General features: G+C 69.8%; 39 protein-coding genes and 5 pseudogenes (2 of these 44 cut by a window edge). 20 read left to right on the top strand and 24 right to left on the bottom strand.

Annotation, left to right across the window (positions count from 1 at the left end; genetic code table 11):
- Positions 1 to 13638, bottom strand: partial view of a type I polyketide synthase gene (locus tag DER29_RS35710; protein ID WP_233600248.1) — the beginning only. It extends 19143 nt beyond the left edge of the window; only the first 13638 of its 32781 coding nucleotides appear in the window; it begins with the start codon at positions 13636 to 13638; its stop codon lies beyond the left edge, outside the window.
- Positions 13639 to 14118: 480 nt separating this feature from the next.
- Here DER29_RS35710 and DER29_RS29825 point away from each other — a divergent pair, with 480 nt between their 5' ends.
- The 3 genes from DER29_RS29825 (at position 14119) to DER29_RS29815 (ending at position 16863) form a co-directional block, all read left to right on the top strand.
- Positions 14119 to 14961: an IS5 family transposase gene (locus tag DER29_RS29825; RefSeq protein ID WP_121401010.1), complete on the top strand. Its 843-nt coding sequence runs from the start codon at positions 14119 to 14121 to the stop codon at positions 14959 to 14961.
- Positions 14958 to 15377, top strand: coding sequence for a hypothetical protein (locus tag DER29_RS29820; RefSeq protein WP_121401009.1), 420 nt, complete (start codon positions 14958 to 14960; stop codon positions 15375 to 15377). The genes DER29_RS29825 and DER29_RS29820 overlap by 4 nt, the downstream gene beginning before the upstream one ends.
- A gap of 715 nt (positions 15378 to 16092) precedes the next feature.
- Positions 16093 to 16863 (top strand): transposase, encoded by a 771-nt coding sequence (locus DER29_RS29815; protein WP_233600247.1) that lies wholly within the window; start codon positions 16093 to 16095, stop codon positions 16861 to 16863.
- A gap of 85 nt (positions 16864 to 16948) precedes the next feature.
- Here the strand turns inward: DER29_RS29815 and DER29_RS29810 are convergent, their stop codons facing one another.
- Both DER29_RS29810 and DER29_RS29805 read right to left on the bottom strand, forming a co-directional pair.
- A complete protein-coding gene (locus DER29_RS29810; protein WP_121401008.1) occupies positions 16949 to 17221 on the bottom strand; it encodes a hypothetical protein in 273 nt (90 codons plus the stop codon).
- A 549-nt stretch (positions 17222 to 17770) separates the two neighbouring features.
- Complete coding sequence (locus DER29_RS29805) at positions 17771 to 18487, bottom strand: hypothetical protein (protein WP_121401007.1); 717 nt, start codon at positions 18485 to 18487, stop codon at positions 17771 to 17773.
- Positions 18488 to 18557: 70 nt separating this feature from the next.
- Here DER29_RS29805 and DER29_RS35705 point away from each other — a divergent pair.
- Together DER29_RS35705 and DER29_RS29795 are read left to right on the top strand one after the other, a co-directional pair.
- Positions 18558 to 18659, top strand: a pseudogene (locus DER29_RS35705) (TIGR03085 family protein); the annotation flags it as partial.
- Between the two features lie 196 nt (positions 18660 to 18855).
- The gene (locus tag DER29_RS29795; RefSeq protein ID WP_233600246.1) at positions 18856 to 19725 is read left to right on the top strand and encodes a terpene synthase; all 870 of its coding nucleotides are present in this window, start codon (positions 18856 to 18858) and stop codon (positions 19723 to 19725) included.
- Positions 19726 to 20184: 459 nt separating this feature from the next.
- Here DER29_RS29795 and DER29_RS29790 read toward each other — a convergent pair whose 3' ends face one another.
- The 3 genes and pseudogenes from DER29_RS29790 to DER29_RS36005 form a co-directional block, all read right to left on the bottom strand.
- Complete coding sequence (locus DER29_RS29790) at positions 20185 to 20682, bottom strand: hypothetical protein (RefSeq protein ID WP_121401006.1); 498 nt, start codon at positions 20680 to 20682, stop codon at positions 20185 to 20187.
- 195 nt (positions 20683 to 20877) lie between these two features.
- Positions 20878 to 21516, bottom strand: a complete 639-nt coding sequence (locus DER29_RS36010; RefSeq protein ID WP_255421090.1) for an ISAs1 family transposase — start codon at positions 21514 to 21516, stop codon at positions 20878 to 20880.
- Between the two features lie 37 nt (positions 21517 to 21553).
- A pseudogene (locus DER29_RS36005) lies at positions 21554 to 22048 on the bottom strand (transposase family protein); the annotation flags it as partial.
- Between the two features lie 73 nt (positions 22049 to 22121).
- Between DER29_RS36005 and DER29_RS29780 the strand changes: the two are divergent.
- From DER29_RS29780 to DER29_RS29770, 3 genes are all read left to right on the top strand, one after another.
- The gene (locus DER29_RS29780; protein ID WP_121401005.1) at positions 22122 to 22649 is read left to right on the top strand and encodes a hypothetical protein; all 528 of its coding nucleotides are present in this window, start codon (positions 22122 to 22124) and stop codon (positions 22647 to 22649) included.
- 340 nt (positions 22650 to 22989) lie between these two features.
- Entirely contained in the window at positions 22990 to 23445 is a 456-nt protein-coding gene (locus tag DER29_RS29775; protein ID WP_121401004.1) for a hypothetical protein, read from the top strand.
- 133 nt (positions 23446 to 23578) lie between these two features.
- The gene (locus DER29_RS29770; RefSeq protein ID WP_121401441.1) at positions 23579 to 24673 is read left to right on the top strand and encodes a DUF4394 domain-containing protein; all 1095 of its coding nucleotides are present in this window, start codon (positions 23579 to 23581) and stop codon (positions 24671 to 24673) included.
- Between the two features lie 90 nt (positions 24674 to 24763).
- Here the strand turns inward: DER29_RS29770 and DER29_RS36400 are convergent, their stop codons facing one another.
- On the bottom strand, positions 24764 to 25234 hold the full coding sequence (locus DER29_RS36400) for a hypothetical protein (RefSeq protein WP_148710133.1): 471 nt from the start codon (positions 25232 to 25234) through the stop codon (positions 24764 to 24766).
- A gap of 197 nt (positions 25235 to 25431) precedes the next feature.
- Here DER29_RS36400 and DER29_RS29765 point away from each other — a divergent pair, with 197 nt between their 5' ends.
- The gene (locus DER29_RS29765; RefSeq protein ID WP_199729606.1) at positions 25432 to 26934 is read left to right on the top strand and encodes an ISL3 family transposase; all 1503 of its coding nucleotides are present in this window, start codon (positions 25432 to 25434) and stop codon (positions 26932 to 26934) included.
- A 144-nt stretch (positions 26935 to 27078) separates the two neighbouring features.
- Here DER29_RS29765 and DER29_RS29760 read toward each other — a convergent pair whose 3' ends face one another.
- A complete protein-coding gene (locus DER29_RS29760) occupies positions 27079 to 28050 on the bottom strand; it encodes an aldo/keto reductase (RefSeq protein WP_121401002.1) in 972 nt (323 codons plus the stop codon).
- 147 nt (positions 28051 to 28197) lie between these two features.
- Here DER29_RS29760 and DER29_RS29755 point away from each other — a divergent pair, with 147 nt between their 5' ends.
- The 3 genes from DER29_RS29755 to DER29_RS29745 all read left to right on the top strand — a co-directional run bounded on the left by DER29_RS29755 (position 28198) and on the right by DER29_RS29745 (position 30345).
- Positions 28198 to 28803, top strand: coding sequence for a TetR/AcrR family transcriptional regulator (locus DER29_RS29755; protein ID WP_121401001.1), 606 nt, complete (start codon positions 28198 to 28200; stop codon positions 28801 to 28803).
- Between the two features lie 107 nt (positions 28804 to 28910).
- Entirely contained in the window at positions 28911 to 29306 is a 396-nt protein-coding gene (locus tag DER29_RS29750; protein ID WP_121401000.1) for an ester cyclase, read from the top strand.
- On the top strand, positions 29299 to 30345 hold the full coding sequence (locus DER29_RS29745; protein WP_199729605.1) for a Gfo/Idh/MocA family protein: 1047 nt from the start codon (positions 29299 to 29301) through the stop codon (positions 30343 to 30345). Before DER29_RS29750 ends, DER29_RS29745 begins: the two co-directional genes overlap by 8 nt.
- Before the next feature lie 317 nt (positions 30346 to 30662).
- Here the strand turns inward: DER29_RS29745 and DER29_RS34335 are convergent, their stop codons facing one another.
- Positions 30663 to 30836 carry a hypothetical protein gene (locus tag DER29_RS34335; RefSeq protein ID WP_158619103.1) on the bottom strand — a complete coding sequence of 58 codons (174 nt, stop codon included), beginning with the start codon at positions 30834 to 30836 and terminating at the stop codon, positions 30663 to 30665.
- Positions 30837 to 31082: 246 nt separating this feature from the next.
- Between DER29_RS34335 and DER29_RS29740 the strand changes: the two are divergent.
- Positions 31083 to 31937, top strand: a pseudogene (locus DER29_RS29740) (transposase family protein); the annotation flags it as partial.
- On the opposite strand, the pseudogene DER29_RS29735 reads toward DER29_RS29740, so the two are convergent.
- Positions 31928 to 33394 (bottom strand): annotated as a pseudogene (locus DER29_RS29735) (NF041680 family putative transposase). The pseudogenes DER29_RS29740 and DER29_RS29735 sit on opposite strands and share 10 nt — an antisense overlap.
- Before the next feature lie 840 nt (positions 33395 to 34234).
- The gene (locus DER29_RS29730; RefSeq protein ID WP_148710132.1) at positions 34235 to 35179 is read right to left on the bottom strand and encodes a hypothetical protein; all 945 of its coding nucleotides are present in this window, start codon (positions 35177 to 35179) and stop codon (positions 34235 to 34237) included.
- A gap of 235 nt (positions 35180 to 35414) precedes the next feature.
- On the opposite strand from DER29_RS29730, the gene DER29_RS29725 reads away from it, so the two are divergent.
- Together DER29_RS29725 and DER29_RS29720 are read left to right on the top strand one after the other, a co-directional pair.
- Positions 35415 to 35933, top strand: a complete 519-nt coding sequence (locus tag DER29_RS29725; protein WP_121400998.1) for an ATP-binding protein — start codon at positions 35415 to 35417, stop codon at positions 35931 to 35933.
- On the top strand, positions 35930 to 36256 hold the full coding sequence (locus DER29_RS29720) for an STAS domain-containing protein (protein WP_158619102.1): 327 nt from the start codon (positions 35930 to 35932) through the stop codon (positions 36254 to 36256). Before DER29_RS29725 ends, DER29_RS29720 begins: the two co-directional genes overlap by 4 nt.
- A 100-nt stretch (positions 36257 to 36356) precedes the next feature.
- Here the strand turns inward: DER29_RS29720 and DER29_RS29715 are convergent, their stop codons facing one another.
- The 3 genes from DER29_RS29715 to DER29_RS35695 are packed head-to-tail and all read right to left on the bottom strand — an operon-like array spanning position 36357 to position 38293.
- Entirely contained in the window at positions 36357 to 36962 is a 606-nt protein-coding gene (locus DER29_RS29715) for a transposase (RefSeq protein WP_233600243.1), read from the bottom strand.
- Complete coding sequence (locus tag DER29_RS29710; RefSeq protein WP_199729604.1) at positions 36941 to 37432, bottom strand: winged helix-turn-helix domain-containing protein; 492 nt, start codon at positions 37430 to 37432, stop codon at positions 36941 to 36943. The genes DER29_RS29715 and DER29_RS29710 overlap by 22 nt, the downstream gene beginning before the upstream one ends.
- Positions 37433 to 37492: 60 nt before the next feature.
- Positions 37493 to 38293 carry a hypothetical protein gene (locus DER29_RS35695; protein ID WP_233600241.1) on the bottom strand — a complete coding sequence of 267 codons (801 nt, stop codon included), beginning with the start codon at positions 38291 to 38293 and terminating at the stop codon, positions 37493 to 37495.
- 366 nt (positions 38294 to 38659) lie between these two features.
- On the opposite strand from DER29_RS35695, the gene DER29_RS29700 reads away from it, so the two are divergent.
- Positions 38660 to 39823 carry an IS110 family transposase gene (locus DER29_RS29700; RefSeq protein ID WP_121396795.1) on the top strand — a complete coding sequence of 388 codons (1164 nt, stop codon included), beginning with the start codon at positions 38660 to 38662 and terminating at the stop codon, positions 39821 to 39823.
- A 49-nt stretch (positions 39824 to 39872) separates the two neighbouring features.
- Here DER29_RS29700 and DER29_RS29695 read toward each other — a convergent pair whose 3' ends face one another.
- Both DER29_RS29695 and DER29_RS34330 read right to left on the bottom strand, forming a co-directional pair.
- Complete coding sequence (locus tag DER29_RS29695) at positions 39873 to 40838, bottom strand: hypothetical protein (RefSeq protein ID WP_121400996.1); 966 nt, start codon at positions 40836 to 40838, stop codon at positions 39873 to 39875.
- Between the two features lie 244 nt (positions 40839 to 41082).
- A pseudogene (locus tag DER29_RS34330) lies at positions 41083 to 41499 on the bottom strand (IS5 family transposase); the annotation flags it as partial.
- A 10-nt stretch (positions 41500 to 41509) separates the two neighbouring features.
- Here DER29_RS34330 and DER29_RS29685 point away from each other — a divergent pair.
- Genes DER29_RS29685 through drmB form a run of 3 tightly spaced genes read left to right on the top strand, consistent with a single transcriptional unit; the run spans position 41510 to position 48590 of the window.
- Positions 41510 to 42892 carry a type IIL restriction-modification enzyme MmeI gene (locus DER29_RS29685; RefSeq protein WP_158619100.1) on the top strand — a complete coding sequence of 461 codons (1383 nt, stop codon included), beginning with the start codon at positions 41510 to 41512 and terminating at the stop codon, positions 42890 to 42892.
- Positions 42889 to 46590: a DISARM system helicase DrmA gene (drmA, locus tag DER29_RS29680; RefSeq protein WP_121400993.1), complete on the top strand. Its 3702-nt coding sequence runs from the start codon at positions 42889 to 42891 to the stop codon at positions 46588 to 46590. The genes DER29_RS29685 and drmA overlap by 4 nt, the downstream gene beginning before the upstream one ends.
- Positions 46587 to 48590: a DUF1998 domain-containing protein gene (gene drmB, locus DER29_RS29675; protein ID WP_233600240.1), complete on the top strand. Its 2004-nt coding sequence runs from the start codon at positions 46587 to 46589 to the stop codon at positions 48588 to 48590. The genes drmA and drmB overlap by 4 nt, the downstream gene beginning before the upstream one ends.
- Before the next feature lie 32 nt (positions 48591 to 48622).
- On the opposite strand, the gene istB is transcribed toward drmB, so the two are convergent.
- Positions 48623 to 49414 (bottom strand): IS21-like element helper ATPase IstB, encoded by a 792-nt coding sequence (istB, locus tag DER29_RS29670; protein ID WP_121400992.1) that lies wholly within the window; start codon positions 49412 to 49414, stop codon positions 48623 to 48625.
- Positions 49414 to 50643 (bottom strand): IS21 family transposase, encoded by a 1230-nt coding sequence (gene istA / locus DER29_RS29665; protein WP_121400991.1) that lies wholly within the window; start codon positions 50641 to 50643, stop codon positions 49414 to 49416. The genes istB and istA overlap by 1 nt, the downstream gene beginning before the upstream one ends.
- Positions 50644 to 50808: 165 nt before the next feature.
- Between istA and drmC the strand changes: the two genes are divergently transcribed.
- Complete coding sequence (gene drmC / locus DER29_RS29660; RefSeq protein ID WP_121400990.1) at positions 50809 to 51519, top strand: DISARM system phospholipase D-like protein DrmC; 711 nt, start codon at positions 50809 to 50811, stop codon at positions 51517 to 51519.
- A 107-nt stretch (positions 51520 to 51626) separates the two neighbouring features.
- Here the strand turns inward: drmC and DER29_RS35690 are convergent, their stop codons facing one another.
- From DER29_RS35690 to DER29_RS29630, 6 genes are all read right to left on the bottom strand, one after another.
- Positions 51627 to 52397 (bottom strand): site-specific integrase, encoded by a 771-nt coding sequence (locus DER29_RS35690; RefSeq protein WP_255421097.1) that lies wholly within the window; start codon positions 52395 to 52397, stop codon positions 51627 to 51629.
- A gap of 848 nt (positions 52398 to 53245) precedes the next feature.
- Positions 53246 to 54352, bottom strand: a complete 1107-nt coding sequence (locus DER29_RS29650) for an oxidoreductase (RefSeq protein WP_158619099.1) — start codon at positions 54350 to 54352, stop codon at positions 53246 to 53248.
- Between the two features lie 122 nt (positions 54353 to 54474).
- Positions 54475 to 54966: a hypothetical protein gene (locus DER29_RS29645; protein ID WP_233600239.1), complete on the bottom strand. Its 492-nt coding sequence runs from the start codon at positions 54964 to 54966 to the stop codon at positions 54475 to 54477.
- Positions 54967 to 55136: 170 nt separating this feature from the next.
- A complete protein-coding gene (locus tag DER29_RS29640; RefSeq protein WP_121400988.1) occupies positions 55137 to 56372 on the bottom strand; it encodes a tryptophan 2,3-dioxygenase family protein in 1236 nt (411 codons plus the stop codon).
- Positions 56369 to 57538: an aminotransferase class V-fold PLP-dependent enzyme gene (locus tag DER29_RS29635; RefSeq protein ID WP_199729603.1), complete on the bottom strand. Its 1170-nt coding sequence runs from the start codon at positions 57536 to 57538 to the stop codon at positions 56369 to 56371. The genes DER29_RS29640 and DER29_RS29635 overlap by 4 nt, the downstream gene beginning before the upstream one ends.
- Positions 57535 to 57671, bottom strand: partial view of a tryptophan 2,3-dioxygenase family protein gene (locus DER29_RS29630; protein ID WP_255421096.1) — the 3' portion only. Its footprint extends 562 nt past the window's final position; the window shows 137 of its 699 coding nt (coding positions 563–699); its start codon lies beyond the right edge, outside the window — the gene reads right to left on this strand; its stop codon occupies positions 57535 to 57537. The genes DER29_RS29635 and DER29_RS29630 overlap by 4 nt, the downstream gene beginning before the upstream one ends.

The following is a 57671-nucleotide window of genomic DNA, read 5'->3' as shown; positions in this document are numbered from 1 at the left end:
GGGCTCGCCGTCGGCCAGCGCGGCCAGGCCACGGGTCAGCTCCGCGAGGTCCGCGCCGAGCACCACCGCGCGGTGGGTCAGCGCCGTCCGCCCGCGGACCAGGGCCGCCGCGATCGTCGCAGGCGTCGCGTCGGCCGCCGCCGCGTACGTCGACAGCCGCCGGGCCTGCTCGGCCAGCGCGTCGGCGTCGCGGGCGGAGAGCACCCACGGCAGCGGGGTGGGCCCGGTCACCCCGCTGCCGGTCGGGAGGTCCGGCGTCGCCTCGATGATGGCGTGGGCGTTGGTACCGCTCACCCCGAAAGCGGAGACCCCGGCCCGGCGGGGCCGATCGGCCTGCGGCCACGGCACGGGCTCGGTGAGCAGTTCGACCGCGCCGGCCGACCAGTCCACATGCGGGCTGGGCGCGTCCACGTGCAACGTGCGCGGCAGCACGCCGTGCCGCATCGCCATCACCATCTTGATCACGCCGGCCACCCCGGCCGCCGCCTGGGTGTGCCCGATGTTCGACTTCACCGAGCCGAGCAGCAGCGGCACGCCGTCGCCCCGGCCCTGCCCGTACGTCGCCAGCAACGCCTGCGCCTCGATCGGGTCGCCCAGCGTGGTGCCCGTGCCGTGCGCCTCCACCGCGTCCACCTCGGCGGCGGTCAGCCGCGCGTTGGCCAGGGCCTGCCGGATCACCCGCTGCTGCGACGGCCCGTTCGGGGCGGTCAACCCGTTCGACGCACCGTCCTGGTTCACCGCACTGCCCCGCACCACCGCGAGGACCTGGTGCCCGTTGCGGCGGGCGTCGGACAGCTTCTCCAGCAGCAGCAGGCCAACGCCCTCGCCCCAGCCCGTCCCGTCGGCCGCCGCCGCGAACGGCTTGCACCGCCCGTCGGCGGCCAACCCGCGCTGCCGGCTGAACTCCACGAACGCGCCCGGGGTGGCCATCACGGTGACGCCGCCGGCCAGCGCCAGGTCGCACTCCCCCGACCGCAGCGACTGCGCCGCCAGGTGCAGCGCCACCAGCGACGACGAACACGCCGTGTCCACCGTCACCGCCGGCCCCTCGAAGCCGAACGTGTAGGCGATCCGGCCGGAGACGACGGCGGTGGAGCTGCCGGCGAGCAGGTGCCCCTCGACGGCGGCGGTCGCGTCCTGCAACCGGCCGCCGTAGCCCTGTCCGGTCGCCCCGACGAACACGCCGGTCCGCCGGGCGGTCGGCCCGCCCGGCGCGATCCCGGCCCGCTCGAACGCTTCCCACGCGGTCTCCAGCAGCAGCCGCTGCTGCGGGTCCATGGCGAGGGCCTCGCGGGGCGAGATGCCGAAGAGGTCGGCGTCGAAGTCGCCGGCGGCGTCGAGGAACGCGCCATCGCGGGTGTAGCTGTGGCCGGACCGGTCCGGGTCCGGGTCGTACAGCGCGTCGACGTCCCATCCCCGGTCGGTGGGGAACGGGCCCACCGCGTCCGCGCCGTCGCGCACCACCCCCCAGAGGTCCTCCGGGCTCGCCACGCCGCCGGGATAGCGGCAGGCCATGGCCACGATGGCGATCGGCTCGTCGGACGGGCCGCCCGCCGCCGGGGTCGCCGCCGCCGGGGCGGCGTCCGCGCCGAGGAGCAGGGCCAGCAGGTGGTCCGCGAGCGCGGCGGGCGTCGGGTGGTCGAAGACGAGCGTCGCGGGCAGCACCAGTGCGGTGGCGTCGGCGAGCCGGTTGCGCAGCTCCACCGCGCTTAACGAGTCGAAGCCCAGCTCGCGGAAGGCCCGGTCCGGGCGTACCGGAGCGGGGTCGCGGTGGCCGAGCACGGCGGCGGCCCGGGTGCGCACCAGGTCGAGCAGCGTGTGGTGCCGTTCCCCCGGAGGCAGCGCGGCGAGCCGCTGCCGCATCGGCGAGTCCTCCGGTCCGGGCCCGGGGGCCGTCGCCGGCCGGCCCGCCTCGGGCAGGTCCGCAAGCAGCGGCCGGGGCCGGGCCAGGGTGTACGCCGGCAGGAACCGTTCCCAGTCGAGGTCGGCGACGGTGAACGTCGGCTCGTCGATGGCCAGCGCGGTGACCGCCACCGCGGGGTCCATGGCGCGAACACCGAGCCTGGCCAGCCAGTCGCCGGCCCGCTCATCGGAGACCATCCCACCGCCCGCCCAGGCGCCCCAGGCGATCGAGGTCGCGGGCCGGCCCTGGGCGCGGCGGCGCTCGGCCAGCGCGTCGAGGAACGCGTTCGCCGCCGCGTACCCGGCCTGGCCGGCGCTGCCCCAGACGGCTGCGCCGGAGGAGAACAGCACGAACGCGTCCAGGTCGGCCCCGGCGAGCAGCTCGTCGAGGGCCGCCGCGCCGGACGCCTTGGCGCGCAGGACCCCGGCGAGGTCGGCCGGGGTCAGGTCGGCGACGTCGGCGAAGGAGACCACGCCCGCCGCGTGCACGACGGCGCGCAGGGTGACGCCGTCCCGCGCGAGGTCGTCGAGGAGCGCGCCGAGCGCGTCCCGGTCCGCCACGTCGCATGAGGCGACGGTGACCCGCACGCCCGCGCCGGCGAGGTCGGCGACGAGGTCGTCGGCACCCGTCGTGCGGCGGCCGACCAGCACCAGGTGCTCGGCGCCGTGCGCGGCCAACCAGCGCGCCACGTGGCCGCCCAGCGCGCCGAGGCCACCGGTGACGAGGACCGCGCCCCGGGGCCGCCAGCCCGCGCCGGCCGGCGCGGGGGCGTGCGCGAGCCGGCGGGCGAACACCCCGCTCGCCCGGACCGCCACCTCCTCCTCGGCGCGGCCGGCGAGTACCCCGGCTAGCCGGGCGGCGCACCGGTCGTCGACGTGCTCCGGCAGGTCGACGAGGCCGCCCCAGCCGGCGGGGCGTTCCAGCCCGACGACGCGGCCGAGTCCCCAGACGGTGGCCTGGGCAGGCCGCAGGACCGGGTCGGCCCGGCCGGTGGAGACCGCGCCCCGGGTGAGGCACCACAGCGGCGCGGCGACGCCGGCCGCGTCGAGGGCCCGGACCAGCGCGACGGTGGCGGCGAGGCCGCCGGGCACGTCCGGGTCGGCGGGGTGCGGGTCGTCGCGGAGGCCCACGAGGGAGAGCACGCCCACGGCGTCGGGGTGCTCCCGCAGCCGGTCGGTCAGGTCCGGGCCGTCGGCGAGGACCTGCACCCGCGCGCCGTACGCGGCGAGCGCGGCACCGATCCGCCCGGCCAGCGGCTCGTCGGCGGCGGCGACCAGCAGCCAGTCGCCGGACAGGGCGGGCGGTCGGTCGGCGTCGACGGGCCGCCAGCGGACCGTGTAGCGCCACGAGTCCAGCGCCGACCGCGCCCGCCTGCGCCCGTGCCAGGCGGCGAGCACCGGCAGCGCGGGGGCCAGCGCACTGCGGTCCTCGTCGCCGTCGGCGAGCGCCGGCAGGTCGCCCCGCTCGACGGCGGACCAGAACTCAGCGTCGTCGTGGCCGGTGGGGACGAGCTCCGGCTCGGGCCAGAACCGCTGGTGCTGGAACGGGTACGTGGGCAGGTCCACCCGGCCGGCGTGGTCGGGGAAAAGGCGGGCGAAGCTGACGTCCTGGCCGGCGGCGTACACCTCGGCCAGGGCTGCGAGGAACCGGCGCGGGCCGCCGTCGTGTCGGCGCAGCGTGCCGACCACGGCCGCGTCCGCGACGGTGTCGGCGATGCCGGGAATGAGCACGGGATGCGGGCTGACCTCGATGAACAGCCCGTGGCCCTGCTCGGCCAGGGCCCGGATGGCCGGCTCGAACTCGACGGTGTGCCGCAGGTTGCGGTACCAGTAGTCGGCGTCCAGCGTCGTGGGGCCGGTCACCGTGGAGCGGATCGGCACCTCGGCGGGCAGCGGCGCGACGCCGGACAGGTCCCGCAGCAGCCGGTCGGCGATGACGGCCACCTGCGCCGAGTGGGACGCGTAGTCCACGTCGACGCGCCGGGCCCGCACCCCGTCGCGGCCGCAGGCGGCGAGCAGTTCGTCCAGCGCGGCGGGCGCACCGGACACGACCACGGCGCGCGGCCCGTTCACCGCCGCCACCGAGAGCTGGTCGCCCCAGCCGGCGAGCAGGTTCCGCACGTCGGCCACCGGCAGCGCCACCGAAGCCATCCCACCGGCGCCGGAGAGCGCGGTCAGCGCCCGGCTGCGCAGCGCGACGACCTTCGCCCCGTCCGCCAGGGACAGTGCCCCCGCCACAGTGGCGGCGGCGATCTCGCCTTGCGAGTGGCCGACGACCGCGGCGGGTTCGACGCCGTGCGCGCGCCAGAGGGCGGCCAGCGACACCATGACCGCCCACAGCGCGGGCTGCACCACATCGACCCTGGCCAGGGCGTAGGGATCGGCCAGGACGTCGCGCAGCGTCCAGTCCACGTGCGGGCGCAGGGCCGCCGCGCACTCGGCCATCCGCTCGGCGAACACCGGGTGGTCCAGCAGCTCCGTGGCCATGCCGGCCCACTGCGCCCCCTGGCCGGGAAAGACGAACACGACGCCGCGGCGGGTCGCCGGGGCGGCGGTCACCACCCCGGGGGCCTCCTCGCCCGCCGCCAGGGCCCGCAGCCCGCCGGCCAGCTCCGCCCGCCCGGCGCCGAGCACGACCGCCCGGTACGCGAACGACGACCGGGTGGTCGCCAGCGACCAGCCCACGTCGACCGGCCGGGCGGCGTCAACGACGGCCGACAGCCGGGCGGCCTGCTCCCGCAGCGCGGTCGCGGACTTCGCGGAGAGCACCCACGGCACCAGCCCGTCCGCGTCCGGTTCGGCGGGCGGCTGCTCGACCGGGTCGCCCTCGGTCAGCACCACGTGCGCGTTCGTGCCGCTGACGCCGAAGGCGGAGACGCCGGCGCGGCGCGGCCGGCGGCCCCTCGGCCACCGCACGGGGTCGGTCAGCAGCGACACCGTGCCCGCCGTCCAGTCCACGTGCGTCGACGGCTCGTCCACGTGTAGGGTCGCCGGCAGCAGCTCGTGCCGCATCGCCATGACCATCTTGATCACACCGGCGACGCCCGCCGCCGCCTGGGTGTGCCCGAGGTTCGACTTCACCGAGCCCAGCCACAGCGGCCGGTCCCGGTCCTGCCCGTACGTCGCCAGCAACGCCTGGGCCTCGATTGGGTCGCCCAGGGTGGTGCCGGTGCCGTGCGCCTCGACGGCGTCGACGTCAATGGTGGCGAGGCCGGCCTGCGCCAGCGCCTGCCGGATCACCCGACGCTGGGCCGGTCCGCTCGGCGCGGTCAGGCCGTTGGAGGCGCCGTCGGAGTTTACCGCGCTGCCGGAGACCACCGCGAGCACCGGGTGTCCGTTGCGTCGCGCGTCGGAGAGCCGCTCCAGCACCAGCATGCCGACACCCTCGGCGAACGCGGTGCCGTCCGCGGCGTCCGCGAACGGCTTGCACCGGCCGTCGGCGGCCAGCCCCCGCTGCCGGCTGAACTCGACGAACAGCCCGGGGGTGGCCATCACGGTGACGCCGCCGGCCAACGCCAGCTCGCACTCGCCGGCCCGCAGGGCCTGCGCCGCCAGGTGCAGCGCCACCAGCGACGACGAGCAGGCGGTGTCCACGGTGACCGCCGGGCCCTCCAGGCCCAGCGCGTACGCGATCCGGCCGGACGCCACGCTCGGCGTGCTGCCGGTGAGCAGGTGCCCCTCCAGCTCGCCCAGCCCGCCGCGCAGTTGCGGGCCGTAGTCCTGGTAGGACTTGCCCAGGAAGACGCCGTGCCGGCCGCCCCGCAGCGAGCCGGGATCGATGCCCGCCCGCTCGACCGCCTCCCAGGCCGCCTCCAGGGCGAACCGCTGCTGCGGGTCCATCGCCAGCGCCTCGCGCGGGGCGATGCCGAAGAACTCGGCGTCGAATCCCGCCACGTCGTCGAGGAAGCCGCCGTCGCGGACGTAGCAGGTGCCCAGCCGGTCCGGGTCCGGGTCGTAGAGGGCGGCCAGGTGCCAGCCCCGGTCACCGGGGAACGGCGAGATCGCGTCGCGCCCCTCGGCGACCAGTTCCCAGAGCCGCTCCGGGTCGGTCACCCCACCGGGGTAACGGCAGCTCATCCCGACGATGACGACGGGGTCGTCGGCGGCGGTCGCGGCGAACCCGTCGGTGACCGTCTCGGCGGCTGCGCCGGTCAGCTCCGCGTCCAGCAGCCGAGCGAGGTCGGCGACGGTCGGATGGTCGAAGATCACGGTGGACGCTAGGCGGAGCCCGGTCGCCACGCCGAGCCGGTTGCGCAGCTCCACCCCGGACACCGAGTCGAAGCCGAGTTCGCGCAGGGCCCGGTGCTCGTCGACCGCGTCCGCCGACGAGTAGCCCAGGACGACGGCGACCTGCGTGCGGACGAGGTCGGACAGGAGACGGTTCCGCTCGGCGGCGGGCCGGCCGGCCAGCCGGGCGGCGATCGGCGCGCCGGCCGCGGCGGACGGGTCCGCCGAGGAGCGAGCGGCGGCCAGCCGGTCGACCTCCGGCACGCCGCGCAGCAGCGCGCTGGGCCGGGCGGCGGTGAAGGCGAGGTAGAACCGTTCCCACCGGATGTCGGCCACGGTCAGCGCCGTCTCGTCGGCGTCGAGGGCCCGCTTGAGCGCGGTCAGCGCTAGCGCCGGGTCCATCTCGGGGACGCCGTGCCGGTCGAGCAGGTCGCTGACGGCGCCCTCGGCCATGCCGCCACCCGCCCAGGCGCCCCAGTCGACCGCGGTGGCCGGCAGCCCGTCAACGCGCCGCCGCCGGGCGAGCGCCTCCAGGTAGGCGTTGCCGGGCGCGTAGTTGCCCTGGCCCGGGATGCCGAAAGTGGACGACAGCGAGGAGAAGAGCACGAACGCGGACAGGTCGAGGTGGCGGGTCAGGTCGTCGAGGTGCCGGGCCGAGTCGGCCTTGGCGCGCAGCGCCTGGCCGGCCTGGGCGCAGGTGAGCGACTCGACGATGCCGTCGTCGAGCACGGCGGCGGTGTGGAACACCGCGGTCAGCGGGTGCTCGGCGGGCAGCTCGGCCAGCAGGCGGGTGAGCGCGGCGCGGTCGGAGACGTCGCACGCGGCGACCGTGACCCGGGTGCCCAGCGCCTCCAGCTCGGCCCGCAGGTCCGCCGCGCCGGGCGCGGCCGAGCCGCGCCGGCTGGCCAGCACCACGTGCTCGGCGCCGCAGCGGGCGAGCCACCGGCCGACCTGGCCGCCCAGGGCCCCGGTGCCGCCGGTGACCAGGACGCTGCCCCGGGGCTTCCAGTCCCGCACGGCCCGGGCGGGCGGGGCGTGGCGCAACCGCCGGGCGTGGACGCCGCCGGGGCGCACCGCCACCTGGTCCTCGCCGTCGAGCCCGTTGAGCACCGCGACCAGCCGGGTCACCGTACGCCGGTCGACGGTGGCCGGCAGGTCGACCAGCCCGCCCCAGCGCTCGGGGTGTTCCAGCGCGACAACCCGGCCCAGCCCCCAGGTCAACGCCTGGCCGGGCGCGGTGAGCGGCTCGCGGTCGTCGACCTGGACCGCGCCCCGGGTGAGGCACCACAGCGGCGCGTCGATCCCCGCCCGGCCGAGCGCCTGCACCGCCGCCAGGGTCGCGGCGTGGCCGGCCGGCACGGACGGGTGGTCGGGGTGGGGTCGCTCGTCGAGGGAGAGCAGCGACAGCACGCCCGCGACGCTCCGGCCCGCGACGACGGTCGCGAGGCGCCCGGGGTCCGCCGGATCGAGGTCCACGGGCAGCAGTTCGCCGCCGTGCCCGGCCAGCGACCGGACCAGCTCCGCGTCGGCGTCGGCGCCGAGCACCAGCCAGGTGCCGGTCAGGGTGGCCACTGACGGCGCGGGGACCGGCTGCCACTCGATCGCGTACCGCCACGCGTCGGCGTCGTCCCGGTGCGCTGGCGGCTCCGGCGCGGCCCGCCGCTCCACGTTGGTGAGCCAGTACGGCTCACGCTGGAACGGGTAGGTCGGCAGGTCGACCGACCGGCCGTGGGGCAGCACGGCGGCCCAGTCGACGGGCAGCCCGTGCGCGTACGCCTGGCACAGCGCGGTGCGGAACGCCGCCGGGCCGTCCTCGTCGCGGCGCAGGGTGCCGACGACCACGGCCTCGACGGCCCGGTCCTGGATGCCGGCGGTCAGCACCGGATGCGGGCTGACCTCGACGAAGAACCGGTGTCCCCGGTCGGCGAGCAGGCCGACGGCACGGTCGAACTCCACGACCTGGCGCAGGTTGCGATACCAGTAGTCTCCGTCGAGGGTGGCGGAACCCACCAGCTCACCGGTCACCGTCGACACCATCGGCACCCGCGGCGGGCGCGGCGACAGGTCGGCCAGGGCGGCGGCGAGGTCGGCCCGGACCTGCTCGACGTGCGGGCTGTGCGAGGCGTAGTCGACCGGGACCCGCCGGACCCGGTCGCCGGCGGCCTCGCGGGCTGCCAGCCACCCGTCGAGGGCAGCGAGGTCACCGGACACCACCACCGAGGCCGGGCCGTTGACCGCTGCGACGACGAGGCCGGGCCAGTCGCGCAGGCCCCGCCGGACCTGCTCCACCGGCTGGGCGACGGAGGCCATGCCGCCGTGGCCGGAAAGCGCGACGAGCGCCCGGCTGCGCAGCGCCACCACCCGGGCCGCGTCGGCGAGCGGCAGTGCGCCGGCCACGCAGGCCGCGGCGATCTCGCCCTGGCTGTGCCCGACCACGGCGGCGGGGCGTACGCCGGCGGACTCCCACACCGAGGCCAGCGACACCATCACCGCGAACAGGGCGGGCTGCACGACGTCGACCCGCTCCAGGCCGGGCGCGTCGCCCCGGATCACGTCCCACAGCGACCAGTCGACGTGCGGGGCGAGCGCGTCGGCGCACTCGGCCATCCGGCGGGCGAAGACCGCCGACCGTTCGGCGAGGTCGGCCGCCATGCCGAGCCACTGCGAGCCCTGCCCGGGGAAGACGAACACGGCCTCGCCCTCGGCGGCGACGCCCCGCAGCAGCCCGGCCGCGTCCTCGCCGGCGGCCAGCGCCGCCAGGGCGCGCGCGGAGTCCGCCGGGTCGGCGGCGAGCACGACCGCGCGGCGGTCGAAGGCCTTCCGGCCGGTGGCGAGCGTATACGCCACGTCCGCGGGGACCAGGTCCGGGCGGGCGGCGAGGTGGGCGCGCAGCCGGCCGGCCTGCTCGCGCAGGGCGGCGTCGGTGTGCGCGGAGAGCACCCACGGCACCGGGGTCGCGCCGGGCTCGCCGGCCGGTTCCGGTTCCGGGTCGCCCTGCTCCAGGATCAGGTGGGCGTTGGTGCCGCTGATGCCGAAGGACGACACGGCCGCCCGGCGGGGCCCGTCCGCCGGCCAGCCGCGCTCCTCGGTCAGCAGCGACACCGCGCCCGCCGCCCAGTCGACGTGCGGCGACGGCCGGTCCGCGTGCAGGGTGCGCGGCAGCCGCCCGGCGCGCATCGCCAGCACCATCTTGATGACGCCGGCCACGCCGGCGGCGGCCTGGGTGTGGCCGATGTTGGACTTCACCGAGCCGAGCCACAGCGGCCGGGCCCGGTCGCGCCCGTACGTGGCGATCAGGGCCTGCGCCTCGATCGGGTCGCCCAGCACGGTGCCGGTGCCGTGCGCCTCGACCGCGTCGACGTCGGCCGGCGCGAGACCGGCGGTGGCGAGGGCCTGGCGGATCACCCGCTGCTGGGCGGGGCCGTTCGGCGCGGTCAGCCCGTTCGACGCGCCGTCGGAGTTGACCGCGCTGCCCCGTACCACGGCCAGCACCCGATGACCGTTGCGACGGGCGTCAGAGAGCCGTTCCAGCAGCAGCAGGCCGGCGCCCTCGCCGAGGCTGAACCCGTCGGCCTCGGCGGAGAACGGCTTGCAGCGCCCGTCGGCGGCGAGCGCACGCTTCTGGCTGAACTCGACGAAGATGCCGGGGCTGGCCATCACGGTCACCCCTCCCGCGAGGGCGAGCTGACACTCGCCGGAGCGCAGCGCGCGTACCGCGAGGTGCAGGGCGACCAGCGACGACGAGCACGCGGTGTCGACGGTGATCGCCGGCCCCTCCAGGCCCAGCGTGTACGCCACCCGGCCGGAGGCGACGCTGCCGGTGGTGCCGGTCAGCAGGTAGCCCCCGACCTCCTCCGGCGCCTCGTCCAGGCGGGGTCCGTAGTCCTGGGTCAGCATGCCGACGTAGACGCCGGTGCGGCTGCCGCGCAGGGCCGCGGGCGAAATGCCGGCCCGTTCCAGGGTCTCCCAGGACAGCTCCAGCAAGAGCCGCTGCTGCGGGTCCATCGCCAGCGCCTCCCGGGGGGCGATGCCGAAGAAGCCCGGGTCGAATCGGCCCGCGTCGTGCAGGAAGCCCCCGGCGCGCTGGTAGAAACGGCCGGGCGTGCCCGGTTGCGGGTGGTACCGGCCGGCTACGTCCCAGCCGCGGTCGGTCGGGAACGCGGAGACCGCCTCGCCGCCGGCGGCGACCAGATCCCACAGCTCCTCCGGGGTCTGCACCCCGCCGGGGAACCGGCAGGCCATGGCGACGATGGCGATCGGGTCCCCCGCGTCCGCGGGGTTCTCCCCGTCGGCGGCGGCCCGGCCGGCCGTGCCGTCGAGTTCGGCCGCCAGCAGCGCGGCCACTGCGGCCGGGTTCGGGTGGTCGAAGGCGACGGTCGTCGGCAGCGACACCGCGGTCTCGACGACCAGGCGGTTGCGCAGCTCCACCGCCATCTGCGAGTCGATGCCCAGTTCCAGGAAGGTCGCGTCGGCGGGCGTCCGGTCGAGGTCGGCGCGCCCGAGCACGCCGGCCGTGACGTCCCGGACCAGGCGGAGCAGCCGCCGGTCGCGGTCGACGGGCGGCAGCTGCGCGAGCAGCCGCGCCACGACCGGTTGCCCGGCCTGCGGCGGCCGGGCGCGGACCAGGTCGAACCGGCCCGGGTCGAGCCCACGGACCGACGCGCGTTCCCCGGCGTCCAGCGCCTGTTCGAGCGCGGCGACCCGGGAATCGGGCGCGACGGAGACGACCGTGACGCGCCGGCCGTGGGCGGGGGCGACCGCGTCGAGGTACGCGTACAGCACAGCCGCCACCGCCTGGGTGGGCCCGCCCGCCGCGCCCGGCGGGGCCACGATGATCAGCTCGGCGGCGTCGGGCCCGTCGAGGAGGTCCCGCGCGGCCCGGAGCGGCCCGGCGAGGTCGGGGCGCTCGGGCGACAGCAGGTCCAACTCCGGCGCGGTCACGACGGCCAGCACGGCGTCGGCCGGTTCCCCGGCCGCCTCCGGGGTGAGCAGCCGGGCGGCGCCCCGCGAGCGCAGCCACCCGGCGATCACGGCATCGGGCTCGCCGACGCACCGGACCGTGGCGGGCGCCCGCCACCCGTCGGCCGGCGGGGACGGCACGGGCGCCCAGTCGGCGACGGACACGCCCGCCGCGCGGACAGCGAACTCGCCGCCGTCCGGTCGCGGCCCGGCGAGGACGGCGGTCAGCCGGGTCACCGTCTCCTCGTCCAGCGGGTCGGGCAGGTCGATCACGCCGCCCCAGTGGGCGGCGGCGTCGAAGGCGGCGGCGCGACCCAGCCCGACGAGCGTCGCCCCCGCCGGGTCGGCGGCCACCCGGGTCAGGCACCACAGCGGCGCCGGGAGGGCGGCGACGGCCATCGCGCGCAGCAGGTCCACGGTGGCGTCCAGGCCGCCGTCGCCGGCCTCGGCCAGCCCGAACAGGCCGAGCACGCCCCGCACGGGCGCGAAGTCGATGTCGGGCAGCCCGTCGACCGCGTGCACCACCCGCGCGCCGTGCGCCGCGAGGCCACGGCCGAGCGCCCCGGCCAGGTCCGCGTCGAGACCGGCGGGACGTACGACGAGCCAGGTACCCAGCGGCTCGCGCGGCGCGGTGACGGGCCAGTCGCGCCAGTCCCGGCGGTACCCGCCATCGTCGGTCGCCGCCGCCGACACCGGCCGTGGCCGGCGCTGGAACGGGTAGGGCGGCAGGTCCACCGGGTGGGCGGCCGGGAAGTGGGCCGCCCAGTCCACTTCGACCCCGTGCACAGCGGCCTCCGCGACGGCGGTAAGAAACTGGCGCAGGCCGCCCTGGCCCCGGCGCAGCGTGCCCACCGTAACCGCCGTGTCGTCCACCGTCTCCTGGATCGGGGCGGTCAGCACCGGATGCGGGCCGACCTCGACGAAGAACCGCGTTCCCGCCTGGGCGAGCGCCCGCACCACGGGTTCGAGGTGCACCGGCTGACGCAGGTTGCGGCACCAGTACGTGGCGTCCATCGGGACGGTCAGCTCTGCGGCGGTGACGGTGGAGTAGATGGGGACCGCCGGGGTCCGGGAGGTGACACACGCGAGCGCCTCGGCGAGCCGGCCGACCAGGGTGTCAGTATGCGGAGAGTGCGCGGCGAGGCCCACCGGCAGCAGCCGCGCCCGGACGTCGCGGGCGGCGAGTTCGGCCAGCAGTTCGGCCACCGCGTCGGCGTCACCGGACACCACGGTCTGCCGGGGGCCGTTGACGGCCGCCACCCAGATCCGGCCCGACCAGCGGGTCAGCAGCCCGGTCACCTCGTCCAGCGGCAGCAGGACCGAGGCCATGTCGCCGAGCCCGGTCAGTTCGAGCTGAAGCTTGCTCCAGGTCGCCACCACGCGTGCGCCGTCGGCAAGCGAGAGCACGCCCGCCACGCACGCGGCGGCCACCTCACCAAGACTGTGCCCGACGACCGCGGCGGGGCGGACGCCGTACGCGCGCCAGAGCGCGGCGAGCGAGACCATCACCGCCCACAGCACCGGCTGTACCACGTCGACCCGGTCCAGGCTCGGCGCGCCCGGCAGGTTGCGCAGGACGTCAGTCAGCGACCAGTCCACGAACGGCGCGAGGGCCTCGGCGCACTCGGCGATCCGGGCGGCGTACACCGGCGACGAGTCGAGCAGCTCGCTGGTCATCCCGGCCCACTGCGGGCCCTGTCCAGGGAAGACGAGGACGACATCCCCGGCCGGGGCGGCGGTGCCCCGCACGACCTCCGGCGCGACGCCACCGGCGGCCAGCAGCTCCAGCGGGCCCACGGCGTCGGCGTCGTCGATGAGCAGCACCGCCCGGTGCGGGAGCGCGCTGCGCACGGTCGCCAGGGACCGACCGAGGTCGGCGACGGCGACGCTGTCGGCGAGCCGGGCGCGGATCTGGCGGGCCTGTTCCCGCACCGCATCCTCGTCCGCGCCCGCAACGGGCAGGAGCACCAGCCGCGCGCCGGCGACCGGTCCCGCGTCGTTGGGCGAACCGGGGCCGGGGATGCCGGCGGCGGGCCCGGAACCGCCCGCCGGAGTCTCGGCGGTTACCGCGGCGCCGTTGAGCACCTGGTGCACCCGGTCGCCTGCGGCGAGCGCGGCGGGCAGCGGCTTCACCACCAGGAACCCGGCGTCCGCGCCGTCGGCCCAGCCGACTAGGGCGAGACCGCCGGCGTCGGCAGCCGGCCCGTGCGGCCACGCCTGCGCCATGGCCGCCATCGACGCGGCCGGGGCGATCCGGACCCGGGCCGGGGCAACCCGTGAGCCGGTGGCGTTGGCCAGGGCGGTACGGAACAGCAGCCGGCCCGGCCCGTCCCAGGTGGCGCCGACGTGCACGCTCACGGCGCCGAGTTGGTCCGGTCCCAGGCGCGCGTCCTCCAGCGCCGTCCAGGCGAGTTCGAGCATCAGCCGCTGCTCGGCCAGCAGGCGGGCGGCCTGGGGCGCGGACAGTCCGAAGAACCCGTCGTCGAAGGACCGCCCCAGCGCGGCGTACCGGTCGGCGAGCGCCGCCGGGTCCACCGTCCGGTGGGGCATCCCGGGCAGTCCCCGGCCGGCCTGGCCGACAACGGCAATGAATTCGCCAGGAACAAATACGCGTGCGAACAATGCCCCTCCCCCGTTCGACACCTGCGGCAAGACAATTGTGTCAATGCGTGCCGCCGAACAGGAAAGAGAGCTGAAAGGCGGACTTATACAGTTATCGGCAGCGTGGAGAGTTACCGTTGATCAAGTTTGGTGAACGATAGCCATGGACCACCCCTAACAACAACCCCTAGCCTCGCGCCTTCACGAGGGCTAGCTGGGGTGGCGGGGCGTTACGCGAAATAGAGGCTCTCCCCGCAACGCCCTGGGTACGGAGCGTGCCGTCCGGAATGGGTGGACACGGGTAGGAACGCCTGCCCAGGTGAGGCTGAGAGGGTGGTTCGGTAGCCTTTGCCCATTGTGGGCTTGGCTCAGTGTGTGAATGCGAGCGATGGTCGTAACCGGTGAGGCCTCCATCGCGTTGGGTCGATCATGGGCGAGCGAGCGGCGTACCCGAGTGACCTGACCGACGAGCAGTGGTTGGTGGTCGGACCGTTCCTGCAAGCGTGGAAGGACCGGCACCCGTCGGTGTCGGGGCATCAGGGCCGCTACGCGCTGCGGGAGATCGTGAACGCGATCTTCTACCAGAACCGGACCGGTTGTCAGTGGGCGTACCTGCCGCATGACCTGCCACCGAAGTCGGCCACCTACTACTACTTCGCCCTGTGGCGTGATGACGGCACCGACCAGGTGATTCATGATCTGTTGCGCTGCCAGGCGAGGGAGCGAGCCGGCCGGCGGGAGGACCCGACCGCGGTGGTGCTGGACACCCAGTCGATCCGGGCGGCCAACCACGTCCCGGCCGCGACGACCGGCAAGGACGCCGCGAAAAAGGTCCCGGGCCGTAAGCGGGGCCTGGCGGTGGACGCCCTGGGGTTGATCATCGCCGTGGTGGTCACCGCCGCGTCGGTCACGGACAACGCGATCGGCGTGCGACTGCTGGACAACGTCGTGGCCCACACCCCTACGGTGACCAAGGCATGGGTCGACGCCGGGTTCAAAGACGACGTGCAGATTCACGGCGCGGTGAACGGTATCGACGTCGAGCAGGTCAAGCGCACCGACACGGCCGCCGGGTTCGTGCCGATCGCACGCCGGTGGGTGGTGGAGCAGACCAACGGCACGCTGATGCTGCACCGCCGTCTGGTCCGCGAGTACGAGAGCCGACCCGCCTCGGCGGTGTCACGCACCTGGTGGGCGTCGACGGCGAACCTCATCCGCCGGTTGACCGGCACCGCCACCGCGTCCTGGCGCGACCCGGACTACCAGCGGTGACCCGACCGCCGCTGCTGGACCTGCTCACCGAACGCGAGACCGCCGCCGGCATCACCGCAGAGCGGCTCCGCGAGCAGATCGCCACCCTCACCGACCAGCTCACCATGGCCGAGACCGAGCTGGCCGAACTCGCCATCACCCGCAAGACGCTGCTGAGCCTGACCGACCACGCCGACCCGGCGGCACCCGCTGACGCGACCGTCGCCAGCCCCGCTTACCAGCAGATCCTCGCCGTGTTCCACGCCGCCACCGCACCGATGCGCGCCAAAGACATCTGCCATGCCCTCGGCGCCGGCACCACCACCAAGGACACCGAGAATCTCCGCGCCAAGCTCAAACGCCTCGTCGCCCGCCAGATCCTGACCGAACCCGAGGCCGGCCTGTTCACCCTCGCCTCGCCACCGCCGGCCGCGTAGCACCACGAGCAGGGCCTCTACCCCGCAGCCAAACCCACAACGGACATAGACCCCCGAACCACCCTCTCAGACCCTTGCGTGACTGCTATCGGCGCTGAGGCCGAGTACCTGGAACAGGCATACGAGCGGTACGACCCGCACGCCCGCCTGCTCGTACCCACCAGCCGCCGAGACGGCTGGCGTCCCCTTGGGTGACCGTACCGCTGCAGGGGCGGGTGATTTTGGGCCGGTGGACGACCGGCTGGATCGTGCCACCCAGTGAGACGCCGCTGGCGCACTGGCCGGATCCCCAGGCCGGCCGCCAATCGGGAGTGTGGCGATTTCGGCTCTGGCTCACATTCGGTGGTTAAAGTCCGTAGCAACATTGCAGGCCTGCGTGCGAGCCTCCGAAGCCGGCGCTTCAGGGCTGGCTGGTCTCCGCGGGGAGCCGCATCGACGGCCTCCTAATGCGGTCTGTCCCGATTGCGCCACTTTGGACACACTGCCACACGGGAGGGGCTTGTTCGCTACTTTCTGTCGCCACCGAATGTGAGACAGAGCCTGATGATCAGTGTGCACGATGTCGAGTCGACCGATGAGGTCGGGCGGCTGGCCGCGTTCCGGCGTGAGTTCCACGCCTGTCTGACCGCTCGTGGGGATGCGTTGTTCGAGCTGGCAGATGCGCTGATGTGCGCCGACGGGCCGGTGCGGTCGCTGGTGGAGTTGTCGCTGTTGGGTGAGCACCGCCGCGGCCGCGGCTCGGCTGTACGCGGCGTTGAACCGCGGCCGGATCGACATCGCGCGGCTGCGCACCGCGGTGGTGACGGTGCCGCGGGCCGCGGACGGGCGGACCGTCCTGGCGGTGGATGCGACCTACTGGCTGCGGCCGGAGGCGCACACCTGCCCGCAGCGGGTGCTGTGCCACACCTACGGTCGCGGCAAGGACACCCACAACGGGGTTCCGGGCTGGCCGTACTCAATCGTCACCGCCCTGGAGGCCGGGCGCACCTCGTCGACCGCACCGTTGGACGCCCGCCGGCTGGCGCCCGGCGACGACGCTGCCACCGCCGAGCAGTTGCGCGACGTGGTCCAGCGGCTGCCCGGCAGCACCGGCCGCCCACGAGGGCATGGCGGCGAGTTCATCTTCGGTGACCCGAGCAGCTGGGGCGCCCCGGACGTGACCACGACCACCGACACCCGTCGCTACGGCGCCGCAACCGCGCACCGACTGCACCCCGGGCTCACCCACCGACCGCCTGGACCGCCCCAGCACGGCCCGCTGCCGATCATCGATGGCACCGTGATCCTGCTGCAGGTCGACCGGCTGCCGTCAGTGGGACTTGGAGAAACCGTCCTGCCCTGTTCGCAGCTTTTACTCCCAATGCCCGAATCTGGATCTCAAGATGGGCCGCACGCTGAGGAGCGCCACGATTGGTCGGGTGGGGTCCCGGTGGCGGCTGGGCACGAGGTGGGGGTTGAGGAAGAACGGAACGGAAGTTGGCGCTAAGCCCCGGCCCGGTAACCACCAAGCCGGGGATGGGTTAGATGATGTTCGTAAGCACAGTCCGGACGACGATGACGGCCCGACGTCGTCATATGTCCTCGTCGCGCATCGCGTAGAGCCGGTAGCCGACGTCGATGACGCCGATGAGGACCGTGGCCAGGAAGGTGTAGCCGCCCAGCTTGACCATCGCGTCGACACCGTCCAGCACCAGCCCCACGACGCCGGCCAGGAGCGTGAACACGAGCGCCCCTGTCACCGAGAACAGGACGTGGCGCTTGACGTGTGCCCGGCGTACCGCGCGGTCGTAGGCGTCGATCTCCTCGCCGACGTTTCGGTCACTCCTGTCGCGTTCCACGTTCACCGTCCTGCTCCCTTCCGGCGTGCCGTCCTCCGGGACGAGAACGGCGGTCGATCTGTGTCGACAACAGACTGCCTCCGTGATGCCGCAAGCACCAGACCCCCCGAGGACCGGCGCGCCCCACCTTGTCGGGCCGCTCGGTTCCGGGGGCACCTTACGGGTCACAGGTTCTCTCGGCGCCATCTGCTGACAGCTTCCTCAGCCACGCGTTCCTCCTGCCGCCGCCGGCCTTTGATCACCTTTCGCGGTACGGAGGCGCTGAGCGCTCGGGTGACGGCCAAGGCAGTGCAGATCGTGACGAGCAAAGCCAACACGGCGAGTGGGGGAAGAAGAGCGGCTGGCGCGATTAGCAGTTCCAGGAGCACGATGATCCTGAGCGGCATGCTCGGTGCTGGCCGCCCCGAGGTCGACGTCGAACGGGTGCTGATCGCGCTGGTCGCCAACCGGGCGCTCAAGCGTGTGTCGGCGTACGACCTCAGGTGCCCAGGTAGGTATGGCTGTCACCATGACCAGCCGGGGTCACCGAACGGCCGCCATAGGTTAAAGATCAAGTTAGGACCAGGTGATCGCTCCGAGGTCGTAGTGTTTGTTGAAGTCCGGTGACGGGTCTTGTTCGAACTGAATCTCCTTGCCGTACGGCGGGCCGCCGTACCGCACCTCCGTCATCGGGCGGGAACGTGATGACACGGCGAGCAAGCAGGTCTTCCATTCGGCGCCCTTGCGATCGAACTCGTCGGAATCGGGTGGGTACCCTTCTCGGCAGCTCGGCAGCCGCATCTCGCCGGTCACGGTGACGGCGGGACCGAAGTCGCCGAACTCGCCGGTAAAGCGCGGCGTGCCCGGCGAGAAGGCATTGCCACTCTCGTTGGTGATGATGATCTTGGCGTAGTACGCGGTGTGGCGCTTCAGTACCGCCCTGCTGTCTTCGTCGAAGTTGCCCTGGACCTCCGAACCCGGGGTCGTCTGGATGCGCTGCACCACGATGCCGAGCACGCCTTCGGCGTAGGTCTTCAGCAGGGGGTAATAGTGGCGGACGGGCACGATCGCCTTCTCACCGAACCGCAGTCGCGCCCCGGGCCGGGTCATTTCATCGGTCAGCCGGAGCGGTTCGGTCGGAATCGCGGCCGTCGCGGGTGTCGGCGCCGACGTGGCGGACGATGGGGCCGGTGACGCGGTCGTGGCGGGAGCCGCCGATGGTGCGGCGGCCTCGCCCGTGGTGCAGCCCGCCAGCAGCAGGCAGGAGATCAAGGCGAAGGCATGGCTGCGCATACGCGAAGTATCCCTGAATCACACCGAACCAGTCATGAAGGGGATGCTGCTCAACGGCCGTTAGGGAAGGATAACTCTGTTCCTCTCCGGCCGGCAGCGGGTGGCCCGGGTGCAGATCGACGGGCCGGCGGCGCTGACCGACCGACTCCGCAGCGCCGACCTGGGCATGTGACGACGTGTGCGGAAGCAGTCACACGAGGGCCTGAGGGCATCTCTCCCCCAACGACCGTCACCGATCTCTGCTCCCGTACGCTGTCCCGCGCCGTCCCGTCGGGGGGCGGCGCGGCAGGGGGCACCATGCGGGCCTTTGCGGTCTCGGCGCTAACGGAACCCCCTTTCCCGCGTCCCAGCACGACGCCACCGATCGGGTGGCACGGGAGAGCATCGAGTGGGCGCTCAGCCACGGGCTGATCAGTAACGGGCACCGGCTGCGCCGGGCCGACGCTTCCGGGCTGGCCGGGCGGGCCTGCCCGGAGGGGCCGGTCGACCGGCTGCGGCTGCTCGCCGACCTGATCTCCTGGCTGTTCGTGATGGACGACGCCTGCGACGAGGACGGCCTCGGCGCCGCCCCCACCCAGCTGGCGCCGACCGTCGCGGCCCTGCTGGACGTGCTGGACGGGCACGGGATTCCGACCGACGGGCCCGCCCCCGCCGGGCCGCTCGGCGCGGCGCTGGGCGACCTGTGCCAGCGGGTCCGGGACGCCGGGACGCCGGGGTTCCTGCTGCGCTTCGTCGGCGAGGTGCGGGAGTACCTGCTGGCACTGCTCTGGGAGGCGGCGAACCGGGAGCACGGGCGGGTGCCGGAGCTGGCCGAGTACGTCCAGATGCGCCGGCACACGGGCGCGGTCCACCCCAGCTTCACCCTCACCGAACTGGCCGCCGGGGTGCTGCCGGACGCGGCGAGCCGCACCGAGCCGGCGCTGGTCGCGCTCGACCTGCTCGCCGCCGACCTGGTCTGCTGGTGCAACGACGTCTTCTCGTACGGCAAGGAGAACCTCGCCCGGCCGGACGTGCACAACCTGGTCGCCGTGATCGCCGCGGGCGGGACCGGGAGCGACGAGTCGTCGGCCCTGCGGGCGGCGGCCGACCGGTTCAACGAGTCACTGTCGGCGTACCTGACGACGGAGGCGGTGATCCTCGCCACCGGGGACGACAGGCTGCGGCCGGCCGTCACCGCGCGGCGCAACTGGATCCGGGCCACGTACGACTGGTCGCTGGCAGCCGCCCGATACGCCTGAGCCGGGCGTTCCATCTTCCGAGCCGTGGCCCAGCCGTGATTCCTCCGGACATCCGCCGATCACCTGCACCCCAGCGGGATCCAGGATCCACCCTGGGACTGACAACGAAATTACAGCCCGTCCAGACCAGCCGAAACCACGATGAAAAGCGTTCCCTGTAAGTCGACGCGGCTCGCGGCTGTCAGGTCGGGTGATGGGGTGGAGGTCGACTTGGCCATCATGAGTCAGCAGGTGCTGCGGGAGGAGGTCACCGCTACCTCCCGTACGCGTCCGACCAGGCATGGGCCGGTCGGTGGCCGCACTGTCCGCCTGCTGCTGACCACCGAGGCCTGCGCCGGCCCGGGAGTGATCCCGGGCCGGCAGTGCTCGCTGCCCGCCCCGCAGGATGAGGCGTGTTACGTACATGGGACCGAGCCTGTGACCATTGCTGGGCGAGTGATTGATCATCAGCCAGCGGGATCAGATCGCCAGCTGAATAGCGGTGGAGCTGGTCGTTTCGTAGGTAACGCCATTCTTGGTGGCGTGGTGGGTGCAGCTCACGGTGATCGTGCGGGCGGCGGGAGTACTGCCCGTGACGTAGTTCGAAACGAAGCTCACGTCAACGAGCGCGCCGCCATTCTCCGAATCGTAATCGGTCCTGTAACCGCCCAACGCATCGTAGGCAAAGCACCGGACGTTGATATAGTCCGCATCGACCCGATCGTTGCCCCAGGTGGCGAGCCGCGAGTACCCCCGGATCTTCGCCCGGCGGCCGTGGAGATAGCCGTCCGGATGAACTTCCGAACCCTCGTTCTGAATGACGCCCTGTAGGTTGTACGCCGGTCCTGACGGGGGCGGCGGGGGCGGCGGCGTGCAGTCGACCCACACATCGCAGGGATCGACGGGAAAAGCTTGCGCTGGCAGGGCGCCCGCCCCGACGCCACCGACACAGATCAGCAGGGCGATCCCAATTTTCATAACTCGTCTGAACACAAGGTCTCCTGTCGGCAGACACCTAGGCCAATCACCTACGTTGCGTGATCGGCGCTCAGCCTACCGATCTAATTCCTCGTGAGGCAATGCCGCTCATCCGAGCGGACACAAGGACCGGCTAACCGTCCACCTCACTATCATCGACGTCAGCACCCACTGGCCAGGGCCCCGGCAAAGTCGTCAGATGACGCCGAGTAGTGCCAGCGGGCGGGTGCTGTCGCGGGCGTGATGTTGGTTGGCGGCGGCGATGTTGGTGACTCCGGTCAGGCGCAGGGCGCCGATCGCGGCGTTGCGCAAAGCGGCCATGACCTCGGGGCCGGTGCCGGTGCGGATCTGGCTACGGTCTTCGTCGTAGGTGACGTCGCGTACCCAGTGGACCTTGTTTTCGATCGACCAGTGCCCGCGGATCCAGCCGGTCAGTTGTGCCGGTTTCGCCTGGTGGACGCGGAGATCGGTGATGGCGTAGACGGTCTCGGTGGTAAAGCGTTTCGGCTGGTCGAGACGGCGTCTGCGGCGGCGGATCTGGATGGCTTGGGCGGCGTGCGGGAAGTCGATGCCGGTGGAGATCGTCAGGATCTTGCAGCTGCGGATCTCGCGGCGGCCGTGTCCGCGGTCGGTGTCGCGGGCGGCGTCCGGGACTGCCCGCCAGGGCAGCGCGGTGAGCTGGGCGTGCAGGTGGGGTTGGTTGCCTTTGACGGTCAGGATCCAGTGCGCGCCGCGTTGCGCGAGGTAGGTGACGTGCTCGCGTTGGCAGTGCAGGGCGTCGGCGGTGATTGACGGCGTCGCGTAGGTCGCTGATCTGGTCGAGCAGCGGCGCAAATCGGGTGATCTCGTTGGTCTTGCCGTCGACGTCGATGCTGGCCAGGACCACGCCGGCGGCCTGGTCGCAGGCGGTCATCACGTGCCGGGCGGCGGTGTCGGTGGTGCGGGAGCCGCGCAGGGTCTTGCCGTCGACGGCGATCGCCCGGCCGGCCGTCGAGGTGGTGGCGGTGGCCCGACCCGCGAGCCAGACACTGATCGCCGCGGTCAGTAGCTGCGGGTCCATAGCCTGCAACAGCCGACGGATCATCGCCTCCGATGGGCGCCGTTCGGCAGTCATGCCCAAGGCGAGAGCCGTTGCCGCCGGCACGTCGGCGACCCATTCGGCGATCGCGGCGTACGAGCGGTAGCCGGCGACCACAGCACACACGGCTACGGTGACCACGACTGTCAGCCGATGCCGGACACCTCGCCTGGCGCGTGGATCAGGCAGACCGGCGAGCGCCTCGGGCAGCCCACCAGCGGTTTCGGCAACGGTCAGAGCCGGTGCGCAGGACAGGGACGAGATCAGCGATGATGGCAGCGCGGGCATGACTCACTTCGGGCGATCAGCATGGCGTAGAGAACCTTGATGCCGTCGCTCTCGCGACGGCATCGCCAGCACGATGGCCGACCGAGAGCACCGCAACTTGTCCGTCGGCGAGACGGAGCTATGGGGATGGTTCACCGAGGCCTTTCTCTGCGATCTGTGGGAGCGTCCCGAACGCCGAAATCTGTTCGCCTTGCGCTGGCGCACGCAGCCGCGGATACGGGACGTCGCCAACACCCTCGCTTGGTCCGTTGTCGCAAACCGCGACAAAATCATCCCGGTCGAGAGCTTGAGCAACACGATCCGCTCTGCAGTGCTCTGGGAGTTCGCACATTGGCAGCGGTCTGGCGGCAACCCACAAGAGCAGGTCAGCTACCCCCTCGCCGCACCGGTGGCTGAGATGCTCGACTGGCTGGTCCGCCACGAGCCGACGAAGGCCGCCGCCGTTGTGGCCGAGATCGTCGGCGAGGCTGATCGAGAACTGGGCATCTCTCCGAAGATCAGCGGTGAGTCCATCCGTGAAGCGCTTGCCCTCGACGGGAAACTCGCCGGCACGGACTGTTACCACGAGTTCCTGGATGTCGCTCTCCCACCAGACGACTGACTACCAGCGACCCGAATGCTGCCCGGCGCAGAGCCCGACCGGGTGGTACTGCAACCGCTACGCCAATCGCCACGGCGGGCACGCCTTCACTGTCGAAAACTAGCGACGCGGAATCAGGTCTGGCCCGCCGCGTACCCGACGAGGACGGCGGCCGGGGCGCTGCCACTAGTCTTGAAACACCATGATTTAGGGTTATCGCGGGAAATCACCGGTTTCCCGCGATAACTCGAACCGGCGCGACCACGCCGCCGGGCAACGAGCAGCGCAGGCGCCGAAGTGTCGTACCGCTCTGACACCCTCGCCCCGTACGCATTTTCTCGACGAGCGGTTAAGGTGCGCGGTGGGTCAGGTCCATAAGCTCAAGACGTCAATCGCGACGCCGACCTTCGCCCACGCCGTCGAGACGTTCCTCGTTGCGCACGTCGCCGCCAGCGCCTGGTCGCCCGGGACCACCGTCAAGTCCCGTCAGGCTCGGACCACGCTCGCGTACACGGCGGCGTTCGGCGCCACTGCCCCGGCCACCCGGGTCCGGCACCTGTCCACCCTGCGCTCCGCGCTCACCGGGTGGCGCGAGTCGGCCGGCTGGATCGTCGGCGATCCCACCGCAGGCTGGGTCCGGCCGAAGGTCACCGTGGACACCACCCGGGCGTTGACCCGCGACCAGGTCGCCGCGCTGTGGCGCCTCGACGTCAGCCTGCGCGACAAGACGCTGTGGCGGCTGCCGCAGCGGCCGAGCTGCGCCGATCACTGGGATCGACGAGCGCGTAGCAGGCCGGGCCGGTTCTCGGTGTTTTAGCTGGTCAGGGCTTCTTTCAGCCGAAAGGGTTCACCACCACCCGTTGTCGCTCCGAGGGCTTCTGCGAGCTGTTCTCATGTTGCTGGGACCGATCGGATGCTTTCGGTCTTTCCGTGACGGAAGGGTGCTGGACATGAGGTATCTGCTCAACAGGGGTGTGCTGGTCGCTGGTCTGTCGGTTGCTGTCGGAGTCGGGGCGTTCGCCGGCCCGGCCGCCGCCGATGGCGGGTCGTGGGACGACGGGAAGCACCACCGCGACAAGTCGTGTCACTCCTACTACGACCACGACAAGGACCGCTACGACAAGAACAAAGACCACAAGTCGCGATACGACGACGACAAGAGCGGCTACTGGTCGAAGTACGACGACAAGCACGAGGACCGCCACTGGTCGAAGTACGACGACCACAAGGACGAGGACTACTACTGGTCGAAGTACGACAAGAACGAGCACCGGTCGACGTACGGCAGGAAGGACGGCCGGGATGGGCTCAAGGCCATCGGGCTGACCGACGACCAGAAGCTGATCAAGTTCGACGTCGACAAGCCGTGGGACGCCTGCACCATCGGCCGGGTGTGGCTGGAGGACGGCGAGAAGCTCGTCGGCATCGACTACCGGGTCCAGAACGGCCGCCTGTACGGCGTCGGCGACGAGGGCGGAATCTACCTCATCTCCACCCGTGACGCGAAGGCCACCGAGGTCAGCCAGCTCAGCGTCCCGCTCAAGGGCCGCTACTTCGGTGTCGACTTCAACCCGGCTGCGGACCGGCTGCGGGTCATCAGCGACCAGGGCCAGAACCTGCGGCACAACGTCAACGACGACACCACCATCGAGGACGGCACACTGACCTACCCGCCGTCGACGGACGCCGCCAAGGGAGTGACCGGAGCCGCGTACACCAACAACGACCTCGACCCGGACACCGCCACCACCCTGTTCGACATCGACACCAAGCGTGACCAGGTCGCGGTACAGTCCCCGGCCAACGCCGGCCAGCTGGCCGCCACCGGCAAGCTCGGCGTCGACGCCGGCATCTGGGCCGGCTTCGACATCTACAGCAGCATCCGCGACGACAAGGCCGTCTACAACAAGGGCTACGCGGTCCTGCACGTCAACCACGACAGCAAGCTCTACAAGATCGACATGCTCACCGGCGACGCCGACAAGCAGGGCACCTTCGGCGACTACACGGTCGTCGACCTGGCGCTGCCACTCGACCAGCACTGAACCTCGGCGACACACACATAGCGGGCGAAGGGGAGGCCGAGGCGTTACCGGCCTCCCCTTCGCTCTGCCGCACGGCTATGGCGGACCAGGTCAATCACGCCTCGCGGCCACGGCGACGGTGGCGCGCCACACGGCCGCGATGTCGCCGTCCTCCATGACGTCCGCCTCGCGGACGGCGCGTTCCACGACGGGTACGTAGCAACTCCACTCTTCCTCGGGCAGGCCGAGGACCTTCCGCGCTTCGCCGCCTACCGCAACCACCACCGCAGCACGCCGAAACCGCAACGCAGCCGTCCCGACAGCACGAGACCATTTCGACGCGCCGGTGGTGCAGGTGGCGAGGCCGAGGAAGGCGTCAGGAATGTCGTCCGGCGTTCCCAGCAGATGCGTAGTCGTCGCATCCCGCGGTACCAGGCAATCGTCCGCTCGACCACCCACCGGAACACGCCCAAGCCGGAGCCGTGGGGGCTGGCCGCGGCGGGCGATGCGCAGGCGGATGCCCCTGCCGCCTACTGCCTTCACGCGGTACTTGTCAGAGTCGTAGGCGCAGTCGGCGAACAACTCATCGGTGCGCTGGCGGGCGTCCGCGTCGACCGCGTGCCAGCGAAATCTTGTCGACGAAGCACTTGTTCATGTTGGCGAGCACGTCCGGCAGCGACACGGGCTGCCCCACGTTGAAATCGGCCCATTCGGTGGTGACCGAAGGTAGTCGATGTCGTTGAGACCGTGTGTGTAAGATCGATGATCTTTCGAAGGTCGTGTTCTCGGGGCTGCTGCCGCTGGTGATCGACGACGTGGCGGACGAGGGCGAACGGATCCTGGTGTGGGCTCGGACTCCCGAAGGGCCGTCGGCCTGTCCGGGCTGCAGGGCGTTGTCGGGTCGGGTACATGGGTACCACCAGCGGACCCTCGCGGACGTGCCGGTCGATGCCCGGCCGGTGGTGCTCCGGGTACGCGTACGTCGGCTGGTGTGCCCGACCCAGGGCTGCCGTCGAACGTTCCGGGAACAGCTGCCCGGGGTCCTGAACCGCTACCAGCGCCGCACGCCTCGGCTGGCCTTCCAGGTCGGTGCGGTGGTGCGGCAGGTGGCCGGCCGCGCCGGCGCGCGGCTGTTGTCGGCCCTGGCGGTGGTCGTGTCCCGGCACACCGCCCTGCGGGCGCTGCTGCGCCTGCCGTTGCCCGAGCGGCGGGTGCCCCGGGTGCTCGGCGTGGACGACTTCGCGCTGTGCCGGCGTCGTCGTTACGCCACCGTCCTGATCGACGCGGTCACCCGCCAGCGGATCGATGTGCTGCCCGACCGCAAGGCCGCGACCCTGGAGGGGTGGCTGCGTGAGCATCCCGGTGTCGAGGTGGTGTGCCGGGACTCCTCCGGCGCCTACGCCGAAGCAGTCCGCCGCGCCCTACCCCAGGCGGTGCAGGTCGCCGACCGCTGGCACCTGTGGCACAACCTCGCCGAGGCCGTCCGCAAAGAGGTCACCGCGCACAGCTCATGCTGGGCCGCCACCGATCTGCCGCCGCAGGAAGGGATCCGGGCCGTGACCACCCGGCAGCGATGGCAGCAGGTCCACGACCTGCTCGACAAGGGCGTCGGCCTGCTCGAATGCGCCCGCCGGCTCAACCTCGGCCTCAACACCGTCAAACGCTACGCCCGGATCAGCGAACCGCAACGCCTGGTCCGCGCACCGCAGTACCGGCCTACCCTCGTTGACCCCTACCGTGAGCACCTGCGACGCCGCCGGGAACAAGACCCCGCCGTCGGCGCCACCCAACTCCTCGCCGAGATCAGGGAACTGGGCTACACCGGCAGCCTCAACCTGCTCTACCGCTACATCACCCAGGGCCGAGTCGAAGCCGACCGCCCCGCTCTATCGCCCAGGCGTCTGACCCGCTACCTCCTGACCGCACCTGACCAGCTCACCGAGCATCAGCGGACGCTCGTCGATGCTCTCACCGGAGCCTGCCCGGAGATGACCGCGCTGGCCGGCTTCATCGGCTCGTTCGCCGCGCTTCTCACGCCCGCAAACGGCAACGACGACCGTCTCACCGCGTGGATCGTCGAGGTCAAGGCCACGGATCTTCCCCACCTGCACACTTTCACCCGCGGCCTCGGCCTCGACCGCGACGCCGTGAACGCCGCCCTGACCCACCCGTTCCACAACGGCGGCACCGAAGGCGTCAACACCAAGACCAAACTGATCAAGCGACAGATGTACGGGCGCGCAGGCTTCGCCCTCCTGCGACACCGCATCCTGCTCAGCTAACCAGCACCGTCCGTCACCACCGAATGTGAGACAGAGCCGTTAGATCCACACTCCCCCGCACCTCGCAGTCCGGGCTGAAGGGGCGTGCTGCTGCACTCGTCGCCCGGATGCCGACCCGCGGCGTGCGTGATGGTACGTCTTCGTTCAGCGGTCGATGGCGGCCATGTTGTCCGTGTCGTAGCGCTCGCCGGAGGCCGGGGGCAGGTTGTTCAGGCGGGCGACGTGGCTGGCAGTGAGCTCGATGTGGTCGGCGGCGGCGTTCTCCTCCAGCCGGGCGACTCGCTTGGTGCCGGGGATGGGCGCGATGTCGTCACCCTGGGCGAGCAGCCAGGCCAAGGCGACCTGTGCGGGCGTGGTGTCGATCTCGGCGGCTACGGCTCGGACCTCGTCGACGATTCGCAGGTTGCGTTCCAGGTTGCCGTCGGCGAAGCGGTGGTTGGTGCGGCGCCAGTCGTCGGCGTCAAGATCGTTCAGGGAGCGGATGTTGCCGGTCAGGAAGCCGCGGCCAAGCGGGGAGTACGGCACGAAGCCGATACCCAGTTCGCGCAGGACGGGCATGATCTCGACCTCCGGGTCGCGGGTCCACAGCGAGTATTCGGACTGGATCGCGGTGACCGGATGCACGGCGTGGGCGCGGCGGATCGTGGCGGGGCTGGCCTCCGACAGGCCTATGTGGCGGATCTTGCCTTCGGCCACCAGTTCGGCCAGCACGTCAACGGTCTCTTCGATGGGCGTGCTGGGGTCCACCCGGTGCTGGTAGAAGAGGTCGATGTGGTCGGTACCCAGGCGCTTCAGTGATCCCTCCACGGCCAGGCGGATGTTGGCCGGGGTGCTGTCCGGAGCCGAGCCACCGGCGTGAGGGATCAGTCCGAACTTGGTCGCCAGCACGACCTCGTCTCGGCGCCCCTGCACGGCCCGGCCGACCAGTTCCTCGTTGATGAAGGGGCCGTACCCCTCAGCGGTGTCGATGTGGGTGACCCCGAGATCCAGAGCGCGGTGGATCGTGCGGATCGACTCGTCGTCGAACTGGCCGGCGCCGGTGTAGAACGCCGACATTCCCATGGCTCCGAGACCGATGCGCGAGACCTTGAGGCTGCCGAGCGAAATGGTTTTCATGGCGCGACTTCCCTTCCCATTAGTTAAGTACCGGTCGGTGCAGAACCGTAGCACATCAAGACCGATCGGTACTGAACTGCGTTGGCCACCTGAGTAGGATGAAACTGCTGGTCAGCGGAGATCTGTACCGAGGGGTACGCTTGTGGCATGGGTGACTCCCGTAGGGCCGTCATGGGTCGGCCTCGAGGATTCGACATCGACCAGGCGCTGGAACGCGCGATGCGGGTGTTCTGGGCGCGAGGTTACGAAGGTGCGAGCCTCGCTGAACTGACCGGCGCCATGGGGATCACCAAGACGAGCATGTATGCGGCCTTCGGCAACAAGGAGCAGTTGTTTCGCAAGGCCCTCCAGCGCTACGGCGCGGGGCCGGCCGCCTACGTCACGCGCGCACTGGAGGAGCCCACCGCACGGGCTGTGACCTTGGCGTTCCTCCGCGGAGCGGTCTGCACCACGACCCCTCCCGGCGGCCCCCCGGGATGCCTGACCGTGCAGGGTGCGCTGGCGTCGAGCGACGAGAGCCGGGCGGTCCACGACCTGCTTGTCGACTGGCGCAACGACGCGGGGGGCCGCCTTGAGGAGCGCTTCCGGCGCGCCGTCAACGAGGGTGATCTTCCGCGCGACGCCGACCCTCGACGTCTTGCCCGGTTCGTCATGACGATGGGTTTCGGCATCGCGGTGCAGGCCGCCAACGGCCTCGGTCCTTCCGCGCTCGATGAGATCGTCGACACGGCGTTGCTCGGCTGGCCTGCGTAGCGACCGCACCCCTCGGTGAGACATTCTCCTCGCATGAGGGCCGTGACGGTGCGGCCAAACTTCGGTACCGTTCGGGACAGAAGTTCCGGGGGCCGAAGAAGGGGATCATGTCCGACACCGACCTGCGCGAGTTCTACCTGCGCTACATCGGGGCGCTCAACGCCCACGAGATCCACCGCATGGACGAGTTCATCAACGACGAGACCACCCTGAATGGCGAGCCGGGCACGCGGGACCAGGTCATAGCTGTGCTGAACGGCATCGTCGACGCGGTCCCGGACTTCCGCTGGGAGCCCCGGGAGATCGCGGTCGATGGTGATCGCCTGGCCGCCCGTCTGACCAACACGGGCACGCCCGCCAAGGAGTGGCTCGGCGTGGCTCCCACCGGCGCCTCGTTCGAGATCGTCGAGTACGCCATCTATCATCAGGTTCGTGACGGGCGGTTCGTGCACATGACGGCCCTGCACGACGCCGAGACCCTGAGGCGGCAGCTCGGTGCCTGAGCCCCGTCAGCCGATCGGCGTCGGCATCGTCGGCCTGAGCGCCACGGGAGGCTGGGCGGCCGGGGCCCACCTGCCCGCGCTGAGCGCCGTCGACGGGATCGAGCTTCGCGCGCTGGCGGCGAGCTCCGAAGCCTCGGCCCAGGCCGCAGGAGCGGCGTATGGCGTACCCGCGTACACATCGGTCGAGCAGCTCGCCAGCGACGAGAACGTCGACCTCGTTGTCGTCGCCGTCAAAGTGCCTCAGCATCGCGAACTCGTGTTGCCCGTGCTGAAGGCGGGAGTGCCGGTGCTCTCCGAATGGCCGCTCGCCGTCGACCTGCGCGAGGCCGAGGAGATGGCGCGTGCCGCCGGGACGACGCGCACCTTCGTCGGTCTTCAGGGACGCTCCTCGCCTACCTTCCGCTGGCTGGCCGACCTCGTGTCCGAAGGATTCGTGGGGGAAGTGCTCTCCGCGACCGTCGTGGCGTCTTCGACCGAATGGGGCACTCCGGTGTCTCCGAACATGGTCTACACGCTCGACCGCAAGCTCGGGGCCACGATGCTGACCATCGCGTTCGGACACGCGATCGACCTGGTGTCGATGGTCGTCGGCGAGCTTCAGGACGTGGTTGCTACGACCGCGACCCGGCGCCGCCAGGTTCCCCTCGGGCGCACCGGGCAGGTCGTTCCGATGACCGCCGAGGACCAGATCGCGATCTCGGGCACCGTGGCGGGCGGGGCGGTCCTATCCGTCCACCACCGTGGAGGCGCGGCATCGGGTGCGGGGTTCTCTCTGATCATCGACGGCACGGAGGGGAGACTCGAGATTACCGCAGCCGAGTTCCCGCACATCGGTCCGGTCACGGTGTGTGGCACACGCGGCGGCGGTCGGCCTACGAAGGTCACGCTGCCCAGCGGCTACGACGACCACCCCGGCCTGGCCGGAACAGTGATCCACACGCTGGTGCACGCCTACGCCGCGATTCGGGACGACCTCGTCCACAGAACGGCTATCGCCCCGGACTTCACCCACGCCCGTCAAGCGCCACCGACTCCTTGACGCGATCGTACGGTCCGCCGCCACAGGCCAACGAAAAGCCCTCCACCCTGACGACCCCTCGTGCGCAGTAGTTGATGGTGCGTGACCTGGGGTTACCAGGTGAGTCCGGCGGACTTGTCGGAGACCAAGCCGACGATGGCGTTGATGGTCTCGGGGAGGAGTTCGCGGCGGCCGGGTGAAGCGTTGCAGGACGCGCCACCATCGCAGTTCCGAGATGGGTGTGCTTGACCGCAATCCGTTGCGAGGACCGGCGTTTGCGGTTGTGTTCCCACTCGATATCGCGGAGGCCAGCCGCAACGACGAACGCATTTATGTCTCTATCTGGTAAGGCGGGTGAAGCTGTCGAGCATGGCGGTGAGGCCGAGGTCGAAGTGCCCGTCGGCACCCGCGTCGTCCGCGCTTTGGGCGAGGAGGTTGTAGTCCGGTGAGTCAGCATCACCATCGGGTTCAGCTACTTCACTGTCCTCGCCACGCACCTGCTCCGACAGCACAAGCGCCCACCCTCACTGCCATCCTGACCACGGCTCGCCCGGCCCCTCACAGGCCGGGCTTGTCCCTTCCTCTGGCCAGCACCGCATCAGCACTCAGCCCGGTATGATCTACAACACATAGCGGCAGCAGGAAACGAGACACATGACTGTCCAATACGGACCAGACGTCATTCGTCGCTACGCCGTCCAAACAGGACACGAACCTATCTAACGACCTCGTGCACGGTTGCGGATCTTTAGGTATCCATGATCGTTGTTCCTGTCATGGTTGGTGCTGCGATCATGATGAATCGTCGGATGACGGGGCTGTCCCGGCTGGTGATCGAGGGCCTGGTTGTGGAGCTGGCGCCGCGCTGGCAGGCCCGGCACCGCGATCGGCTTGCCGCGCGGACGCGTCGGCGTGAGATTGGCGCTGGAGCGAAACACCGGTTCGCGTTCAAGGATCGCCTGTTGGCCACGCTGGTGCATCTACGGCACGGGTTGACCCATGACGTGGTGGCCGCCTGGTTCGGAGTGCACCGCTCGACGGTCACCCGCAGTGTCGCCGAGGTACGGCCGCTGCTGGCCGAGCGGGGTTGCCGGGTACCCGACGGAGTCAGGCTACGCACCCTCGCGGACGTGGTGGCCTACCTGGGCCACCACCCGCAGGCGTTGATGGACGCCACCGAGGTACGAGTCCGCCGACCGGTCGAGGGCCGGGCGGGCCGGAACCGTTTCGTATCCGGCAAGGCCCGGCTGAACACGATGGAAGCCCTGGTGATCTGCGATCCGGCCGGTCGGCTGCTTTTCTGCGGCGAGACCCGGCCGGGCTCGATGCACGACCTCACCCAGGCACGGACCGCAGGCCTCGTCGACCTGCTTCTCCACACGCCGATCGGGGTTCAGGTCCTCGCCGACGCCGGCTACCAAGGACTCGGTACAGACACCGCCGGCGCGGTGATCATCCCAAGGCCCAAACCGCGGAAAGGCCAGAAGTCGCTGCCGCCGAGCGTCATCGCCGCACACGACGCGGCTCGAAAACGGCACTCGTCACAGCGCATCCGAGTCGAGCACGTCATCGGCCACCTCAAGAACTGGCGGATCCTGGCCCGCTACCACGGCCGACGCGAACACTTCGACGTCTTCGGTTTCGTTTTCGCCTTGCCTGTCGAGGGGCTGGTCGCGCCGGATGTGGTGTGGACGTCGTGGCGTGGGGTGGGGTGGCTGTTGCGGCGGCCGACTGGCCGTCCTGGTCCTGGCCGGGATGCTTTCGGTGCGCCGGCCGGGCAGGTGGCTTTGGCTCGGAGGTGCCGAAAACCTCGGCGGACGCGGGCGGGTGACAGACGCTGTGGTGGTGCTGGTTTCTCCCAGGGCCTGCGCAGATCGACGGCCAGGGCGCGGGCCAGACGCAGTTGCGTGTAGGCGGCCAGGATCAGCCAGGTCCATCGGTCGGCGGCCTGCGGGGTGCGGATCTTCGGGCAGGTCCAGCCGAGGGTCTACTTGAACAGGCGGAACGTGTGCTCGATGTCGAAGCGACGTAGGAACGTCTGCCAGAGCCGATCGACATCGCCGGCGGTGGCGTCGACGCCGGACCACCACAGCCATACCGGCTTCGGGGTCGCGCCGCTGGACAGGTGCTCGACCTCCAGGCGGATGACCGTTCCCTCGATGACCGGTAATACCTTGGCCGCGTCGACCCAGGCGGATCGGTGGGTCAACCGTGGGTGCAACCGGTCCCAGGCTCGGGCTCGCGCGATGCCGTAGAGGCGGGTGTCGGTCATCGTGGCCGCGTCAGGTTCGCCCCAGGTGGCCGGGGCAGCGAAGGCGAACTCGCCGCCGTGGCGGGGTGGCCGGCCGATCGTGCCCGGCTGCCGGGGTGGCACCGCGCGGCGTAGTACCCGGTCCGAGCGCATCCGCGCGAGGACCTGCACGGGCAGATCACGCAGGAGGAACGCCGGCCGAGGCGCGTCGTAGCCAGCGTCGGCCACGACCAGGATGTCCAGGTCGCCGGGCCGCCACTGGCCGGCCGCGACCAGCCGCTGCACGATGTCTCGCACCTGCCCGGCCGTGACTGCCGCCGCGTCATCACCGGGCGCCAACCGCACCGCGTCCAACGGCGCGGTCCACGAGCTACGGCCCGACTCCAGGGCCACCACCATCGAGTAAGGCCAGCCCGGGACCATGATGGTCTGGTCCTTGCCCCGACCGTAGGTGTGACACAGGACGCGCTGCGGCGAGGTACGCGCGTCCGGCCGCAACCAGCAGGTGATGCCCACCGCCAGCACGAGCCGGCCGTCAGCCGCTCGTGGCAGCGGCACCACGGCCAGGGCGGTGCGCAGCCGGTCGATGTCCAGCCATCCACACGCGAGGGCCTCGTACAACGCGCCGTGGCCGCGGCGGTGCTCACCCACCAGCGACAACTCCACCAACGACCGCACCGGCCCATCGGCGCACAACACCGCGTCGGCCACCTCGAACAACGCATCCGCCCGCACGGTCAAGCAGCCGTAGAACTCCCGCCGGAACCTGCCCAGCTCCCCGACGCCACCAACCGGATAAGGATCATGCACACTGATCACCGAGACAGCCCTTGGCTATTGATCATCTTCCCTGGACAAGAAGAATGATCAACCAAGGGCTGTCCCCATGATCAGTCGGGGTCACCGACCAACCGTCGCAGGTTAAAGATCAAGTTAGAGAATTTCTCCAGCGCGCAGGAGGAACACGCCGGAACATTCGGTAGCCGAGGCGTTACCTTCCGAGGCGATTGAGCGTGACGCATCTATGTAATGTGGATCGCCTGCGCATCGCCTATAGAAATGAGAGGCCATTCGGCCTCCACGCCCGGGCGGCTCTCCGCCCCTCCTCCCCCAACCCTCCGGAGGGCCGCCCGGGCTCAACTCCCGGGCGATGTCCCGGCCGCCAGGAACGAACCTGCCCCACCCACCGTCCGTCACGACTTGGTACACCGACCAGTGGCGGCCCTACGCGCTGCTCGAGGGGATCACCCTGCTGACCGGAGCCCTCGCACTGCTGGTAGTCGCCCTCAGCATTTAAGTGTTATCGCCTTGGCAGGGCGCCATTGGCGGGGCAGCTTTTATTCGACGCTCGAGGCCCGTCTACTTAACTCTGAATTCCTGGAGATGGGCGGACCGCATGATACCCAATGAAGCTCCTGCGGCGAGTCGATAAAGGCACCTTGTGGGTCTTGCTACCGGGTGTGGTCTTCAATTAGCTGCATCTCGATTGACTGAGCAGCAAGGGCGGTGAGGTGTTCCGATCCCTCATCCTGCGATGCCAATGGAGCGCGAATTTTACTGTTTCCAAGATACTTCCCGGGTAGGTGCCGACATCAGCCGCGGGGGGTTCCGGCCGACCGGCCGGAACCCCCCGCGGTGACCTACGTCAGGGTGCTGACGTCACGCGTCATGCGCCGCTCTGCTCCGACGCAGCAGCACCGAGGCGCTGCCGCCGACGGTCACCATGGCGGCGCCGATGGCGAACAGCCACCACAACCGGGTCGTGTCGTCGCCGGTCACGGGAAGGACCGGGCTGGGGCTGGCCGTGGGTGGCTGGGTCGGGTCATCCGTGGGGGGCGCGGTCGGCTGGGTCGGTGACGGGGTGGGCTGCGTCGGCGTCGGGGTCGGCGACGGGCCGAGCGGACGCTCGCAGCGCGCCTCGGCCAGGATGACGGTGCCGACGGGGATGTCCAGCAGCGGCCCTCCGACCACAGTGCCGGTCAACCGGAGGGTCGCCTGCACAGCGATGGCGACGGCGCCGTCGTCGGTGACGGTTTCGACGTTGGTCAGCGTCGCGTTCAGCGCGGCACCGGTCAACCCCGGGACCGTGACCGCGGCACTCGCCGTGACGCCGGGAGTGTTCGGCACCAGGTCCACCGGCTCGCCGAACAGTTCCAGGCCCGTGAACGTGGTGTCCGCCGTCTGTGCGCCGGTCTGCGGGCAGTTGACCGCCGCGGTGATCACGTCGGCGTCGATGACGGGGGTACCGAGGACGGCCAGGGCCAGGTCGGCGATCTCGGCGTTGGCCGACGAGGCCGTCTCGCCCCGGGTGGCGCTCACCTCGACCACCGTGCCCGAGGCTGTCACGCCGAGGGCGCCGGGAATGGTGATCGCCAGAGCGGTCTCGGTGTCCGTGCCGCCGCCGGCCGGTGCGGTCGCGCTGCCGATGACCACGTCGGCCGCGACCACCGGAACACCGGCCACTGCTGCGGACAGGTCGACCACGACGCCACGGGCGCTGGCATCCCCAGGCGCGGCGAGCGCCGGGGTCGCGCTCGAGAGCGCTACGGCACCGACGGCAATCATCGTTGCTCCGGTGGCGGAAATTCGCCGGATCAGTCTCACGTTCTCGCCTCTACTCACTCAAGCCCTCCCGCCCATCGAGAAGGCAGGTCGACCCTATAAGCCATTAGTTATATACACGCAGAATTTGGACAATGTGGAAGCAGCTCATGACAGTCACGACTTTGCGAGCGCCACTCGGCCCCGGGCGAAGACACGGGCAGCGACTACCGTGGCCTGCGGACGCTTGTCGTTGAACAAGGGTCGCGGAACATGAAGGGATCGGTAGCCTGCCAGCATGAATGACGTCCCGGGGGCCGCCGACCGGTTTGAGTCGGCACGGGCACGCCTTGGCGGTGTCACATCGCTGATGTCGCAGCACTTCACTGGCGAGACTGTCACCGCGCTCCGGCACGCTCTCGAGGCGAAGGTCTCCGCCGCGGGTCTGGTGGGCGATCCCGGCTTCGATTTTGTGCTTGCTGTGCACGAACTGGTCACCAATGCCGTTCGTCACGGCGGCGGCCATGGGCGCATCGAACTACGCCGTGAGAAAGACGTCCTGATCTGCGAGATCAGCGACCATGGTGCTGCGGCTGACAGCCTGTCTGTGCGGCCGCCGTCAGTCGATGTCGCTGGTGGCCGTGGACTGTGGCTTGCCCACCAGCTGTCCGACAGGCTCATCCTCACCCGCCGACCCGACGGGGTGACCGCCACGGTCACCGTATGCTTGCAGCCATCGAGCGGCCCCAACACCAGCGCGTCATCGGCCGCACGACACAACGACGGTCTCAGCAGCCCTGGGAAGGGCAACGAGTGACGAACCCCCAGCCAAGCTGGCAGCACCACGTTCGCGTCGAGCCGGACCGCCAGATCGTCCTGCTGTCTGGGGAAATCGACGTCAACGGAGCGGGCCACCTCCTGGATCTGCTCAATCACACGATCAACGCGGCGCATCGGGTCGACGTCGACATGGCAGCGGTCCAGTTCCTTGACTCGACTGTCATCGGCGCGCTGATCACCGCCCGGAACACGGCAACGGCAGCCGGTAGACAACTCGTCGTCACCAATCCCAGCAGGATCGCCCGTCGAGTCCTGGGTGTCACCGGCGTGCTCGACGCCCTTTCATCCGCCAGCGCCTGACGGATTTTCCTTCCGTACCGGGCTGAGCCTTCGACTACGCGGGTCTGTCGTCGCTAGGGGTTGTCCGAACTGGGCCTGTCTCGCTACAGATCTTGAATGGTCAGGTTGTGCCGGGTTCGAGTGTCAGTCCGGTGTGAGCGAGGAAGCCGTCGAGTAGGTCGTTGCGGTACTGGATGCTCTTGAGTCGGTTCTTGATGATCGCGAGGAGGTGGTCGACGCCGGTGACGGCGAGGTTGCCGATGCTGCGGTTGAGGTGCGACCACACTGCCTCGGTGGGGTTCAGGTCCGGGGCGTAGGCCGGTAGCCGGATCACGGTCAGCCAGTCCCGGGCGTCGATCATCTGCCGCATGGCGGCGGAGACGTGGGTGTTCAGGTTGTCCCAGACGCACACGATCGGACCGCCGAGCTGTTGGTGGGCGGCATCCAGCAGGGCGATGTAGTCGCGTTCGCTGAAGCTGCGCCGCTCGTTCTTGCGGCCACGGTGCACGATCGTCCGGTAGATCAGCCGGGACCGCTGGCCGGGCCGGTAACAGGTCAACCCGGCGATCGAGACGCGACCGGAGCCCCTGCCCGCCACCGGGACTACGGGGGTGTGGCCGCGTCGTCCCCAGGTCCGCGCCTTCGGTGGGCGCAGCGTCTGACCGGCCTCGTCCTCGAAGACCAGCCACGCCTGCCGCTGCGCCGCTACCGTTTTCCCGCCGGCCACGTCTCCCGCCGCCAGGTGACGATCGCGGCCTCGTCCCGCTCGACCGCACGATGCGCGGGGACCTGCACCGACCAATCCAACCGGTACATGATGTTTGCCGTGCCACGCAGCGTGTACCGGATACGGAACATCCGGACGATCAGGTCCGACACCCGGGCCAGGGTCCAGCGCTGATCAGTACCGAAACCGTGCGCCGCCGGCCCCTCCTCCAGGGCATCGGCCAGCCGCCGCAGCCGGCCCTCATCCAGCCGGCAGCGAGACCCACCAGGCCCCTTCGACGCCAGGGCCTGCTCACCGCCAGCCCGCCACCGTTTGCGCCACCCGTACACCGCCGTCTGCGACACCCGCAGCCTGCGCGCGATCTCCGGCACCGACACATCCTCGGCGAACCACCCGGCAGCCTGCCGCCGCACCGCCTCACGCTTCGCCCGCCCCCGCGCGGACAACCCACCTCCATCGGGATACCTCATCCCATCGATCTACCCCAGCCCAAGGCCATCACACAGACCACATCGGACAAACCTGGCCATTCAAGATCTGTACCGGTTCGCGTCGGGCACGAAAGGTTGCATGGTCCAGTGGGGGGCCGCGGCCGCTGGCACCGAGCCGGCGGCAAGGACCCATTCGTCGCAGAGCGTGCCGACGACCAGGTCACCGTTGTCGAACCGCAGTACCAGACCAGCGCAGACCAGCTCGCCATCCGGGCCGACGATCACGGCGCCGTCGGTAAGCCTGGCCCCAACGAACCTGGACAAGACGTCCGGATGTAGCGCCGAGCCAACCCTTGTTTCCCCGTGGTCGGCCATGTCGTAGGAGCGGTACGGCTCCTCCTTTGCCAGCATCAACTGGTCACCGACACCATGGAGACCGACTGGCATGGCGTATTCGAAGTACAGCCACGCGTGTAGCAGGCTTTCGGCGTCAGGCTCGCGGCGTCCCTCGTACCAGTGCCGAGCCTCCGTCACGGCGTCAAGCCGTCGGCCCGCCATGTCGTTCAACCACGACGCGACCATCTGAAGATCGCTGAACCCCACGTACGGCGCGCGGTGCTCGACGCCCAGCGCCTGCCACACGGCATGGGCGGTGGCCTCGTAGACGTCCCCGATGCTTGTGTCGATCTGCGTGGTGACCACGTCGGTCACGGTGATCTTCGCCGCTTCCGAGAGGCCGCGCAATGCCCATCGAGCACCCAGGTCGGCTTCCCGTCGGTGTTCGGCGGCGGCGGTAGTGGTCACCTCAACCTCGGGCCTACTCGATGACTTGACCTCGACGGTGACTTCAGCGAATCGCGAGCAGCGGTTCGTCTGCCGCAGTAGCCGGAAGGTAGTCATGATCCTGATGTTCTCAGCCGTCGTGCCATCCTTGGCATCCCGAAACGCACTTCTCGGCTGGTTCCAGATGCCGACGGCGCAAGTCGCCGGCCACCGGGGGCAACGGCTCGCGGCTGGCCCGCGCGCCCGATCGGCGGCTACTTAGAGACTTGGTTCAGGATCGATGTCCGGCCAGACTCGGTCCAGGTGCCCGGCGAGACGCTCCCACATTGCGGCTGCCCACCGGTGTCATTGGTGTGGCTCTCTCATGGCCTGCGGTCTCGCCGGGCACCGCGCGAGGAGAGGCTGGAAAGGGGTTTGTCCTGCTCGAAGTAGCGGTGCCCTCCTTGCTGACAACCCCATCCGGTTCAGCCAAGGGAGGCGCCGATGTCTGTGATCATCGGGATGGACCCGCACAAGCGCTCGGCCACCATCGAGGTCGTCGACGAACGTGCCCGGGTGCTCGCAGTGGGCAGGTACGGCACCGACAAGACCGGCTACGCGCAGATGCTCGCCGCCGGCCGCCAGTACGCCGATCGGGTGTGGGCGGTCGAGGGTTGCAACGGCATCGGCAAGCACATCGCCCACCGCCTGCTGCATGACGGTGAGACGGTGCTCGACGTACCCGCGAAGCTGTCGGCGCAGGTGCGGGTGTTCGCCAGCGGCAACGGCCGCAAGACCGACCCGGTGGATGCGCACTCGGTCGCGATGGTCGCACTGCGCACCCCGAACCTCGTGCAAGTCCAGCTCGACCCGGACCTGCAGGTGATGGGAATGCTGGTCGACCGTCGCGACGAGTTGGGCCGCGCCAGGACGCAGACCATCAACCGGCTGCACCGGCTGCTGCTGGAGCTTTTTCCCGGCGGGGCAAAGCAATTCCTGTCCGCACGACAGGCACGGGCGCTGATCGCGACCATCAAACCCCGCGACATCGTGGGCAAGACCCGGCGCCGTCTCGCCGTCGAGCTCATCGGTGAACTCGAGGGCATCGACAAGAAGATCAAGACCGCGGAGAAGGACCTCAAGGAACTGGTGGTCGCCCGCAGCTCCACCCTGATGGACCTGCACGGCATCGGCCCCTCAGGTGCAGCCCGGCTGCTGGCAGACGTCGGCGACATCCGCCGCTTCGCCGACCGCGACCGGTTCGCGTCCTGGAACGGCACCGCCCCGCTGGACGCCTCCTCCGGCGACCAGAAGCGTCACCGACTCTCCCGCGCCGGCAACCGCCGCATCAACCGCACACTGCACATCATGGCCGTCGTCCAGCTGCGCAACCGCACCGAAGGCCGCGCCTACTTCGACGCGAAGAAGGCCGCCGGGAAGACCTCCATGGAAGCCATGCGCGCCCTCAAACGCCGACTGTCCAACGTCGTCTACGCCCGCATGATCACCGACCACAAACGCAGGCAGGCGGCGGATCCGGGAGGGCACTCGGGGACGACTCTGCAATCCAGCGTGACCGACCTAACCCCGGACATCGGCCCTTCGGACAAGCCACTTCCCGGACCCGCCACCAACCACCCTAAACCCCTGGTGTCAGCGGCGCCTTGACATAAAGGGGTGCCATGAGCGGACGCCGGATCGGGTGGGCTCGGCCCCTTTACACACCGGTGCCGGCCGCTGCGGTGCTCAGGCTGTCGAGGTCGGTGTGATACCAGGTGGATCGGATGAAGGCGTGCAGCTCTCCGCCTCGGGTGATGTACTGCAATCCGCGGGTCTCCATGCCGTCAGGGAGCACGACTCGGCATTGCGCACCCAACTGAGGTTGGTCGTCTCGGCTGATCCGCAGCATCGTCGCGACGTCGTACTCCGGACCCCATCCCCTGATCAGAGCGAGATCCGGGCCGCGTCGCAACAGGTGGTGAGCAGACCTGTACGGGGATGGTCCCCAGTCAGTCACCTGGCTGCCGGTCGCGGAGAGGATGTGGAAGTGGGTGTAGGGACAGAAGTATGCGGTTTCTCTGGCGACGTTGAGCGAGTAGCAGTCCGAGATGTAGGGCAGCCCGGAGTTCAGCGGGTACAGCCAATCGACGGTCAGGTCGCTGTTGAAGCGCGCGAGGCCGCGGCCTTCGGGGCCGCATCCGCCCATCGCCTCGTCGAAATAGCTGGCCCACACCTTGCCGGAGGGGGTGGTAAGCAGGTCCTCGATGGCGTCGCCGAGGTGGCCCCGGTGCTGTAGATCGCCGCTGCTGCTCCATACCTCGGCGTTGGCTTCGCTGGTCCGGGCCCGAGCAGCCGCCAGGAGCACGCGCCCCTCGGGCAGTGGCTGCACGAATCTCACCTGCAGGTCGGTTTCGACATCGACAGCACCGAGGACACGTCGCCTGCCGGGGGCATGCCACGTCACCTGCTTGCGATTGACGCCCTCGCGAAACCGCCACACGGCCAACGCGGTGCCGTCGGGACCTACGGAGACCGCTTCAGGCTCCCGCATCGTGTCCGCTGGCTGCGCTGGCATCACGAATCCGTGGCGTTGCAACGGCGCGACCGGCAGCTTCAGAACCTCCAGTCGCCGCAGGAGATTGGCCCGATCACGCTCCACGTCAGTTCTCATCGCGAGCGTCATCTTGACATGACGGTCTGCCGATGGGGGCGCACCGCCGGGACCGGCCCGTCAACTGAGAGCCGATCCGCTGAACGCACTCTTCCTCGGCGGATCCGTGCACGTCAGCTGGCGGTGCGCGAACTCTCCAAGCATCTGACCGAGGCGACACTCGGGGTGGAGATCCAGCCCTCCGCAGGACACAACCCCGCACGGTGCGCCAGTTGGCCCGTACGGCCGGCATCGCGGCCGTGGCTAAGAGCGTGTCTCAGGTGGTGAGTTTGAGGTAGCGCTTGTGGCAGGTCAGGGCGGCGGCGAGGGTGACGAATGCGCAGTACAGGCCGGGGTCGCGTTCGTAGCGGATGGTCAGCCGGCGGTAGCCGGTGAGCCAGGCGAAGGTCCGCTCGATGACCCATCGGTGTCGGCCAAGGCGGTGGGGGGATTCGATGCCGCGGCGGGCGATGCGGGGTCGGATGCCGCGGGCGCGGAGCATGCGGCGTAGGTGCGGGTAGTCGTATCCCTTGTCGGCGTGCAGTTTGTTCGGGCGTCGTCGGCGGGGTCCGCGCCGGGACTTGACGGCGGGGATGGCCTGAACGAGAGACTCCAGGCAGCGGCTGTCGTGGGTGTTCGCGGCGGACACGCCGACGGACAGCGGGAGCCCGCCGCGCTCGGACAGGGCGTGGATCACCGGTGCGATGGGAGCCAATGTCCGGGACTGGTTCGTCCACCAGGTCGCCGCAGGTGCCCGGGGCAACGCCGACTTGGTCGTGTACTTCTTGCTACGGGCGAACGCCCTGGTGCGGCCGGCCGGCACGATCGGGCTGATCGGCACGAACACCATCGCGCAGGGCGACAGCCGTGAGATCGGCCTCGACCGGATCGTCGCGGAAGGGTTCACGATCACCCGCTCGGTGCAAAGCGCCGCCTGGCCTTCGACCAGCGCCAACTTGGAGTACGCGGCAGTCTGGGGCACCCGCGGCCCTGTTGCCGACGCCGCCGACCTCGTCGCGGACGGGGCCATTGTTCCGCGTATTTCCACGTTGTTGGAGCCCGCCGGGCAGGTCGACGGAGCCCCGGCCCGGCTGATCGAAAACGAGAGCATTGCCTTCGGTGGCTGCTACGTGCTAGGTATGGGGTTCGTGCTGGAGTCGGACGAAGCACACACGTGGACTGCCGAGGACGACAGGAACCGTGAGGTGCTATCTCCCTACCTCAACGGCGAAGACCTGAACTCCCGCCATGACAGCTCTGCCTCCCGCTGGGTCATCGACTTCAACAACCGCTGCGAGACCTGCGCCGCACGTTATCAGCGGCCATTCGAGCGAGTCCACCAACTCGTCAAGCCAGAACGAATGCGGAACATGCGTGCAGTACGAAGAGATCGGTGGTGGCAGTTCGCCGAAAATGCCCCTGGACTGCGGAAGGCGATCGTAGGGCTGGACGAGGTGCTGGTAATTGCGCTGGTCAGCAAGTCGGTGATGCCGGTGCGGGTGCCGACCGGCCAGGTCTTCAGCCATAAGCTCGGCGTTTTTGCGACCGATTCGTTCGCGGATCAGGCGATATTGTCGTCGAGTCTGCATCAGATGTGGGCGATCAAGTACGGCTCGACAATGCGCGCGGACGTGAACTACTCACCTTCGGATGTGTTCATGACATTCCCGCGGCCAGAGCCGACGGATCAGTTGGCGGAGGCGGGGCGGGTGTTGGACGTGGAGCGGCGGGAAGTCATGCTGCGGCGTGGTCTCGGGTTGACCAAGCTGTACAACCTGGTCAACGACCCAGGGGTCGCTGACGGCGACGACGCGGACGTGGCCCGGTTACGGCGGATTCACGTCGAGCTGGACGAGGCGGTGATGGCGGCGTACGACTGGTCGGAGGTGCCGCTGGAGCATGGCTTCCACACGTACCGTCAAATGACGCGGTGGACGGTGAGTCCGGCGGCGCGGGTTGAGATCCTGGACCGGTTGCTCGCGGAGAATCTGCGCCGCGCGGCGGCGCAGCTGCCGAAGGTGGCAAAGAAGGCCGCTGCCCGCCAGCGAAAGCCGGTGGTCCACGAGGGCCAGGAGTCGCTGCTGTGACTGACTCGGTACCGGGTTTCCGGCTCGCGCACGAGCCGGATGGCACCTCGTACACGGTTCGGGAGAATCTGGTCGACGTCCTGGAGCGTGAGCTGCTCGGGCCGTCAGCTGGCCCGGAGGAGTTGTTGGCGGTGAGCCCGCGCCAGCTGTACCTGGTGGGGCATATCGCGCCGGTGAAATTGACCGAGCCCGATGCTGATTTGGCCGGCTCTGAGGACGGGTATGGCCTGGTGGGCATCCGATCTGATGCGGCGGGTTTTCATGCCCAGCGTGGGATTCCGGCCGAGTCTGCCGACGGCAGCGACGTCGAGGGTGAGGAGGATGATGCCGACGACAAGGCTCCGAAACAGGGGCTGATGATTCCGTCGTCGATGGGGTTGCGGTTCCAGGTGCCGAACGATCTGGCGGAGTTCACGGTGACCGCGTCGTGGGGCACTTACGAGAGTGTGAAGACCGGTGAGGTCGACAAGCGGGGCCGGGCGGTGCGGCGGTATCGGCGCACGCCGGTTGGGATCGTCGAGAAGATTGCGGTGGCCGAGCTGACGTCGGGCCGGACGTACACGCGTGTGCTGACCGGGCAGATCTGTTTGCGAATCGATGCCTACGACGACGCGCGTTTCGGTCGGCGGTTGATCGAGATCGCGCTGGTCAATGACCGGGAGACGCCGCCGACGATCCCGGTGCACGAGTGGCTGTTCCAGACGAAGCTGCACGTCGATGCGGACGGTGCGGCGGTGTTCCTGCCGGTGCGTGACGTCATGGAGCAGGAGTGGCCGGAGCACGACGACGAGATGCGCCGGTTGCACTTGCAGTACCGCAACCGGCTGGAGTTCGCGGTCGGGCGGACCTGCTCGGTGGACTGGCGGGCGGAGCCGGGAGCACGGCAGGCGACGGCGGTGTGGACGACGTGGCTGCCGGTCGCGGAGACACCGCAGACGCAGGCACGGTCGGTCACGGGCGCATTGCTGTCCATGGACGCACTGGCCAAGGCCAGCCCTGAACAGGTTCGTGACGGGCTCGCCCCGCTGGTAGACGGGTACCGGACCTGGCTCGACGGTGAGGCCGCGAAGGCGGCACAGCTCCCCGAGCATCTGCGGGACCTGGCCCAGGAGGTCGTGGACGAGGCACGCGCGGCACAGCAGCGGCTGTCGGACGGTCTGGCGCACGTGGTGGCTGATCCGGAGGCGTTCGCGTGCTTCCGGTTCATGAACGAGGTCATGCGGGACCAGCGGGTCCACTCCCGGATCGGGGCCTTGCGTAGCTCCGACCCGAGCCTGTCGTTCGACGACGCCCGCGATCAGGTCGAGGCCGACGAGCGGGAGAAGCCGTCGTCGTGGCGGCCGTTCCAGCTGGCGTTCATCCTCATGCAGCTGCCAGCGTTGACCGTCCCCACCGCGGCGGCGCGCAGTGGCGAGCTGTCGCGGGTGGAGTTGTTGTTCTTTCCGACCGGTGGTGGCAAGACCGAGGCGTATCTGGGTCTGGCGGCGTACACGTTCGCGATCCGGCGTCGGCAGCAGGTGGTGGCGTCCTCCGATGGGCCGTTGGACGGGCGTGACGGGGTGGCCGTGTTGATGCGGTACACGTTGCGGCTGCTCACCGCACAGCAGTTCCAGCGGGCCACCACGCTGGTGTGTGCGGCGGAGCTGGTCCGCCGCCGGGACGAGGCAACCTGGGGTAGCAAGCCGTTTCGGATCGGGTTGTGGGTCGGCACCGACGTGAGCCCGAAGCGGTGGGACGAGGCGGATGAGCAGCTGCGTAAGGCCAACGCGTACGGCGGGCACCGGTTGACTGTGTTGCAGGTGCAGCGGTGCCCTTGGTGCGGCAGCCCGATCGGCGCCGCGAACGTGAAGCCGGTCAAGACGACCCGGCGGGTGCTGGTCTTCTGCGGCGACGATATGGGGCAGTGCCCGTTCGCCAAGGGCGGTCAGGTGGATGAGGGCCTGCCGATGCTGACGGTGGACGAGGAGATCTACCGGATGCCGCCGGCGTTCGTGATCGCGACGGTCGACAAGTTCGCTCGGCTGGCGCGCGAGGGTGAGGCGGCGTCGCTGTTCGGCTACGTCGGCCGGTACTGCGGTCGGCACGGTTACGTTCACCCGGACTACGCCAGTTGCAGTGTGACCACCGGTCACCAGGCTGAGCCCGGCCTGCCCGCCGCGACCGTACGGCCGGTGGGACGGCTCCGGCCGCCGGATCTGATCATTCAGGATGAGCTGCACCTGATCACCGGGGCGCTGGGCACCGCCGTGGGGCTGTTCGAGGTGGCCGTCGAGACCCTCGCATCGTGGGAGACCGCCGACGGCGAGCCGGTCCGGCCGATGATCGTGGCGTCGACGGCCACCGTGCGCCGCGCGGACGATCAGGTGCGAGGGCTGTACGGGCGCGGCGTCCAGATCTTCCCGCCGCAGGTGTTGGATGTGGCGGACACGTACTTCTCGCGGGAGTTGCCGATCGGGCCGACCACCCCGGGCCGGCGTTACATCGGGGTGAGTGCGCAGGGAGTGCGGCTGTCGAGCGCGGAGATCCGGGTCGCCGAGGTGTTGCTGCTCGCGGGGCAGTTGCTGTTCGACCGCAGTGGGTCGGCCGCCGATCCGTACATGACGTTGGTGGGCTACTTCAACGCGACCCGTGAATTGGCCGGTATGGCCCGCTACATGGCCGACGACGTGCAGAACCGGGTCCGGCAGCCCCGCCCTGGATCGGGTTTCCCACGGCGGCTCGGCTCGTACGGGCGCCTGGTCACCGGCGAGCTGACCTCCCGCATCGCTTCAGTCGATATTGGCCGCACCCTGGACAACTTGGCCCTGGAGTTCGACCCCGACTACGCCACCACCGCGGCGATGCGGAAGCGGCTCGAACAGCAGGAGGCCGGCGGGCGGATGGAGCGGCCGAAGGCCGACCCGTTCGACGTGGTGCTGGCCACCTCGATGCTGCAGGTCGGGGTCGACGTGCAGCGGCTCGGGCTGATGCTGGTGGTGGGGCAGCCGAAGAACACCGCCGAGTACATCCAGGCGTCCTCGCGGGTGGGCCGCGACGTCGGCCGTCCGGGTGAGGACTGCGGTCGGCCCGGTCTGGTTGTGGCGCTCGGGAACTGGGCGCGGCCCCGCGACCTGGCCCACTACGAGCAGTTCCGGCACTACCACGAGACGTTTTACGCGCAGGTGGAGGCGCTGTCGGTTACCCCGTTCTCGCCGACGGCTCTGGACCGGGGCATTGACGGGGTGCTGGTGAGCGCGGCTCGGGTGCTGCAGGCGCACCGCGACGACGGGCTGTCGCCGGAGCGGGCGGCGTGGCGGGTGCGTGACGAACAGGATGCTCTCGCCGCCCTGGTCGATCGGCTCTATGCCCGAATCCGGCCGGCGGCCCAGCTGGACGACCTGATGGCGCAGGCGCACCAGCGACTGATCAACCGCCTGGACCAGTGGAACGCTCGGGGAAAGTACGCCGGGAAACTTAGCAAGACCCTGGTGTATGAGCGCACCGGTGACAACGACAGCTACCTGCCGTTGCTGATCAGCCCGGAGAACGCGAAGGCACACCAGGGTCAGCCGGACCGCGCGCCGTTCGTCGTCGCGCACTCGATGCGGGAGGTCCAGCCGGAGATCAACCTGCTGGTCAGCCCCATAGCCGAGCGGCTCTTCGTTGTCGAACCCGACGACGCGCCGTCGTGGGAGCTGCCCGAAGGAGAAGACGAGTGACGGACGACGACGGGCAGATGATCTTCGAGTCGGCGCAGCCGTTAGACCCACTCGCCGACAGCGAGCAGTCAAACGTCAAGAACCGGGCCAAGGTCGGCTCGGCCCGCCCATCGTCACTGCTCTACACCTATGGCGTCGGCTCAATCATGGACCTGCCGCAGTTCTCGATCATGCCGGCTGGCCTCGACGACTGGGAGCCGATCTGGCGGCGGCGGCCCACCGTGCCGACGATCGAAGAGCCACGGCTACTCAAGGTGGTTCAGCTTCACCTCGGGTCCCGCGTGCAGCAACTGCGGCCCTTCCCGTGGCAGCCAAAGGCTCGTGCGATGTCACAGGAGGGCTCCGACCTCGGCATCCCGGCCCGGGTGTTCCCGCAGTGGCTGCGGTGCACCGGCTGCGACTACCTCGGGCCGCTGTCGCGGTTCAGCTACACCAACACCCACCCGTTCCGGTCCGACCTGGCGACCTTCGAACACGCAAGTTGTCCCGGCCGTACGTTTGCGGGTGCGGCGACGGGAAAGGCCAAGGCTCCCGCGAAGGGAAAGGCCAGGCGCAGCCCGGCGGTGCCCGCCCGTTATCTGCTCGCCTGCGCCAACGGCCACCTCGACGAGTTCCCGTACGCGCTATGGGTGCACCGCGGCAGAAGCTGCCCCGCTGCCCCGCACCCGGACCTGAAACTGCGCGACAGCAACATCGGTCAGGGAGCCGGCGCGGTCATCACCTGCGAACGCTGCCAACAGCGGCGCGGCATGGGCGAGGCGCAGGGCGAGGCCGGCAAACGGAAGCTACCGACCTGCCGGGGCCGGCATCCGCACCTGAACGCCTTCGACCCCAAATGCGGGCTGGACACCTCGCTGATGATGATGGGCGCGTCCAACCTCTGGTTCGCCTCGACCCAGTCGATCATCGTCATGCCCCGCACCGAGGAGCAGAAGCAAGCCGCGCTCGCCACGAAACTACGCACATACCTGACTCCGGAGGAACTGGCCGACTACGTAGCCCTGCCAAAGGTGCTTCGTTCGCTTCTCGTCGCGCACAAGTGCGATATCGCCGGAGTCACCGACGAACAGCTGACCGCGGCGGCGGTCGAGGCACTCGCCCCACCCCCGTCAGAGGAGGAGCGCCGGGAGAGGCTACGCGATTGGGACCCGGTCGAGCTGCTTGTGCCGGAGTGGGACTACCTGCAGAAGCCGAGCCTATTCGCGCAGCAGCAGGACTCCAGCGGACTGATGGTCACCGAGATGCCCACGGCCGCCGACCTCCCGAAGCAAGTGCACCGGGTCATCGCCGTGAACCGGATGAAAAAGGTCAACGCGGTGATCGGCTTCACCCGGATCGACGAGATGGACCGGGTCAACGACCTCGCAAGCCGGCTCGTCAAGCTCACCCGGGACGGCCGACCCACCTGGGTGCCGGCCACCGAGGACCGCGGCGAAGGCATCTTCCTGCAACTGGACGAGACCGCCGTCGCCGCCTGGGAAGCGCAGATCCTGCCCACCGCGCTGTGGCGGGCGCACCGCGAAGCCCACCGACACAACTTCTCCCGACGCTTCTCCGCTACCGCCGCCCAGATCGACCCCGACACCCGGTTCCCCGCCCCGCGCTACTGGTTGATCCACAGCCTGGCGCACATCCTCATCCGCGAGATGGCGATGTCCTGCGGTTACGGCGCGGCCAGCCTCAGTGAACGCCTCTACGCCTGGCCTGCCACCCCCGACCGGCCCGCCGCCGCTGGACTGCTTATCTGCACCACGGCCTCGGATAGCGAGGGCACCCTCGGTGGACTGGTCGCGCTCAGCCAGCCGGAACGGCTGCACGGGCTCCTGCTCGACGCGCTGCGCAGAGCAGCCCGCTGCTCCTCCGACCCCGTCTGCGGGCAACGCACACCACGGCACGGTGAGGACTTCCTGCACGGCGCGGCCTGCCACTGCTGCAGCTTCGCCTCGGAAACCTCCTGCGTGTCGTCGGCGCGTGAAATCGGACCCTGCTGGGGCGTCTGAATTTGGACCCCTTTGCCTGTGTGTGACCTTACTCAGTCGTTGGTCTTGGTGGCTGGGGGGACGCGGCCGAGGTCGCGGTCTTTGAGTCGGTAGCTGTCGCCCTTCATGGAGATGACCTCGGCGTGGTGGACGAGGCGGTCGATCATGGCTGCGGCGACGACGTCGTCGCCGAAGACTTCGCCCCAGCGGCCGAAGGGCTTGTTGCTGGTGACTATCAGCGAGGCTCGTTCGTAGCGGTTGGAGACGAGCTGGAAGAACAGGTTCGCGGCTTCGGCTTCGAAGGGGATGTAGCCGACCTCGTCGACGATCAGCAGCGGGATCCGGCCGAGCTTGACCAGTTCGTCTTGCAGGCGGCCGGCGTGGTGGGCGTCGGCGAGGCGAGAGACCCATTGGGCTGCGGTGGCGAACGCGACCCGGTGTCCGGCCTGGCAGGCCCGGATCCCGAGGCCGATGGACAGGTGGGTCTTGCCAGTGCCGGGCGGGCCCAGGAACACGACGTTCTCTCGGCCGGTGATGAAGTCGAGGGTTCCCAGGTGGGCGATGGTCTCCCGCTTCAACGACCGTTGGTGGTCGAAGTCGAACTCCTCCAGGCTCTTGCGGGCCGGGAAGCGGGCTGCCCGGATGCGGCCCTCACCGCCGTGGGCTTCGCGGGCGGCGACCTCGCGTTGCAGGCAGGCGGCGAGGAACTCCTCATGCGTCCACGACTCTGCCCGAGCCCGCTCGGCCAGGCGCTCGACGGAGGCGGCCAGGGACGGCGCCTTCAGGGCACGGGTGAGAAACGCGATCTCCGAGGCCAGGTTGCGGCTGTTGGTCTTGGTGGCCATCACGCAGCCACCTCAACGTCGAGGCCGAACAGGCGGTCGTAGTCGCTTAACGGCCGGCGCTCGACTTGCGCGTCGACGGCGGCCGTCGGGGTGCGTTGAGCGGCGACGCGCAGGTCAGCGGCGGCTTGGCGGTGGACGGGGTCGGTGATGCTCTGATGCTTCGCCCAGCAGCGGTCATGCCGGGCCACCACCCGACCGTCGCAGAACACCGTCACCTGGTCGCAGTCGGCGGTGACCTCGACCCGCCGGCCAACCACCGACGGGTGCACCGAGTAGTCGTTGCCGTCCAAGCGCACGTAATGATCGCGGGGCAGACGGGTGCTCTGCCGCCAACCGACCACCGGCGCGACCGGCGGCAGCGGCAGCATCACCTGCCGGTCGGCGTCCCACCGCTCAGCCGGCCGACAGCCCAACACCCGATGCTGACGGTTGTTCGCCCGCACCAACCACTCGGTGAGCTGGGCGTTGAAGTCGCCGGGTGAGGCGAAGCGGCGTCCGGGCAGGAACGAGGTCTCCAGATAGCCGTTGGCCCGCTCGACCAGGCCCTTCGATTCAGGATCCGCCGGCCGGCACTGGATCACCTTGATGCCGAGGGTGCCGCGGAAGGCGTTCATCGCCTCGGTCAGCTGAGGCCTGCCGGCCCGCCACTGCCCGACCGCGGACTCGTTGTCCCACACCAACGCCTTGGGCACCCGCCCCCACCCGGAGATCAGCGTCCAGTGCCCAACCAGCAGATCCGCCGACTGCCGCGACGGGAGCATCACCGCCGACAGCCACCGCGAATACCCCGACACCATCACCAGCACCGGCGGCCGACCGACCTGACCGAACCCCAACGGCACGTCCGCCGGCGGGAACCACAGATCACACTGCACCAGCTCACCCGGCAGATACTCCGTCCGCTGCGCCGGATCCGGCACCGTGAACAACGGCCGCAACACGCGAACTCGTTCCTTGAGCACAGTCAACGACCGCGTCCAACCGATCCGCTCGGCGATCACCGTCGCCGGCATCGACGGCCACTCCCGCAGCAACTGCCGGATCTGCGGCTCCACCGCATCCACGATCGAACCCTTCACCGGCCGCTGGTACTTCGGCGGCCCCTCGGCGGCCAACGCCCGCCGAACCGTGTTACGACCCACCCCAAGCTTGCGGGCGATCGCCTTGATCGGCATCCCCTCAGCCCGATGAAGACGACGGATCTCCGCCCAGTCCTCCATGCTCAACACCCCTACGATCCTCGAAGAGGGGTCCAGATTCACCCGCCGATCCGGGGTCCGATTTCACGCGTCGCCGACACTGCGAACGCGCCAACCGATTCCTCGACCGCAGATTCCTGCTCACTCTGCCCACCATCGACGACGAACGGGTCCCCGGCTTCTTCGGCGCCATCGATGTCTACTGACCCCTACACGGCGCTCGGCGCCTTCCTGACCGCCTACGAGGCACAACGACTCGCCACCGTCCTACAAGCCGGCGGCACCTCTGGCCAGGCACTGAAAGAAGTACACGCCGCCCGCCGCGGCGAGGCGAAGCGCCTACTCCTCGCGGCCGAACTCGGTCCGGAGCGCCGGGACAACTCGGTCGCCGTACTCCGGGCCATCGCCGGCGCACGATCCGTCTGGACCGCCATTTCCCCCGTCTGGACCATGCCCGGCGTCGAAGCCACGACCGGCCGTCTCACCAGCGAAGCTCAGCGCATCATCGACGACGCACGCATGTCGATCGTCTGCTCCAGCTTCAACTTCACGCCGCACTCGGGCATGTGGACTGCCCTCAAGAACGCCGCACGGCGCCCCGGCCTGAGCGTCACGGTGTACCTCGACGCCCTCGCCGGCTCCCCGGCAGCCGTCGCGGCCCATCTGCCGAAGGCGACCGTACTCCGGACGCTGACCCCGCCCGGAGGCCACCATCCGCTGGTCAGCCACGCCAAGTTCATCGTCGTCGACCGCGTGATCACGCTGCTGACCAGCGCGAACTTCTCCTACAGCGCCGAGAACACCAACATCGAACTGGGGCTGCTGGTGCACGACACCAACCTCGCCGCGTCGATCGAAGCCCTCATGCGGAGCAAGCACGGGGTGCTCTACGAGCAAGTGACCTGACAGGTGCACGCGCGGCTTACCAAGATCACCCGATGCCGCGTATCACAATTCCGCCGACTTTCTATAGCCGGGTCCGGTCGAGCCGACCTTCATCGGTGGATCGAGGCTTAGGCCCGGGGCTCCTCGAACCATGATGGTGCGGCCGGCGGTTCGTCGGCACACCGAGAGGGTTTTGGCCACGCCGCTCCGGAGCCTTGCACCGCAACCAGCGGGTGCTGTTCACCGCAGAGCGCGCTGAGCGCTTTCGCTACCTCATATATATCCGCTTTAACGTAGGTTGTTGTCGTCCCCGCAGCAGACCTACCGTCGTGCCCTGCGTAGGCGCGCGCGATGCCGTATCCGAAGTTGCGCTCTACCCAGGTAAGAGTCGTATGACGAAGCCAATGAGTGCTGACCTGCTGCGTAGCAACCCACGGCAAGGACTTGCCCAACCGTTGCCAGATGTAGTCGTACCGTCGACGCGTAATTGGCGCCCCATTGCGATACCTCAACAACTGGCCATCGGTGTTGTTGAGCCCTCGGTCCTCGTTGTGATGAGCGAGCGCACGTGCCAATGTAGGCGAGATCGGCTGCCACCGCACTGTCTCACCCTTCTCGCGAAGTTGAACAAGACATCCGTCCAGGTCTAGATCGTCTGGACGAAGGGCCAAGGCGCCAGCTCTTCTGCAGGCGGTTTCCTCGTGCAGCCTGAGCAAGAGAGCGTCAAGTTGGGGATCGTTTCCGCTCATTGCTGCCGCCTCGTTGATCTCCAATAGTTGATTGTCGGAAAGAGCCCGGCGAGTGCTAGTTAGGCGACGGGGTTTGGCGACACGCGCGGCAGGATTGGCCGTTTCCGAGATCAGCCCATCGGCCACCGCGTAGGCATATAGGCAGCGCATTGCAGAGATGAAGTGCTCTGCAGCGGTTCTTCCACCACGAGAGTTTCGCCTCACAACGACGTTTCTTCTAACGAATTCAGCGAGTTGCCTGATCTCCATGGGGGACGGTTCGTCGATACGCCGGTCCCCCCAAACTTGTCCCACCTTCTTCCAGTAGGTTCGATAAACACGCCGAGTGCCTGCGGAGACAGCGTGGGAAACCCTTTCGATTTGTTCGTCAAACGTCGGCATTTTGTCTGGGCGCTTTGCGCCTTTGAAGACTTCCTCAGCGGTCACCCCCAGCCGTTCGAGCAGCAGCCGCACTGCCTCCAGTTCTGCTCCACCTCCCGATCGCTCACTTGAGTCGCGTGTCACAATCCGTCTCCATCTCGTGAAGGCTGATGAATCCCGAGCGCCCGATCGAGTCTGTCCATCGTGAATAGGTGAAGTCTTGCGCCTTGCAGGTCCGCCGCAATCAGTAGACGATCTATTGGTCTCACCCCGATGGCGAATCGGATCCCAGATGGAAGGTACAGATGGCCTTGCCTGTTAATCTTCCATCTTCCGGACTCTGATTCTGTAACGGTTACTGATTCCGAGTTCACTGCATATTCGATGGACTGCATCGGAAGCCACCGCATAATGCGAAGCGGTGACCGGTCGGCCAACCGGCCGCGATCGTCGATAGGGGTGACGCAATAGTAAATTGATGATCTCTCTACGCTGCCGATAAGACGCGAAAGGGGAAGACCTTGATGGCGCATTTGAACAGAGGTTTCGGCATCCGCCCCCTCGGGCGGGTGACCCTCCCCCATGCCAGGCGCTCGTTTAGGCGAATTGCCACCCATAGGCGCTCCCCACCTCCCTTATCAGCACTGCCATCGACCTACAGTCCGCCAGCATCGCAGCAGGGCGTTCCTGAACAGCAGCCCAAAGGGCCACCGACAGGTGTGAGCTGACGAAAAATCGCTAAAGCGTCCTAGGATATTATCTGCTGACTCCCCACCTGCGATGGGCGACCAGGATTGTTGCGTCCAAGCCGACACACCCTCAGGCACGGCAGGGCGAGTCGCCGCGGCGGTTGACAGTTGTGGGAAGTCGACGCCGGATATATCTACTGACAAGTCCCAGAGCAGACGCGCCGCAGCAGCGTTATGGGAATCGGCGCTAGAGGTTTCGAGGCCGACCGGCCCACGGGTGCGCCACCATTGTGTGGGGCCGAGGTAGGCGCCGGACGAAACGTCGGCGGTAGAGGCGAGCAGTAGGGAGCTTGCTCCGGCCTCTGGTGGCTGCGCAACGATTGCGCCGATCGCTCGCAACGTCGCCAGGCCTGCTCGGTGTCTTACGCTCCCGGCCCCTGGCGACAGGAGTTGTGTGGTGGCCCAGCCTGGTTGGCAGGCGATGCTGCGCATCGCGACGCCGGCGGCGATGATCCGGCGGTGGAGGTGGTAGGCGAAGAGGAGGTTCGCCAGTTTACTCGCGGCGTAGGCGCGGAAAGTGTCGGTGACCTGCGGGTTGGGCCAGTCTTGTGGGTCGAGGTTCGCGACTCGATGGGCGGTGCTGCTGACGGTGACGATCCTGGCCTCCGGGGCGGCGAGCAGGCGGTCCATCAGCAGTCCGGTGAGGGCGAAGTGGCCGAGGTGGTTGACGCCGAAGCAGGACTCAACGCCGTCGAGGGTGCGCCATCCAGGCTCGCCAAGTAGTCCCGCGTTGTTGATCAGCACGTCGACGTGCGGGTGGTCGTTGGTGATCGCGTTCGCTGCGGCTCTGACGGATTGGAGACTTCCCAGGTCGATCGTGACCTGTTCGATCTCGGCGTTGGGGTGTGCGTTTCGGATGGCTCGGGCGGCATCTGCCATCCTGCCGGGATGCCGGCAGGCTAGGACGACGGTGGCGCCTGCTGCGGCTAGTTGCCGAGCGGCGTGGTAGCCGATGCCCGAGTTCGCGCCGGTGATCACGGCGATTTTTCCCTGCATGTCGACCGGCTCCTGCCGAGCTTCGCTGGCTGCCCGGAGGGCAGCGCCGGACCGAGGTCCGGACGTTATCCCCCCTGCACCGGCCAGCTGAGGTGGGGCAGCCGGCACGGTCTTTTCCTGGTTCACCATTCACCGACCCCGTACGCGGCGTTGTAGGTGCCGAGGTTGGTCTGCATGAACAGGTAGAACCGGGTTCCGTCCTTGACGTTGGTGGCGAGGTTGCGCCACTGTCCGGCAGGGATGTAGGTCCAGCCGTTGGCGCAGGTTGCCCGGCCGACCCACACCACGCAGGCCCAGAAGGGACCGCCCCAGGCGCCGCCGTTCCCGGTGTTCTTGACCTGGATGTCCCGGCATTGGCTCGTGGTGCGGTAGCTGCCGGAGCGTGGGAAGTAGGCGTCCTCCATACCGACGAACATGTCGTACGGGTCGTGCATGCCGAACTTCGCGCTGTACGGGGCGCTGCGGCAGCCGGAGGCGGCCTGGGCGGGTACGGTCGTCACGACGAGAGCCGCGGCGGTCAGGAGCAGGGTGACCGCGGCGGCCAGGAGCCGCGGTGTCTTCGTGCCGAGTTGCGGCCCGTCGGCGTCGGGCCGGGTGGGGTTGAGCGGAAACATTCGTCCTCCTGGTTGTCGTACGGGCAGTTGCAGCGGCCGGGAGGGGCGGCGCGCTGGTAGTCGGGAAGACGTGGGGTGTCGTCACCGACCGGGGGCATGAGGGCCGGTGTCGCCCGGGGCTGCTGCGGCACCGGGAGCCGGGCAGAAGGCCGGCGAGGCGGGCGCGGTGCTCATATCTCCGCTCCGGCATCCGGTTGAGCGGTGGGGCAGTGGTGGAAGACCGGTTCCTGGCGGGCGTCGCGTAGGTATGGGGTGCCTTCGGTGTAGCCGGTGCCGCTTCGTTCGGGTCCGAGGATGCGCACAGCGAGCCGGTAGTGGGTCTGCCGCCACTGGTTGATCGCTGCGGCGAACTCGCGCATCGCGGCCCCGAGCATCGGGTCGGGTGCCGACTGCTGGGCGGCGTTGAGGGCATCGTCGAGGCTGACCTGGCCGTGCATGATCGCTGTGCGGACCTCGGGCACTGACAGGTAGGCAGGAGAGTTGAGGCGTGCGTTGCGGGGTGTACGGCACAGGGACTCGACGATCTTGTAGTGGCGGGACTGGATAGCGCTGGCGCCCTCGGTGAACGTGCGGAAGGCGTGGAACGCGGCGGGCTGGATGGTGGCCATCAGAGGCCAGAGCGATGCGCTCTCGCGTAGCAGCGATGCCGCTGCGGACAACCTGCTCGCGGCTCGCGGTACCTGTCCGGCCTCCACGGCGGTGATGACGTCGGTGAGGTCGGTGGCCAGGAGCGCGAAGGTTGTCTCGAAGGCTTGCAGGACGCGGATGAACATCCACTCGTCGTGGGCGATGTGGACCGGCAGCATGCTGACTTGCAGGGCGCGTCGGTCTTCGGCGGTGAGGACCATGCTGACGGCGGCAACGACGCGCCGGGCCAGGGTGACCTGTGAGCTGTCCGTGGTGTGCTCGACGAGGCTGAGGCGGCGCAGTGCCGGCATCGCCGCGCGTACCGCGTGTCGCAGCCGCTTGGCCACCAGGGCGGGTGCCGGGCGCATCTGAGGGAGCGGCGTGTGCTCGTTGTAGGCGGCTCGTAGTTCGAAGGCGATGAGGTCGGTCAGCAGGTTTACGTGCAGGCGGTCGCGCCGGGCGAGCTGCTGTGCTGCCGTGCGCGGCACCTGGTCGGGACCGGGTAGCCGCAGGAGGGCCAGGCCGAGGTAGGAGCGGTAGTCGTAGGTCCCGTCGACCTTGTCGAGCGCGCAGGCGAGGAATGCGGACAGGTACCTGGTGTTGGTGCCGATGAGCTGTGGGAGTCGGTCTCTCGCGGCGGCTAAGGCGCGTGTCCACTCGTCGGGTACGAAGTGTTTGCCGTGGTGCTGGTAGGCGGTGACGACCGCGTCGTACGGGAAGCGGTCGGCCGAGGGACGGCGCTGTGCGAGCCACCGGCGCACGGGTTCGGCGGTGGTCATCGCGATGCTCCGATCGGGGTGCGGGTGCGGGACTTGACTCGGTAGACGGCGATGGCGTCGCAGAGCGCGTCGATGTCGCTGTCGCTGGTGTAGGCGTGTGTGGCGAGGCGGATGACGTTGCGGCGGGGTGCGACGGTGATGCCGTGGTTGTCGAGCCATGCGGCCATCGCCCAGGCGTGGGGCTCGATGAGCGCGAGGTGCGCGCCACGCTCGTCGGGCGTTGGCGGCAGATGCACGATTTCGCCTTGGGCGGTCAGGCGGTCTGCGGCGCAGGCGAGGAGCCGCTGCGTGTGCGTGCGGACCGCCGCCAGGTTCAGGTTCTCGATGAGCGACAGCCCTGCGACTGCGGTGTAGGCCGCGGCTACTGACGGTGTGCCGGTCTCGAACCGGCGGGCATGGGTGGGGAAGTCGAGCCGGGTCGGGTCGAGTGCATGCGGGTCACACCGCCCGAACCAGCCGGTCAGGGCTGGCGTGGACTCTTTCGGATGGCGGGCGTAGAGGAAGGCAAGGCCGGGCAGGCCCAGCAGGTATTTCCCGGTGCCGGCCAGAAGGTAGTCGCAGCGCAGGGCGTCGACGTGCAGCGGAATCACGCCAGCGGCCTGGTAGGCGTCGACGATCACGGTCGCGCCGGCGGCATGGGCGGCGTCGGCGATGCGTCGGATGTTCAGGCGTGTCGCGTCTCGGTGGGTGACGGCGGGTACGGACACGAGCGCGGTGTCGGTGGTGATGGCGTGCAGGTAGTCGGCGGAGGTGACCCGGCCGGTGGGGGTGCCGCACCAGCGCACCCGTGCGCCTCGCTTCTCCTGCGCCAACCAGACGTGGGCGACGCCGGGGAACTCGGCGGTGGTGGTGAGCAGGTCGCGTCGTCGGCGCCATCGCAGGCCGGACACCGCCTGGTGGGCGGCGATGCTGACGTTGGGCAGGATCGCCGCCTGATCGACCTCGGCACCGATGAGCCGGGCGAAGCGACATCGGGCGTCGGATACCTGCTCTTCGGCGGCGCCCCAGAAGCCGGGGCGGGCCAGGTCGTCCAACATCGTGGTCAGCGCCTGGTCCATGTCGCTGCTGCGGGGGGCGATGCTGCAGGCGGCCAAGTGCGTCGTTTGTTCCAGGCTCGGAAACCGGCCGCGGACCGCTGCTGGCAGGGGTGCGGTGGCGGCGTTCATCGCGGGCCCTGCCGACTCTGGCGGCCCCGCGGGCTGGACTCGGTCAGCTCGCTACGTGCCTCCCACAAAGTGGGGAAGCGGCGGTGTGAGATGAGGCGGGCCAGGCTGTCGACCGGAGTGTTACGGGTACCGA

It is taken from the genome of Micromonospora sp. M71_S20, assembly GCF_003664255.1.
Lineage (GTDB): Bacteria > Actinomycetota > Actinomycetes > Mycobacteriales > Micromonosporaceae > Micromonospora.
This window is presented reverse-complemented; position numbering and strand designations above follow the sequence as displayed.

Bases quoted from the DNA above. Each gene is read 5' to 3' on its own strand.
- DER29_RS29825 (WP_121401010.1), top strand. From the start codon at position 14,119: ATGGGCGAGCGAGCGGCGTACCCGAGTGACCTGACCGACGAGCAGTGG.
- DER29_RS29805 (WP_121401007.1), bottom strand. From the start codon at position 18,487: ATGCGCAGCCATGCCTTCGCCTTGATCTCCTGCCTGCTGCTGGCGGGC.
- DER29_RS29790 (WP_121401006.1), bottom strand. From the start codon at position 20,682: ATGAAAATTGGGATCGCCCTGCTGATCTGTGTCGGTGGCGTCGGGGCG.
- DER29_RS29780 (WP_121401005.1), top strand. From the start codon at position 22,122: ATGGCCGACCGAGAGCACCGCAACTTGTCCGTCGGCGAGACGGAGCTA.
- DER29_RS29770 (WP_121401441.1), top strand. From the start codon at position 23,579: ATGAGGTATCTGCTCAACAGGGGTGTGCTGGTCGCTGGTCTGTCGGTT.
- DER29_RS29760 (WP_121401002.1), bottom strand. From the start codon at position 28,050: ATGAAAACCATTTCGCTCGGCAGCCTCAAGGTCTCGCGCATCGGTCTC.
- DER29_RS29755 (WP_121401001.1), top strand. From the start codon at position 28,198: ATGGGTGACTCCCGTAGGGCCGTCATGGGTCGGCCTCGAGGATTCGAC.
- DER29_RS29750 (WP_121401000.1), top strand. From the start codon at position 28,911: ATGTCCGACACCGACCTGCGCGAGTTCTACCTGCGCTACATCGGGGCG.
- DER29_RS29725 (WP_121400998.1), top strand. From the start codon at position 35,415: ATGAATGACGTCCCGGGGGCCGCCGACCGGTTTGAGTCGGCACGGGCA.
- DER29_RS29710 (WP_199729604.1), bottom strand. From the start codon at position 37,432: ATGAGGTATCCCGATGGAGGTGGGTTGTCCGCGCGGGGGCGGGCGAAG.
- DER29_RS35695 (WP_233600241.1), bottom strand. From the start codon at position 38,293: ATGACTACCTTCCGGCTACTGCGGCAGACGAACCGCTGCTCGCGATTC.
- DER29_RS29700 (WP_121396795.1), top strand. From the start codon at position 38,660: ATGTCTGTGATCATCGGGATGGACCCGCACAAGCGCTCGGCCACCATC.
- DER29_RS29695 (WP_121400996.1), bottom strand. From the start codon at position 40,838: ATGACGCTCGCGATGAGAACTGACGTGGAGCGTGATCGGGCCAATCTC.
- DER29_RS29685 (WP_158619100.1), top strand. From the start codon at position 41,510: ATGGGAGCCAATGTCCGGGACTGGTTCGTCCACCAGGTCGCCGCAGGT.
- istB (WP_121400992.1), bottom strand. From the start codon at position 49,414: ATGGCCACCAAGACCAACAGCCGCAACCTGGCCTCGGAGATCGCGTTT.
- drmC (WP_121400990.1), top strand. From the start codon at position 50,809: ATGTCTACTGACCCCTACACGGCGCTCGGCGCCTTCCTGACCGCCTAC.
- DER29_RS35690 (WP_255421097.1), bottom strand. From the start codon at position 52,397: ATGCGCTGCCTATATGCCTACGCGGTGGCCGATGGGCTGATCTCGGAA.
- DER29_RS29650 (WP_158619099.1), bottom strand. From the start codon at position 54,352: ATGCAGGGAAAAATCGCCGTGATCACCGGCGCGAACTCGGGCATCGGC.
- DER29_RS29645 (WP_233600239.1), bottom strand. From the start codon at position 54,966: ATGTTTCCGCTCAACCCCACCCGGCCCGACGCCGACGGGCCGCAACTC.
- DER29_RS29640 (WP_121400988.1), bottom strand. From the start codon at position 56,372: ATGACCACCGCCGAACCCGTGCGCCGGTGGCTCGCACAGCGCCGTCCC.
- DER29_RS29635 (WP_199729603.1), bottom strand. From the start codon at position 57,538: ATGAACGCCGCCACCGCACCCCTGCCAGCAGCGGTCCGCGGCCGGTTT.